The organism is Cupriavidus necator N-1 (assembly GCF_000219215.1).
GTDB classification, from domain to species: domain Bacteria; phylum Pseudomonadota; class Gammaproteobacteria; order Burkholderiales; family Burkholderiaceae; genus Cupriavidus; species Cupriavidus necator.
In genome coordinates, this window is record NC_015726.1 from 895498 (window position 1) to 949791 (window position 54294).

Annotated in this window: 57 protein-coding genes, 3 tRNA genes and 2 pseudogenes (2 of these 62 cut by a window edge); 35 read left to right on the forward strand and 27 right to left on the reverse strand. The window is 67.0% G+C overall.

All coding sequences use genetic code 11. The features are described 5' to 3' along the window. From CNE_RS04225 to CNE_RS04235, 3 genes are all read right to left on the reverse strand, one after another. Window positions 1-254, reverse strand: the 5' end (the start) of a protein-coding gene (locus CNE_RS04225; RefSeq protein ID WP_085959678.1) for a c-type cytochrome. 2620 nt of this gene lie to the left of the window's left edge; 254 of the gene's 2874 nt are visible here — the first part of the coding sequence; it begins with the start codon at window positions 252-254; its stop codon lies beyond the left edge, outside the window. Between the two features lie 47 nt (window positions 255-301). Next, window positions 302-799, reverse strand: a complete 498-nt coding sequence (locus tag CNE_RS04230) for a (2Fe-2S)-binding protein (RefSeq protein ID WP_013955907.1) — start codon at window positions 797-799, stop codon at window positions 302-304. An 86-nt stretch (window positions 800-885) separates the two neighbouring features. Continuing rightward, the gene (locus CNE_RS04235; RefSeq protein WP_013955908.1) at window positions 886-2046 is read right to left on the reverse strand and encodes an FAD-dependent monooxygenase; all 1161 of its coding nucleotides are present in this window, start codon (window positions 2044-2046) and stop codon (window positions 886-888) included. A 347-nt stretch (window positions 2047-2393) separates the two neighbouring features. Here CNE_RS04235 and CNE_RS04240 point away from each other — a divergent pair, with 347 nt between their 5' ends. Genes CNE_RS04240 through CNE_RS04255 form a run of 4 tightly spaced genes read left to right on the forward strand, consistent with a single transcriptional unit; the run spans window position 2394 to window position 5709 of the window. Further along, window positions 2394-3146 carry a maleate cis-trans isomerase family protein gene (locus tag CNE_RS04240; RefSeq protein ID WP_010812897.1) on the forward strand — a complete coding sequence of 251 codons (753 nt, stop codon included), beginning with the start codon at window positions 2394-2396 and terminating at the stop codon, window positions 3144-3146. 11 nt (window positions 3147-3157) lie between these two features. Then, window positions 3158-3988 carry an alpha/beta fold hydrolase gene (locus CNE_RS04245; protein ID WP_013955910.1) on the forward strand — a complete coding sequence of 277 codons (831 nt, stop codon included), beginning with the start codon at window positions 3158-3160 and terminating at the stop codon, window positions 3986-3988. Between the two features lie 13 nt (window positions 3989-4001). Further along, complete coding sequence (locus tag CNE_RS04250; protein WP_013955911.1) at window positions 4002-5081, forward strand: M29 family metallopeptidase; 1080 nt, start codon at window positions 4002-4004, stop codon at window positions 5079-5081. Further along, window positions 5074-5709: an N-carbamoylsarcosine amidohydrolase gene (locus tag CNE_RS04255; RefSeq protein WP_013955912.1), complete on the forward strand. Its 636-nt coding sequence runs from the start codon at window positions 5074-5076 to the stop codon at window positions 5707-5709. The genes CNE_RS04250 and CNE_RS04255 overlap by 8 nt, the downstream gene beginning before the upstream one ends. Before the next feature lie 27 nt (window positions 5710-5736). Here CNE_RS04255 and CNE_RS04260 read toward each other — a convergent pair whose 3' ends face one another. Beyond that, window positions 5737-6492, reverse strand: coding sequence for a TetR/AcrR family transcriptional regulator (locus CNE_RS04260; protein WP_013955913.1), 756 nt, complete (start codon window positions 6490-6492; stop codon window positions 5737-5739). Between the two features lie 83 nt (window positions 6493-6575). Here CNE_RS04260 and CNE_RS04265 point away from each other — a divergent pair, with 83 nt between their 5' ends. Next, complete coding sequence (locus CNE_RS04265) at window positions 6576-8849, forward strand: xanthine dehydrogenase family protein molybdopterin-binding subunit (RefSeq protein ID WP_013955914.1); 2274 nt, start codon at window positions 6576-6578, stop codon at window positions 8847-8849. A gap of 27 nt (window positions 8850-8876) precedes the next feature. Here CNE_RS04265 and CNE_RS04270 read toward each other — a convergent pair whose 3' ends face one another. Further along, window positions 8877-9356 (reverse strand): MarR family winged helix-turn-helix transcriptional regulator, encoded by a 480-nt coding sequence (locus tag CNE_RS04270; protein ID WP_013955915.1) that lies wholly within the window; start codon window positions 9354-9356, stop codon window positions 8877-8879. A 205-nt stretch (window positions 9357-9561) separates the two neighbouring features. Here CNE_RS04270 and CNE_RS04275 point away from each other — a divergent pair, with 205 nt between their 5' ends. The 4 genes from CNE_RS04275 to CNE_RS04290 are packed head-to-tail and all read left to right on the forward strand — an operon-like array spanning window position 9562 to window position 12760. Further along, complete coding sequence (locus CNE_RS04275) at window positions 9562-10449, forward strand: DMT family transporter (protein WP_041228318.1); 888 nt, start codon at window positions 9562-9564, stop codon at window positions 10447-10449. 55 nt (window positions 10450-10504) lie between these two features. After that, the gene (locus CNE_RS04280) at window positions 10505-11293 is read left to right on the forward strand and encodes an SDR family oxidoreductase (protein WP_010809246.1); all 789 of its coding nucleotides are present in this window, start codon (window positions 10505-10507) and stop codon (window positions 11291-11293) included. A gap of 57 nt (window positions 11294-11350) precedes the next feature. After that, entirely contained in the window at window positions 11351-11743 is a 393-nt protein-coding gene (locus CNE_RS04285) for a methylglyoxal synthase (RefSeq protein ID WP_013955917.1), read from the forward strand. A 39-nt stretch (window positions 11744-11782) separates the two neighbouring features. Then, on the forward strand, window positions 11783-12760 hold the full coding sequence (locus CNE_RS04290) for a quinone oxidoreductase family protein (protein WP_013955918.1): 978 nt from the start codon (window positions 11783-11785) through the stop codon (window positions 12758-12760). 71 nt (window positions 12761-12831) lie between these two features. Here CNE_RS04290 and CNE_RS04295 read toward each other — a convergent pair whose 3' ends face one another. The 6 genes from CNE_RS04295 to CNE_RS04320 all read right to left on the reverse strand — a co-directional run bounded on the left by CNE_RS04295 (window position 12832) and on the right by CNE_RS04320 (window position 19508). Then, the gene (locus tag CNE_RS04295) at window positions 12832-13125 is read right to left on the reverse strand and encodes a YkvA family protein (RefSeq protein ID WP_013955919.1); all 294 of its coding nucleotides are present in this window, start codon (window positions 13123-13125) and stop codon (window positions 12832-12834) included. A 326-nt stretch (window positions 13126-13451) separates the two neighbouring features. Further along, window positions 13452-14597, reverse strand: coding sequence for a BMP family ABC transporter substrate-binding protein (locus CNE_RS04300; protein WP_013955920.1), 1146 nt, complete (start codon window positions 14595-14597; stop codon window positions 13452-13454). Window positions 14598-14656: 59 nt separating this feature from the next. After that, window positions 14657-15577 carry an ABC transporter permease gene (locus CNE_RS04305; RefSeq protein WP_013955921.1) on the reverse strand — a complete coding sequence of 307 codons (921 nt, stop codon included), beginning with the start codon at window positions 15575-15577 and terminating at the stop codon, window positions 14657-14659. An 18-nt stretch (window positions 15578-15595) separates the two neighbouring features. Further along, a complete protein-coding gene (locus tag CNE_RS04310) occupies window positions 15596-16705 on the reverse strand; it encodes an ABC transporter permease (protein WP_013955922.1) in 1110 nt (369 codons plus the stop codon). Next, window positions 16698-18260: an ABC transporter ATP-binding protein gene (locus CNE_RS04315; protein WP_013955923.1), complete on the reverse strand. Its 1563-nt coding sequence runs from the start codon at window positions 18258-18260 to the stop codon at window positions 16698-16700. The genes CNE_RS04310 and CNE_RS04315 overlap by 8 nt, the downstream gene beginning before the upstream one ends. Before the next feature lie 315 nt (window positions 18261-18575). Further along, a complete protein-coding gene (locus tag CNE_RS04320) occupies window positions 18576-19508 on the reverse strand; it encodes a pirin family protein (RefSeq protein ID WP_013955924.1) in 933 nt (310 codons plus the stop codon). A gap of 689 nt (window positions 19509-20197) precedes the next feature. Between CNE_RS04320 and CNE_RS04325 the strand changes: the two genes are divergently transcribed. The 5 genes from CNE_RS04325 to CNE_RS04345 are packed head-to-tail and all read left to right on the forward strand — an operon-like array spanning window position 20198 to window position 24115. After that, entirely contained in the window at window positions 20198-20914 is a 717-nt protein-coding gene (locus CNE_RS04325; RefSeq protein ID WP_013955925.1) for an ABC transporter permease, read from the forward strand. Window positions 20915-20940: 26 nt separating this feature from the next. After that, window positions 20941-21873, forward strand: a complete 933-nt coding sequence (locus CNE_RS04330) for a glycine betaine ABC transporter substrate-binding protein (protein ID WP_238553040.1) — start codon at window positions 20941-20943, stop codon at window positions 21871-21873. A 10-nt stretch (window positions 21874-21883) separates the two neighbouring features. Beyond that, window positions 21884-22534 (forward strand): ABC transporter permease, encoded by a 651-nt coding sequence (locus CNE_RS04335; RefSeq protein WP_013955927.1) that lies wholly within the window; start codon window positions 21884-21886, stop codon window positions 22532-22534. Continuing rightward, entirely contained in the window at window positions 22531-23700 is a 1170-nt protein-coding gene (locus CNE_RS04340) for an osmoprotectant ABC transporter ATP-binding protein OsmV (protein WP_013955928.1), read from the forward strand. The genes CNE_RS04335 and CNE_RS04340 overlap by 4 nt, the downstream gene beginning before the upstream one ends. Before the next feature lie 40 nt (window positions 23701-23740). After that, on the forward strand, window positions 23741-24115 hold the full coding sequence (locus CNE_RS04345) for a hypothetical protein (RefSeq protein ID WP_013955929.1): 375 nt from the start codon (window positions 23741-23743) through the stop codon (window positions 24113-24115). 43 nt (window positions 24116-24158) lie between these two features. Here the strand turns inward: CNE_RS04345 and CNE_RS04350 are convergent. Beyond that, window positions 24159-24248 (reverse strand) — tRNA-Ser (locus CNE_RS04350). A 288-nt stretch (window positions 24249-24536) separates the two neighbouring features. Between CNE_RS04350 and CNE_RS04355 the strand changes: the two genes are divergently transcribed. Further along, a complete protein-coding gene (locus CNE_RS04355; protein WP_013955930.1) occupies window positions 24537-25037 on the forward strand; it encodes an outer membrane lipoprotein in 501 nt (166 codons plus the stop codon). 80 nt (window positions 25038-25117) lie between these two features. Here CNE_RS04355 and hemW read toward each other — a convergent pair whose 3' ends face one another. The 5 genes from hemW to CNE_RS04380 all read right to left on the reverse strand — a co-directional run bounded on the left by hemW (window position 25118) and on the right by CNE_RS04380 (window position 30079). Beyond that, the gene (gene hemW / locus CNE_RS04360; protein ID WP_013955931.1) at window positions 25118-26350 is read right to left on the reverse strand and encodes a radical SAM family heme chaperone HemW; all 1233 of its coding nucleotides are present in this window, start codon (window positions 26348-26350) and stop codon (window positions 25118-25120) included. Further along, a complete protein-coding gene (gene rdgB / locus CNE_RS04365) occupies window positions 26347-26964 on the reverse strand; it encodes an RdgB/HAM1 family non-canonical purine NTP pyrophosphatase (protein ID WP_013955932.1) in 618 nt (205 codons plus the stop codon). Before rdgB ends, hemW begins: the two co-directional genes overlap by 4 nt. Before the next feature lie 15 nt (window positions 26965-26979). Next, complete coding sequence (gene rph / locus CNE_RS04370; protein WP_013955933.1) at window positions 26980-27699, reverse strand: ribonuclease PH; 720 nt, start codon at window positions 27697-27699, stop codon at window positions 26980-26982. 362 nt (window positions 27700-28061) lie between these two features. Then, a complete protein-coding gene (locus CNE_RS04375) occupies window positions 28062-28976 on the reverse strand; it encodes a PP2C family protein-serine/threonine phosphatase (RefSeq protein ID WP_011614807.1) in 915 nt (304 codons plus the stop codon). Window positions 28977-29032: 56 nt separating this feature from the next. Continuing rightward, the gene (locus CNE_RS04380; RefSeq protein ID WP_013955934.1) at window positions 29033-30079 is read right to left on the reverse strand and encodes a serine/threonine protein kinase; all 1047 of its coding nucleotides are present in this window, start codon (window positions 30077-30079) and stop codon (window positions 29033-29035) included. 190 nt (window positions 30080-30269) lie between these two features. Between CNE_RS04380 and CNE_RS04385 the strand changes: the two genes are divergently transcribed. The 4 genes from CNE_RS04385 to CNE_RS04400 all read left to right on the forward strand — a co-directional run bounded on the left by CNE_RS04385 (window position 30270) and on the right by CNE_RS04400 (window position 34816). Next, entirely contained in the window at window positions 30270-31205 is a 936-nt protein-coding gene (locus CNE_RS04385; RefSeq protein ID WP_013955935.1) for a YicC/YloC family endoribonuclease, read from the forward strand. A gap of 31 nt (window positions 31206-31236) precedes the next feature. Continuing rightward, complete coding sequence (gene gmk, locus CNE_RS04390; protein ID WP_010809225.1) at window positions 31237-31899, forward strand: guanylate kinase; 663 nt, start codon at window positions 31237-31239, stop codon at window positions 31897-31899. 105 nt (window positions 31900-32004) lie between these two features. Continuing rightward, a complete protein-coding gene (gene rpoZ / locus CNE_RS04395; protein WP_006578656.1) occupies window positions 32005-32208 on the forward strand; it encodes a DNA-directed RNA polymerase subunit omega in 204 nt (67 codons plus the stop codon). Between the two features lie 196 nt (window positions 32209-32404). Continuing rightward, window positions 32405-34816 carry a RelA/SpoT family protein gene (locus tag CNE_RS04400; protein WP_041228319.1) on the forward strand — a complete coding sequence of 804 codons (2412 nt, stop codon included), beginning with the start codon at window positions 32405-32407 and terminating at the stop codon, window positions 34814-34816. A 21-nt stretch (window positions 34817-34837) separates the two neighbouring features. Here the strand turns inward: CNE_RS04400 and greB are convergent, their stop codons facing one another. Beyond that, the gene (greB, locus tag CNE_RS04405; protein ID WP_013955937.1) at window positions 34838-35407 is read right to left on the reverse strand and encodes a transcription elongation factor GreB; all 570 of its coding nucleotides are present in this window, start codon (window positions 35405-35407) and stop codon (window positions 34838-34840) included. Window positions 35408-35563: 156 nt separating this feature from the next. On the opposite strand from greB, the gene CNE_RS04410 reads away from it, so the two are divergent. Beyond that, window positions 35564-35640, forward strand: a tRNA-Arg gene (locus CNE_RS04410). 215 nt (window positions 35641-35855) lie between these two features. After that, complete coding sequence (locus CNE_RS04415) at window positions 35856-36116, forward strand: hypothetical protein (protein WP_013955938.1); 261 nt, start codon at window positions 35856-35858, stop codon at window positions 36114-36116. 55 nt (window positions 36117-36171) lie between these two features. Here the strand turns inward: CNE_RS04415 and CNE_RS40930 are convergent, their stop codons facing one another. Next, window positions 36172-36357 (reverse strand): hypothetical protein, encoded by a 186-nt coding sequence (locus CNE_RS40930; protein WP_013955939.1) that lies wholly within the window; start codon window positions 36355-36357, stop codon window positions 36172-36174. Between the two features lie 17 nt (window positions 36358-36374). Here CNE_RS40930 and CNE_RS04420 point away from each other — a divergent pair. Then, window positions 36375-36450: transfer RNA gene (locus CNE_RS04420), tRNA-Met, on the forward strand. Window positions 36451-36594: 144 nt separating this feature from the next. Here the strand turns inward: CNE_RS04420 and CNE_RS04425 are convergent. Next, a complete protein-coding gene (locus tag CNE_RS04425) occupies window positions 36595-36876 on the reverse strand; it encodes a hypothetical protein (protein ID WP_013955940.1) in 282 nt (93 codons plus the stop codon). 150 nt (window positions 36877-37026) lie between these two features. Between CNE_RS04425 and CNE_RS04430 the strand changes: the two genes are divergently transcribed. Further along, complete coding sequence (locus CNE_RS04430; protein ID WP_013955941.1) at window positions 37027-37710, forward strand: Fe2+-dependent dioxygenase; 684 nt, start codon at window positions 37027-37029, stop codon at window positions 37708-37710. Between the two features lie 57 nt (window positions 37711-37767). Here CNE_RS04430 and CNE_RS04435 read toward each other — a convergent pair whose 3' ends face one another. Together CNE_RS04435 and pdxR are read right to left on the reverse strand one after the other, a co-directional pair. Continuing rightward, window positions 37768-38076 carry a hypothetical protein gene (locus tag CNE_RS04435; protein WP_013955942.1) on the reverse strand — a complete coding sequence of 103 codons (309 nt, stop codon included), beginning with the start codon at window positions 38074-38076 and terminating at the stop codon, window positions 37768-37770. 158 nt (window positions 38077-38234) lie between these two features. Then, window positions 38235-39683, reverse strand: a complete 1449-nt coding sequence (gene pdxR / locus CNE_RS04440) for a MocR-like pyridoxine biosynthesis transcription factor PdxR (RefSeq protein ID WP_013955943.1) — start codon at window positions 39681-39683, stop codon at window positions 38235-38237. A 142-nt stretch (window positions 39684-39825) separates the two neighbouring features. On the opposite strand from pdxR, the gene CNE_RS04445 reads away from it, so the two are divergent. Both CNE_RS04445 and CNE_RS04450 read left to right on the forward strand, forming a co-directional pair. Beyond that, the gene (locus tag CNE_RS04445; RefSeq protein WP_013955944.1) at window positions 39826-40269 is read left to right on the forward strand and encodes a carboxymuconolactone decarboxylase family protein; all 444 of its coding nucleotides are present in this window, start codon (window positions 39826-39828) and stop codon (window positions 40267-40269) included. Window positions 40270-40405: 136 nt separating this feature from the next. After that, on the forward strand, window positions 40406-41137 hold the full coding sequence (locus tag CNE_RS04450) for a DUF2252 family protein (protein WP_080569564.1): 732 nt from the start codon (window positions 40406-40408) through the stop codon (window positions 41135-41137). Here the strand turns inward: CNE_RS04450 and tnpA are convergent. Continuing rightward, window positions 41030-41329 (reverse strand): annotated as a pseudogene (gene tnpA, locus CNE_RS39070) (IS200/IS605 family transposase); the annotation flags it as partial. The gene CNE_RS04450 and the pseudogene tnpA overlap by 108 nt on opposite strands. A gap of 54 nt (window positions 41330-41383) precedes the next feature. Between tnpA and CNE_RS04455 the strand changes: the two are divergent. The 5 genes and pseudogenes from CNE_RS04455 (at window position 41384) to CNE_RS04475 (ending at window position 45314) form a co-directional block, all read left to right on the forward strand. Next, window positions 41384-42544 carry an RNA-guided endonuclease InsQ/TnpB family protein gene (locus CNE_RS04455; protein WP_049800599.1) on the forward strand — a complete coding sequence of 387 codons (1161 nt, stop codon included), beginning with the start codon at window positions 41384-41386 and terminating at the stop codon, window positions 42542-42544. A 112-nt stretch (window positions 42545-42656) separates the two neighbouring features. Beyond that, a pseudogene (locus tag CNE_RS04460) lies at window positions 42657-43561 on the forward strand (DUF2252 family protein); the annotation flags it as partial. Between the two features lie 32 nt (window positions 43562-43593). After that, window positions 43594-43905: a hypothetical protein gene (locus CNE_RS04465; RefSeq protein ID WP_013955947.1), complete on the forward strand. Its 312-nt coding sequence runs from the start codon at window positions 43594-43596 to the stop codon at window positions 43903-43905. A 157-nt stretch (window positions 43906-44062) separates the two neighbouring features. Then, window positions 44063-44965, forward strand: coding sequence for a lipid A hydroxylase LpxO (gene lpxO, locus CNE_RS04470; RefSeq protein WP_013955948.1), 903 nt, complete (start codon window positions 44063-44065; stop codon window positions 44963-44965). A gap of 94 nt (window positions 44966-45059) precedes the next feature. Continuing rightward, complete coding sequence (locus CNE_RS04475) at window positions 45060-45314, forward strand: putative hemolysin (protein WP_013955949.1); 255 nt, start codon at window positions 45060-45062, stop codon at window positions 45312-45314. 11 nt (window positions 45315-45325) lie between these two features. Here the strand turns inward: CNE_RS04475 and CNE_RS04480 are convergent, their stop codons facing one another. Continuing rightward, window positions 45326-46831, reverse strand: coding sequence for a sensor domain-containing diguanylate cyclase (locus CNE_RS04480; protein ID WP_013955950.1), 1506 nt, complete (start codon window positions 46829-46831; stop codon window positions 45326-45328). A gap of 151 nt (window positions 46832-46982) precedes the next feature. After that, complete coding sequence (locus tag CNE_RS04485) at window positions 46983-48419, reverse strand: aminotransferase-like domain-containing protein (protein ID WP_013955951.1); 1437 nt, start codon at window positions 48417-48419, stop codon at window positions 46983-46985. Between the two features lie 175 nt (window positions 48420-48594). Between CNE_RS04485 and CNE_RS04490 the strand changes: the two genes are divergently transcribed. Beyond that, on the forward strand, window positions 48595-48966 hold the full coding sequence (locus tag CNE_RS04490; protein WP_013955952.1) for a hypothetical protein: 372 nt from the start codon (window positions 48595-48597) through the stop codon (window positions 48964-48966). Window positions 48967-49033: 67 nt separating this feature from the next. Next, window positions 49034-50659, forward strand: a complete 1626-nt coding sequence (locus tag CNE_RS04495; protein WP_013955953.1) for an NAD(P)/FAD-dependent oxidoreductase — start codon at window positions 49034-49036, stop codon at window positions 50657-50659. On the opposite strand, the gene CNE_RS04500 is transcribed toward CNE_RS04495, so the two are convergent. Beyond that, window positions 50656-51921 (reverse strand): TIGR03862 family flavoprotein, encoded by a 1266-nt coding sequence (locus CNE_RS04500; protein WP_013955954.1) that lies wholly within the window; start codon window positions 51919-51921, stop codon window positions 50656-50658. The two genes, CNE_RS04495 and CNE_RS04500, sit on opposite strands and share 4 nt — an antisense overlap. A 90-nt stretch (window positions 51922-52011) precedes the next feature. On the opposite strand from CNE_RS04500, the gene CNE_RS04505 reads away from it, so the two are divergent. Further along, entirely contained in the window at window positions 52012-52587 is a 576-nt protein-coding gene (locus tag CNE_RS04505) for a DUF1415 domain-containing protein (RefSeq protein WP_013955955.1), read from the forward strand. Here the strand turns inward: CNE_RS04505 and CNE_RS04510 are convergent, their stop codons facing one another. Further along, window positions 52588-53430 (reverse strand): class I SAM-dependent methyltransferase, encoded by an 843-nt coding sequence (locus tag CNE_RS04510; protein WP_013955956.1) that lies wholly within the window; start codon window positions 53428-53430, stop codon window positions 52588-52590. It abuts the gene before it with no gap. A 267-nt stretch (window positions 53431-53697) separates the two neighbouring features. On the opposite strand from CNE_RS04510, the gene CNE_RS04515 reads away from it, so the two are divergent. Further along, window positions 53698-54111: a hypothetical protein gene (locus CNE_RS04515; RefSeq protein ID WP_238553043.1), complete on the forward strand. Its 414-nt coding sequence runs from the start codon at window positions 53698-53700 to the stop codon at window positions 54109-54111. Window positions 54112-54169: 58 nt separating this feature from the next. After that, a protein-coding gene (locus CNE_RS04520) for an OmpA family protein (protein WP_013955958.1) crosses the window boundary here: on the forward strand, window positions 54170-54294 show its beginning. It continues 1246 nt past the right edge of the window; only the first 125 of its 1371 coding nucleotides appear in the window; its start codon is at window positions 54170-54172; its stop codon lies beyond the right edge, outside the window.

Here is a 54294-nt window from a genome sequence, read left to right on the forward strand (position 1 = left end):
GCGTCGTCCGCGCGGGGCGGGGCGGACCATCGTGCCTGCAGCGCATGGGTTGCGGTGGTGGCCTGTGCGCCGGAAGCCGTTGCCATGCCGGCGAAATTGTTGCGGATGACGACCGCGCGCACGCCCGGCAGCGCCAGCGCTGCCTCGCGCTCCGCGCCCAGCAGGCGCGCCGTCAGCGGCTTGCCGTCGATCCAGCGCAGGCCTGGCGGTGTCAGCACCCGGGCAACCAGGCAGTCGGCGGCGGGCGGCGGCATGCTGCCCGCGACCGCGGTCGGGGTGGCCTGTGGCACGAGCCCTTCGTTCACGATGCCGACCCCTCGGCCGCCTGCCGTTGCAGCACCGCGGCCCGTTGCACCGCGCGCACGATTTCCACGTGGGTGCCGCAGCGGCACAGGTTGAAGCGCAGCGCCTCGCGGATCTGGGCCTCGTCGGGATCGGGGTTCTGCGCGAGCAGCGCCTTGGCGGTCATGATCATGCCATTCAGGCAATAGCCGCATTGCGCGGCCTGCTCATCGATAAATGCTTGCTGCACAGGGTCGGGCTGCGCGTCGGTGCCCAGTCCCTCCAGCGTGGTGACGGCGTGCCCGACCACGGCCCTGACCGGCAGCACGCAGGCGCGTGCGGGCATGCCGTCCACCAGCACCGTGCAGGCGCCGCACTGGCCCAGACCGCAGCCATACTTGGGCCCGTTGCAGCACAGGTCGTTGCGCAGGATGTAGAGCAGCGGCGTGTCAGGGGCCACGCTCAGCGTGTGCTCGGCGTGGTTGACTTGCAATGTCAGGGGGCGGGGCGTGTTCATCGGGGACTGGGGGCGGTTTGAACATCACGCATCGCTGCGCCGCGCCCCTTCGATGAGGGGCTGCGGCGGGCAGGGTTGGTCAGGCGTCAGGCCGCTGCGGACAGCGTCCCGGTCCCGGCCGACACCAGCGGCACGTTGAAGACATCGTAGCCGAAACACCAGTCGGGGTTCTCGTTGCCGCGCAGCCAGGTGTTGTTGTGCGAGACCAGCTGGACCTTGCTTGCGCGCTCGTTGCGGTTCGCTTCATACAGCGCGAATGCCGAGGCGAAGTCGTCCACGCCGGTCTCGGTGAAGCAGCGCGTGAGCATGGCCGCATCCTCGATCGCCATCGCGGCGCCTTGTGCCATGTGCGGCTTCATCGGGTGGCAGGCGTCGCCGAGCAGCACCAGGCGGCCCCGGCTCCACAGCGGCAGCGGGTCGCGCTCCAGCAGCGGCCACTTGGTCACTTCAACGGTGCCTTCGATCAGCGACTGCACGCCCTCATGCCAGCCGTCGAACGCGGCGCGCATTTCCTCGATGCTGCTCGGCACCCAGCTCTTGCTCATGTCCCACTCGGGCTCGGGCACGCCGGTGACGTAGTAGATCTCGTCGAGCTTGCTGGTATCGAAGTAGACCATCATGTGGCGGTCGTCGGTCCACCACTTGGTGCAGCGCTCATGCGTGAAGCCCTTGACGCGCGCGATCGGGAACACCGCGCGGTGTGCCACGTAGCCCGTGTACTTGGGCGGCTCGGCGCCCAGCAGCGTCTCGCGGATGCGCGAGTTGACACCGTCCGCGCCGATCACGATGTCGGCCTCTTCGACCGTGCCGTCGGTGAAGCGCAACTGCACCACGTCGCCCTGGTCGGTGACGCTTTCCAGCTTCTTGTTGAAGAACAGCGTGTCGGGCGCCACGGCGTCGGTCAGCAGCTTGTGGAAGTCGCCGCGGTGCACGGTCAGGTAGCTGGCACCGTAGTGGCGCTCTGCGTAGTCGCCCAGCGGGATCTGCGCGATCACCTCGCCGGTCAGGCCGTCGCGGCTGTACCAGTAGTCGGGGTGGCAGCCCATGTCGTTGAGCGCGTCCTCGATGCCGATGCGCCGCATGATCTTCGTCACGTTGGGCCCCACATGGATGCCCGCGCCCAGGCGCGAGAACGCCGGTGCCTGTTCATACAGCCTGACTTGGAAGCCGGCTCGCTGCAGCAGGGCGGCCGCGGCCGTTCCTCCGAGTCCGGCGCCGACAACTGCGATTCGCGGTTTGCCTTGCACGTTCTTTCTCCTGGCAATGACACAAGGTCGATGGGGGCTGGGGCGGCCACTCGGCCGACCGTTGAAAACGAGTGTACACACTCAAAACATCAAAGTAAAAGAAGAAAATTATGAACCTATGGAAAACCCTTACGGAAATGTGATGACGCTCACGCATCGCGTTATATCGGTGAATTGATGCGCAAATACAGGGATTGATTAGTTAAGTATGCACTGAACGAGTGAATTCGCGGGCGCGCAGATTCTGTTTGCTTAGATAAAGTGTGTACACTACAATCAATCACAGCATGCAGGGCCGCCAGGCCGAGGCAGGCGGGTAGACAGACAAACAGATGACGGAGTCGACAGTGCAGAAAGTTTTCCGAATCGGCCAGATCGTGCCGAGCTCCAACACCACCATGGAAACCGAGATCCCGGCGATGCTGGCTGCGCGCCAGCTGGTGCGCCCGGAACGCTTCACCTTCCACTCAAGCCGGATGCGGATGAAGAAGGTGGTCAAGGAGGAACTGGCGGCCATGGATGCCGAATCCGACCGCTGCGCGGTGGAACTGAGCGACGCCCGCGTCGACGTGCTCGGCTATGCCTGCCTGGTGGCCATCATGGCCATGGGCCACGGCTACCACCGGGTGTCCGAGCAGCGCCTGCAGGCGCATACCGCCGAGAACGGCGGCGACGCGCCGGTGATCACCAGCGCCGGCGCGCTGGTCGATGCGCTCAAGGTGATGGGCGCGAAGCGCATCGCCGTGGTGGCGCCCTATATGAAGCCGCTGACCGAGCTGGTGGTCGACTACATCCGCAATGAAGGCTATGAGGTGGTCGACTACCGCGCGCTGGAAATCCCCGACAACCTTGAGGTGGGGCGCCACGACCCGGCACGGCTGCCGGAGATCGTCGCGCAGATGAATACGGCCGACGCCGATGTCATCGTGCTGTCGGCGTGCGTGCAGATGCCGTCGCTGCCAGCCGTGGCCAAGGTCGAGGCGATGACCGGCAAGCCGGTGGTCACCGCCGCCGTCGCCACCACCTATGCGCTGCTGAAGCGGCTCGGGCTGGAGCCGGTGGTGCCGGGCGCCGGCGCGCTGCTGTCGGGCGCGTACTGAAGGGGGCGGCCATGGCAGACAGCACCTTTCTCTACGGCGCCAACGTGAACGCCAACGGCATCCGCCAGCACTACCTGCGCTATGGCGGGCAGGGCGGTGCGCGTGCGCAGCGCGATGCCGTCATCATCGTGCCGGGCATCACCAGCCCGGCGGTGACCTGGGGCTTTGTCGGCGAGCAATTCGGGCAGCAGTTCGATACCTATGTGCTCGACGTGCGCGGCCGCGGCCTGTCGCAGGCCGGCGCTGAGTTGGACTACAGCCTCGATGCGCAGGCTGCCGATGTGATCGCGTTTGCGCAAGCGCTTGGCTTGCAGCGCTACGCCATCGTCGGTCATTCGATGGGCGCGCGCATCGGCATCCGCGCCGCGGGCAGCAAGCCGGCGGGCCTGACGCGCCTGGTGCTGATCGATCCGCCGGTGTCGGGGCCGGGCCGCCGCCCGTACCCGTCGCAACTGCCGTGGTACATCGATTCGATCCGGCTGGCGCAGCAGGGCATCGACGTGGAAGGCATGCGCCGCTTCTGCCCGACCTGGACCGAGGACCAGTTGCGCCTGCGCGCGCAATGGCTGCATACCTGCGACGAGCGCGCGATCCTGGCCAGCTTCAATGGCTTTCATGAGGACGATATCCACGCCGACCTGCCGCACGTCGCCGTGCCGGTCCTGCTGATGACCGCGGGCCGTGGCGACGTGATCCGCGAGGAAGACGTGCAAGAGATGCGCAAGCTGCTGCCCGCACTGCTGCTTGCGCATGTCGCCAACGCCGGCCACATGATCCCGTGGGACGACGAGGCCGGCTTCTACCGCGCCTTTGGCGACTTCCTGGGTGCGGCGCTGAACTAAACGAGGAGCGAACATGCCCGTAAGCGATTACGACCTGACCGCGGCGTGGAAGCAGGTGCTGACGCTGTCGAAGCTTGAGCCGGGGCAGACCGTCACCGTGCTGACCGGCGCCGCCACGCATCCGCAGACGCTGCGCACCGCGATGGTGGCGGCGGCATCGATGGGCGCCATCGTCAACCGGCTCGACTTGCCGCCGGTCAATGGCGAAAAGGCGCTCAGCCGCGACGCGCTGGCCTATCTGGGGACCACGCCGCTGACCGGCAACCCGGCCGCCATTGCCGCACTCAAGGCCAGCGACCTGGTGCTGGACCTGATGACGCTGCTGTTCTCGCCCGAGCAGCACGAGATCCTGGCGCAAGGCACCAGGATCCTGCTGGCTGTGGAGCCGCCCGAAGTGCTGGCGCGGCTGGTGCCGACCGAAGCCGACCGCGCCCGCGTCAAGGCCGCGGCCGCGCGGCTGGGCAAGGCGCGCGAGATGCATATCGTGTCCGACGCCGGCATGGACCTGCGCTGCCGCCTGGGCGAGTTCCCGGCGATCAGCGAGTACGGCTTTGTCGACGAGCCCGGCCGCTGGGACCACTGGCCGAGCGGCTTCGTGCTGACCTGGCCGGACGAGGGCGGCACCAACGGCACCATCGTGCTGGACCGCGGCGACATCCTGCTGCCGATGAAGTCCTATCTCCAGGCGCCGATCCGCATTACGGTCGAAGCCGGCTACGTGCGCCGCATCGAAGGCGGCGTGGACGCGGAGTTGCTGGCCGACTACATGGCCTCGTTCAACGACCCCGAAGCCTATGCCATGTCCCATATCGGCTGGGGGCTGCAGCCGCGCGCCAGCTGGTCGGCGCTGGCGATGTATGACCGTGAGGCCACCATCGGCATGGACGCGCGCGCCTACGAGGGCAACTTCCTGTGCTCGTTCGGCCCCAACAACGAAGCCGGCGGCAGCCGCACCACCGCCTGCCATATCGACATCCCGGTGCGCCACTGCACCGTCAGTCTGGATGGCGAGCCCGTGGTGGTGCGCGGCAAGGTGATGGACGGCCACCACGCGCCGGCCGCTTCTCTCTACAAGGACGCGCGCCATGGATGACGCCGTGCAGACTTACCAACGCCAGGGCTTTGGCGCAGCCATGGAACTGAGAGCGCCGTACGGCCTGCTGATCATCGACTTCGTCAACGGCTTCGCCGATCCGGCGGTGTTTGGCGGCGGCAATATCCCCGAGGCGATCCGCAACACGCAGCCGCTGCTGCGCACCGCGCGCGAGCAGGGCTGGCCGGTGGCGCACAGCCGCATCGTGTTTGCCGACGACGACAGCGACCACAATATCTTCACGCTGAAGGTGCCGGGCATGCTGACGCTGAAGGAGGATGGCCACAACAGCAAGATCGTGCCGGAGCTGGCGCCCGCGCCGGGCGAACTGGTGGTGCGCAAGACGGTGCCGTCAGCGTTCTTCGGCACCTCGCTGGCGGCGTGGCTGACGCAGCGTGGCGTGCAGACGCTGCTGGTGGCGGGTTGCGTCACCAGCGGCTGCGTGCGCGCCAGCGTGGTCGACGCGATGTCGCTGGGCTTCCGCCCGCTGGTGGTGTCGGATTGCGTGGGCGACCGCGCGCTGGGCCCGCATGACGCCAACCTGTTCGACATGGCGCAGAAGTACGCCACCGTGCTGACGCGCGACGAGGCGCTGGCGCAGGTTGCCGGCGTGCGCGCCGCCGCCTGAGGCGTGGCGATGCGGCCGGGCCTGGCGTCAGCCTGCCGCCGCGCGCCGGCCGCGGGCCGTCTTGCGCGGCGCGGCCGGCGGCGCCACATCCGCATCCGGCACAGCGCCGGGCACGGCCACGGCGCGCAGCACCGTCTGCTGGATCACATCGCGCCAGTGCGCCAGCGCCGGCGGGCTCATCATGGGTTCGCCCAGGAAGGCGCTGAGCGTATGATGGTTGGAGTTGTAGAAGTAGCCAAGCGAAGCGATCACCATATAGACATCGCGTGCGGCCGCGTCCGGCCGGAACAGCCCCGCGGCCTTGCCGCGCGCGAGGATGCCGTCGAGCACCGACAGCGCGTAGCTGGAGATCTCGCGCAGCCGCACCGACTTCTTCGCGTGCTTGCCCTGGCTCATGTTCTCGCTGGTCAGGATGGCGACGAACTCCGGATGATCCAGGTAGTACTGCCAGATGAAATCGATCAGTTGCGACAGCGCACGCACGGGGTCGGCGGCGTCGAGCTCATGTTCCAGCTGCTGCTCGGCTTCATTGAGCTGCAGGTAGATGGTCTCGAGCACTTCGACAAACAGCTTTTCCTTGCTGCCGAAGTAGTAATAGATCATCCGGTCGTAGGTCTTGGCCAGCGACGAGATGCGTTCGATGCGGCCCCCGTCGTAGCCGCGCTGGGCGAAGACCTTGATCGCAGCATTCAGGATGCGGTCGCGGCTGTCCTGCGCTTGCCTGGCCCGCGTGCCGGCTGGCGCCCGCTTTGCGGTTGGCTTGGGCGCGGTCGTGATCGTCATGGTCGATGCTTGGGCTATTCCACTGTTGGCTTGCAGTATAACGGGCGCCCCGGGGCGCAGCCGGTGAAGGAGATGGCAGAACGATGACGGCAACCAATCTGCAAGCCGCGGCACAGGCCGACGCCGACACGCCGCGCACGCTGCGGCTGGCGCTGCTGCAGGCCACCGGCGTGCTGCTGGTGACGCGCGCCCCGCAGGCGGCGGCACGGCCCGCGCCCGGCCAGCCCGGCGCGGCGTCGGACTACGTGCCGGCACTGCCGGACATCTTCATTGCCTTGCGCGACAGCGGCGAGGTGCTGGCCTTCAACGGCCACGTCGACCTGGGCACCGGCATCCGCACGGCACTGGCGCAGATCGTGGCGGAAGAACTCGACGTGCCGCTCGAACGCGTACGCATGGTGCTTGGCCATACCGAAGCCACTCCCAACCAGGGCCCCACCATTGCCAGCGCATCGATCCAGATCTCGGCGCTGCCGTTGCGCCGCGCCGCCGCCCAGGCGCGTGCGTGGCTGCAGGCGCGTGCCGCGCAGCACCTCGGCGTGGAAGCCGGCGGGCTGGAGGCAGAGGACGGCGTCTTCCGGGTTCCCGGCACGCAGGCCAGCGTCGGCTATGGCGCGCTGCTTGCCGGCGAGCACCTGGAACTGCCGCTGGCCGACGACATACCGACCAAGCCGGTCGAGTCCTACCGCATCGTCGGCCGTGCCGCGGGCCGCGTCGATATTCCCGGCAAGGTGCGCGGCGCACTGACCTTTGTCCACGACGTGCGCGTGCCCGGCATGCTGCATGGCCGCGTGGTGCGACCGCCGTATGCGGGGCGCGACAGCGGCCACTTTGTCGGCAACAGCCTGCTGGAAGTCGATCGCGACTCCGTGCGCGACGTGCCGGGCGTGGTCGATGTGGTGGTGCAGGGCGACTTTGTCGGCGTGGTGGCCGAGCGCGAGGAATACGCGGTGCAGGCCGCGCGCCGGCTGCGCGTGCGCTGGAAACCCATCCCGCCACTGCCGGCGCTGGACGATCCGGAGCCCGCGCTGCGCGCCAACCCGGCCACGCGGCGCGAGTTGCTGGCCGACGGCGAACTGCCGGCAAACGGCGCCGGCATGGCATTGCAGCGGCGCTTCGTCTGGCCGTACCAGATGCATGGCTCGATCGGCCCGTCATGCGCCGTGGCCGACTGGCATGACGATGGCCTGACAGTCTGGTCCGGCACGCAGAACCCGCATGTGCTGCGCATCGATCTGGCAAAGTTGTGCGGGCTCGGCGAGGACCGCATCGAGATCGTGCGCATGGAGGCTGCCGGCTGCTACGGGCGCAACTGCGCCGACGATGTAGGCGCCGACGCGGCACTGCTGTCGCGCGCGGTCGGGCGGCCCGTGCGCGTGCAGCTCTCGCGCGAGCAGGAACACCTGTGGGAGCCCAAGGGCGCGGCCCAGCTGATGGACGTCAGCGCCACGCTGGGGCCGGACGGCGCGCTGCTTGGCTATGACTTCACCAGCCGCTATCCGTCCAACGATGCGCCCACGCTGGCGCTGGTGCTGACCGGTGCCGTGCCCAACGCGCCGCGCACGCTGGAGATGGGCGATCGCACCGCCGTGCCACCGTACGCGTATGGCGCGCGCCGCATCGGTTGCGACGACACGCCCGCGATCGTGCGCGCGTCCTGGCTGCGTGGCGTGTCGGCGCTGCCCAATGCGTTTGCGCATGAGTGCGTGATCGATGAGCTGGCAGCAGAGGCGGGTGCCGATCCCGTGGATTTCCGGCTGCGGCACCTGCCGGATGAACGTGCCGCGGCTTTGCTGCGCGCCGTGGCCGAAGCGGCTGGCTGGCAGCGGGGCGTGGCCGGATCGCGGGGTATCGCGGATGCCGAAGGCTGGCTGCGCGGCCGGGGCGTGGCCTATGCCCGCTATATCCACAGCCGTTTCCCGGGGTTCGGCGCAGCGTGGTCTGCCTGGGTGGTGGACCTGGCGGTGGATGCCGGCAGCGGCCGCATCACCATCGAAAAGGTGGTGGTCGGGCAGGACACGGGCATGATGGTCAACCCCGACGGCGTGCGCCATCAGATCCACGGCAACGTGGTGCAGACGCTCAGCCGGGTGCTGAAGGAGCAGGTGCGCTTCGATGCGGAGGGTGTCGCCAGCCGCGAATGGGGCAGCTATCCGCTGCTGACCTTCCCGGAAGTCCCGCCGATTGAAGTGGTGCTGATGCCGCGGCAGTCGGAGCCGCCGCTGGGCGCCGGCGAATCGGCCTCGCTGCCGGGTGCGCCGGCGATCGCCAATGCCTTGTTCGATGCGCTGGGGGTGCGGCTGCGCCGGCCGCCTTTCGTGCCGGAGACGGTGCTGGCAGGGTTGCAGGCCCGCTGAGGCCCCCAAACTCAAAGCGGCGCCTGCTCAGGCGCCGCCATTCCCCTCGTCAATCTCACTCATCTTGCGCAGCAGATAGGTCACCGCCACGCGCTCGGCCGGGTTCAGGCCGCCGAAGGTCTGCTCCGAGATCTCCTTCGCAAACGGCACGGTCTCATCGATCAGTGCCAGCCCGGCGGGCGTGACCGTTACCACCACCTTGCGCCGGTCATTGGGATCGTGCGACACCGCAATCAGCTCGCGCGACTTCAGCCGGTCGATGATGCCCCGCACCGTGGCCTGGTCGATGGCGGTGGCGCGCACCACCTCGTTCATCGAACACGGCTGGCGGTCCCTGACCGCGCACAGCACCACGAACTGCGCCGCGGTCAGCTGCGAATCCGGGATGGTCTGCTGGAAGATCGCCACATGGCGCTGGTAGGCGCGCCGCAGCAGGTGGCCCACCTGCTCGGTGAAATCGTAGTCGGCGGCGGTCTTGCCGGAAGGCGTGTCGGAGGGCTGGGGCACGAACCTGGTGCAGTGGGTAAGGTGACTCAGAGTATACCGAGGAAGGGGCCGGGAAGGTGGCCGGGGCCGCCGCGGCGATGGCCGATGCCATTGCGTCTTTTCGAATACAATCGTCGGGTCGTTTCGCGGGGCCGACGTGCCCGCCCGCTTTCCCCCTGTATTCCCCGTGCCAGCCTCCCAGAAGTCTCTCGCCGCACCTGCCGCGCTGCCGTCGCCGCAGCGCTCGGGGCTTGTCATCGCCGCCGTCGGAGCGGTGCTGTTCTCCGCCAAGGCGATCGTCGCCAAGCTGATGTACCGCTACAACGTCGATGCGGTGATGGTGATCACGCTGCGCATGCTGTTCGCGGTGCCGCTGTTCATGGCGATCGGCTGGTGGCAGTCGCGCCGGCTGGCGCCGCTGTCGTGGGCGGATCGGGGCCGCGTGGTGTTTCTCGGATTTATCGGCTACTACCTGTCGAGCTTCCTCGATTTCATCGGGCTGCAATACATCACCGCCGGGCTGGAGCGGCTGATCCTGTTCCTGACGCCGTCGTTCGTGCTGCTGGCCACCGCGCTGGTCTTCCGCCGGCCGATCGCCATGCGCCAGTGGCTGTCGCTGCTGCTGGCCTACGCCGGCATCGTGCTGGTATTCGCGCATGACCTGGACGTCAGCGGCAGCCAGGTGTGGCTGGGCGGCGCGCTGGTGCTGGGCAGCGCCTTGACATATGGTATCTACCTGATCCTGAGCGGCGAGCTGGTGCGGCGCATCGGCTCGCTGCGGCTGGTGGCGTATGCGATGTGCGTCTCGACCGCCTGCTGCGTGATCCAGTACCTGGTGCTGGGCCGGCCGGTGTCGGAACTGGCGCAGCCGGCGCCGGTGATGTGGCTGTCACTCGTCAATGCGGTGTTCTGTACCGTGCTGCCGGTGTCGCTGACCATGGTGGCGGTGTCGCGCATCGGCGCGCCGATGGCGTCGCAGGCGGGCATGATCGGCCCGGTGTCGACGCTGTTACTGGCCTTCTGGCTGCTGGGCGAACCCGTCAGCGGCGTGCAGCTCGCCGGCAGCGCGCTGGTGATGGGCGGCATGTATTTGCTGTCGGCAAGAAAAACGTGATTCCAGGCCGGCCGCGGAGCTGGCCCGTCAAAGACAACAGACAAAGGAGAAAGACATGGATCTGGGACTGCGCGGCAAGCATGCGCTGGTATGCGGCGCCAGCAAGGGCCTGGGCTTTGCCTGCGCCGATGCGCTGGCGGCCGAGGGTGTTGACGTGGTGATCGTGGCGCGCGGCGCCGAGGCGCTGGAGAAGGCCGCTGCCGGCTTGCGCGCGCGCCATGGCCGCCGCGTGATCGCGGTGGCGACCGACATCACCACGCCCGAAGGCCGCAAGGCGGCGCTGGACGCCGTGGCCAAGCTGGGCGACCTCGACATCCTGGTTAACAACGCCGGCGGTCCGCCGCCGGGCAACTTCCGTGACTGGGAGCGCAGCGACTGGCTGGCCGCACTGGACGCCAACATGCTGACCCCGATCGAGCTGATCAAGGCCACCGTCGACGGCATGATCGCGCGCAAGTGGGGCCGCATCATCAATATCACCAGCGGCGCGGTCAAGGCGCCGATCGATGTGCTGGGCCTGTCCAATGGCGCGCGCTCGGGCCTGACCGGCTTTGTCGCGGGCGTGGCGCGCGAAGTGGCGCAGCATGGCGTGACCATCAACAACCTGCTGCCGGGTCCGTTCAACACCGACCGCCTGCTCAAGACCATGGAAGGCGGGGCCAAGAAGGCTGGCCTGAGCGTCGATGAGGTGGCGCAACGCCGCGCCGCGGCGAACCCGTCGCGCCGCTTCGGCGAGCCGGCCGAGTTCGGTGCCACCTGCGCCTTCCTGTGCAGCCGCCATGCCGGCTACATCACCGGGCAGAACATCCTGCTCGATGGCGGCGCCTACCCGGGCACCTTCTGATTCCGTTGCTTTCTCCTGTTTCCTGACGTTCACCGACCCCGCAACAAGGAACCCCTGATGACTCGCCCCCGCATCGCGCTGATCGCCCACGACCACAAGAAGGACGATATCGTCGCCTTCGCCACGCGCCACCGCGCCTTCCTTTCGCAGTGCGAGCTGCTGGCCACCGGCACCACCGGCGGGCGCCTGATCGACGAGGTCGGGCTGGAGGTGACGCGCATGCTGTCGGGCCCGTGGGGCGGCGACCTGCAGATCGGCGCGCAACTGGCAGAAGGCCTGGTGCGCGCCGTGGTGTTCCTGCGCGACCCGATGACGCCGCAGCCGCATGAACCCGATATCAACGCGCTGGTGCGCGCCTGCGACGTGCACAACGTGCCGTGCGCGACCAACGTGGCCACTGCCGAGCTGTTGATCGCCGGGCTGACGCGCGAGGCTGAAGCCGGCAACTGAATTCCCATCGATGCATCACCATAACGAGGAGCGACACAGATGAGCAAAGCCATCCGGATCGAGCAGACCGGCGGTCCCGAAGTCATGCAGTGGGTCGATGTCGAAGTGGGCGATCCCGGCCCCGGCGAAGTGCGCGTGCGCCATGAGGCGGTGGGCCTGAACTACATCGATGTCTATTTCCGCACCGGGCTGTACAAGCAGCCGCTGCCGGGCGGGCTGGGCATGGAAGGCGCCGGCGTGGTCGAAGCGGTGGGCGAGGGCGTGCGCCACGTCGCCGTGGGCGACCGCGTGGCCTACGCCGGCCGTCCCACCGGCGCCTACGCGCAGGTGCGCGTGATGCCGGCCGATATCGTGGTGCGGCTGCCCGATGCGATCCCGTTCGACACCGCCGCGGCGATGATGCTGCAGGGCCTGACCGCGCAGTACCTGATCCGCGACAGCTACAAGGTGCAGCCGGGCGACACGGTGCTGCTGCATGCGGCCGCCGGCGGCGTTGGCCTGATTGCCAGCCAGTGGCTCAAGGCGCTCGGCGTGACCGTGATCGGCACCGTGGGCAGCGACGAGAAGGCCGAACTTGCGCGCGCCAATGGCTGCGCCCATACCATCGTCTACACGCGCGAATCCTTCGTGGACCGCGTCAAGGAAATCACCAACGGCAAGGGTGTGGCGGCGGTCTATGACTCGATCGGCAAGGACACTTTCGAGGGCTCGCTCGACTGCCTGGCGCCGCGCGGCACCATGGTCAGCTTCGGCAATGCCTCGGGCCCGGTGCCGCCGTTCGATCTGTCGGTGCTGAGCAGCAAGGGGTCGCTGCGGCTGACGCGCCCGACGCTGATGACCTACGTGGTGAATCGCGAGCTGCTGGAGCCGATGGTGGCCGACCTGTTCGACGCCGTGGCCACCGGCAAGGTGAAGATCGACATCCGCCAGCGTTACGCGCTGTCCGAGGTGGCGCAGGCGCACCGCGACCTGGAATCGCGCAAGACCACCGGCTCGACCATCCTGCTGCCGAACTGAGCACCAGCCAGGCAAGCAAAAGCCCCGGGGCGGCAGGTGCCGCGCCGGGGCTTTGTCATTCAGCGATGCGGTCAGTGCGGCCGGACCGTGGTGGCGGTGGCGCGCGTCTGCGCCTGGCGCAGGATATGCGGCGGCAGGCGCTTCAGGATCAGGTGCACCGCCAGCGGAATCAGCACCACGTCATCGACGATGCCCAGGCCCGCGACCACATCGGGGATCAGGTCGATCGGCGAGATTGCGTAGAGCAGCAGCCCGATGGCGGCGGGCTTGAGCCAGGCCGGCGCGTCCGGATGGCGCAGCGCGTACCAGAACAGGCGGCCGTCGCTACGAACCAGCGTCCACAGGGCCGAAAATCGCTTCCACATGAGAGGCCTCCTTCACATTGCGGGCGCCGGTCACTGGCGCATGCACAGATAGCTTGGGCCGTTATCGGCGGCTTCAAGTTCCGGAGGTGCAGGGAGATGCCTTGGGTATAGCCAAGGCTGGCGGTTTGCGCCCCTCTCCCGCTTGCGGGAGAGGGGCGGGGGAGAGGGCAGGAGCGTCAAAGGCTGAGGGCGGTGGGTGAAAACCGTTGGCCCCGCTTGGTGTGGCTCCTAGCTAAACCACCGCTCTCCCCGACCCTCTCTCCCGCTGATGGGAGAGGGAGAACACCTTGCTTAGGCAAGCTCGGACGGCTCAGGAGCACCGGCGATCAGCCCGGGATCTTGCCTTCCACGCCTTCGACATAGAACTTCACGCCGTGCAGGAAGCCATCGTCGGCCACCTGGTCCTTGGCCAGCTGTTCCTTGCCAGTGTTGTCCTTGATCGGACCCTTCCAGATCGGCGCGCTGCCGTCGGCGATGCCCTTCTTGCGCTCTTCGACCAGCGCCTTGACGTCAGCCGGCACGTCCGCGTTGAAGCCCTTCAGGTCGATCATGCCTTCCTTCAGGCCCCACCACGTGGTGCCGTTCTTCCACTGCTTGTTCAGCACGTCTTCCACCACCTTGTTGTAGTAGACGCCCCACGAGATCACCGACGCGGCCAGGTGGGCCTTGTCGCCGAACTTGCTCATGTCGCTGTCCCAGCCAAAGGCGTGCACGCCCTTTTCCTGCGCGGTCTGCACCACGGCGGCGGAGTCGGTGTTCTGCATCAGCATGTCGACGCCCTGGCCGATCAGCGTGGTGGCGGCTTCGCGCTCCTTGCCCGGATCGAACCACTTGTTGACCCACACCACCTTGACCGTGGCCTTGGGGTTGACGCTGCGCGCGCCCAGTGTGAACGAGTCGATATTGCGGATCACCTCGGGGATGGGCACCGATGCCACCACGCCCATCTTGCCGGTCTTGCTCATCTTGCCGGCGACCACGCCCGCCAGGTAGGCGCCCTCATAGGTGCGCACGTCGTACTGCGCCAGGTTCTCGGCGGTCTTGAAGCCGGTGGCGTGCTCGAACTTCACGTCTGGGAATTCCTTGGCGACCTTGAGCATCGACTCCATGTAGCCGAAGGTGGTGCCGAAGATCAGCTTGTTACCCTGGCTGGCCAGGTCGCGGAACACGCGCTCGGCGTCGGCGGCGGATTCGGGCACGTTCTCGACGAAGGTGGTCTTGACCTTGTCGCCGAACTTCTCTTCCACGGCCTTGCGGCCGGTGTCATGCGCGAAGGTCCAGCCGGCATCGCCGACCGGCCCGATATAGACGAAGGCGACCTTGAGCGGCTCGGCCTTCTGCCCGGCCGCGGGCGCGGAGGCCGCGCCTGCCGTCTCGGCAGGCTTGTCGGCCTCTTTCTTGCCGCAGCCCGCGAGGGCCAGCACGGCGGTGGCGGCCAGGGCCGCCAGGGTCTTCCTGCGCGTGACGATCATGATTTCTCCTTGTGATGAATTGTTGGTAGCTCAGGGATTTCCGTCAAAAAAAATGAGGCTCAGGCATTGCCGGGCCGGAAGGGCTTGCCCAGCGAGGCCGGCATGTTCAGCCGGATCCAGGCCGGATTGCGCGAGATCAGCGCCAGCACCACGATGGTGGCGGCGTACGGCAGCATCGACAGGAACTGCGATGGCACCGATACGCCGATCCCTTGCAGGTAGAACTGCAGGATGGTCACGCCGCCGAACAGCCACGCCCCCACCAGCACCCGGCCCGGACGCCAGGTGGCAAAGGTGGTCAGCGCCAGCGCGATCCAGCCGCGGCCGGCGACCAGGTTCTCGACCCACATCGGCGTGTACACCAGCGACAGGTAGGCGCCGGCCAGCCCGCAGCAGGCGCCGCCGAACAGCAGTGCGCCAAAGCGGATGGTGCGCACCGGGTAGCCCAGCGCGTGCGCCGATTCCGGCGCTTCGCCGATCGCGCGCAGCGTCAGCCCCGCGCGCGTGCGGAACAGGAACCACATGATGGCGAAGCACAGCAGCAGGCTGAAATACACCATCCAGTGATGCTGGAACAAGGCCGGCCCGAAGAAGGGCAGGTCGGCCAGGCCGGGCACGGCCTTGGCCTGCGCCGGCATGGCGTGGCCGACAAAGCGCTGGCCCATGAAGGCCGACAGGCCGGTGCCGAAGATCGACAGCGCCAGGCCGGTGGCGACCTGGTTGGTGGCCAGCACCAGCGCCAGCCACGAGAACAGCGTGGCCATCAGCATGCCGGCGAGCGCGCCGGCGGCAAAGCCGAGCAGCGGCGACTGGGTCTGGTAGCCGACCATGAAGCCGGCCACCGCGGCCACCAGCATCATGCCTTCGGCGCCCAGGTTGAGCACGCCCGAGCGTTCGTTGATCAGCAGGCCCAGCGCGGCCAGCAGCAGCGGCGTGCCGGCGTTGATGGCGGTGGCGATGAGGGGAGCGAGTTGTTCCATATTGTTCGGTAGCTCCGCTCAGGCCGTGGTGGCGCGCCAGCGCAGGCGGTTTTCGATCAGCGTGTCGCAGGCCAGCAGGAAGAACAGCAGCATGCCCTGGAACACCCAGCCTATGGCCGACGGCAGGCCCAGGCGCGATTGCGCCATCTCGCCGCCGATATAGAACAGCGACATCATGATGCCGCCGAACACGGTGCCGACCGGATGCAGCCGGCCGATGAAGGCAACGATGATGGCGGTGAAGCCGTAGCCCGGCGAGATCGACGGCAGCAGCTGGCCGATCGGGCCGGTTACTTCGAACGCGCCCGCCAGGCCTGCGGTGGCGCCCGAGATCAGCAGCGCGCTCCACAGCGCGCTGCGCGCCGAGAAGCCCGCGTAGCGCGCCGCCGCCGGCGCGGTGCCGCCCACCTGCAGGCGGTAGCCCGCAAAGCTGCGGAACACGAACACGGTCATCACCGCCACCAGCACCAGCATCACCACAAAGCCGACATGCAGGCGCGAGCCCGACATCAGGTTGGGCAGCAGGTACGCGGACGAGAACACCTTAGACTGCGGGAAGTTCATGCCGTTGGGATCCTTCAGCGGCCCATTGACCACCCACAGCAGCAGTTGCTGCGCGATATAGGTGAGCATCAGCGAGACCAGGATCTCGTTGGCGTTGAACCTGTCCTTGAGCACCGCCGTGAGCGAGGCCCACAGCATGCCGCCGATCATGCCGGCCAGTGAGGCCAGCACCAGCACCACGGTGCCGTTCATGGCCTGGCCCGGCACATCGAAGTAAAGCACGGTGGCGCCGGCGCAGATGCCGCCGGCAATCAGCTGCCCGTCGGCGCCGATATTCCACACGTTGGCGCGGTAGCACACCGACAGGCCGAGCGCGCACAGCACCAGCGGCACGGTCTTGAGCAGCACCTCGCCGATGGCGCGCTGGTCGCGCAGCGGATCGGCCAGGAAGACCTTGAGCGCGGCCACGGGGTCCTTGCCGAGCACCAGGAACAGCAGCGCGCCGAACAGGAGCGTCAGCGCCAGTGCGATCACCGGCGAGGCATAGGCCATGGTGCGCGAGGGCAGGCCACGCGGCGTCAGCGAGAGGGGGGAGCGGGGCAGCAGTTGTCGCACATCAGTCATGGCTTGCCACCTCCGCGCCGGATTGCGCCTGGGCGGGTCCGCCTTGCCACAGTCCGCTCATCCACAGGCCGACCTGCTCGCGCGTGGCGGTCTCGGTCGGCACCGAGGGCGACAAGCGGCCCTTGGCGATCACGTGCAGCCGGTCGCAGATCGCGAACAGCTCATCGAGCTCCTCCGACACCACCAGGATGGCGCAGCCGGTGGCCTTCAGCGCCAGGATCTCGTTGTGGATCTGCGCCGCTGCGCCCACGTCCACGCCCCAGGTCGGTTGGGCCACGATCAGTACCTTCGGGCCGCTTTCGATCTCGCGGCCGACAATGAATTTCTGCAGGTTGCCGCCGGAGAGGCTGCGCGCCAGCGCCTCGGGGCCGCTGGCCTTGACGCGGAATCGGCTGATCACCGCCGCGGCCAGCCCGGTGGCGGCCTTGGGCGAGATCATGCCCCGCCGCACGTAGGGCCGCGTCTGGTGCGACAACAGGATATTGGTGGCCAAGCTCATGCCCGGCACGGCGCCGCGGCCCAGGCGTTCTTCCGGCACGAAGGCCAGGCCGGCGCGGCGGCGCTGGCGTGCATCGCGCTTGCCCACCAGCCTGCCGCCGAGCTGCACCGATACGTTGGCCGCGCGCGTGTCTTCGCCCGACAGCGCTGCCAGCAGTTCCTGCTGGCCGTTACCGGAGACCCCCGCAATGCCGACGATTTCGCCCGCATGCACGTCCAGCGAAATCCGGTTCAGCTCGGTGGCGAAGGCATGCGCACGCGGCAGCGACAGCTCCTGCACGCTCAGCTGCACCGGGCCGCGAAAGGCAGCCACGCGCGTCTCGCGCGGGGGCTCGCCGCCGATCATCAGGCGCGACAGCGAGGCCGCGGTTTCCTGGCGCGGATCGCACACGCCGGTGACCTTGCCCATGCGCATCACGGTGGCCTGATGGCACAGCGCGCGGATCTCGTCGAGCTTGTGGCTGATATAGAGGATGCTGGTGCCCTCGGCGGCCAGCTGGCGCAGCGTGACGAAGAGTGTATCCACCGCTTGCGGCGTCAGCACCGAGGTGGGTTCGTCCAGGATCAGCAGCTGCGGATTGGCCAGCAGCGCGCGCACGATCTCCACGCGCTGGCGCTCGCCGACCGACAGCGTATGCACATGGCGGTTCGGCTCCAGCGGCAGGCCATAGCGCTCGGCGGTGGTGCGGATGCGCTCGGCCAGCTGCTTCATGTTGCCTTGCTGCCCGGCGGGCAGGCCGAGCGCGATGTTCTCGGTCACGGTCAGCGTGTCGAACAGCGAGAAATGCTGGAACACCATGGCGATGCCCAGGTTGCGGGCGTCGTGCGGGCTGTTGATCGTGACCTGCGCGCCGTTGAAGTGCATCTCGCCGGCATCCGGACGGACCGCGCCAAAGATAATCTTCATCAGGGTGGACTTGCCTGCGCCGTTTTCACCCAGCACGGCATGGATCTCGCCGGGAGCGACGCTTAGGCTGACGTCGTCGTTGGCGACGACGCCCGGGTAGCGCTTGCTGATATGGGCCAGCGCCAGCCTGGGAGGGAGTTGTGATGTCACTGAGGCGGCTCGGGTTGTTGTGGTGGCAGCAACGTGGGATGAGTCAACGGCGCGGCAGTGCGTGGCGCAGCATCGCCGCGACGCATTGCAGCATTCATCATGGTCTGGTGATGCCCGATATTGGTGATGGATTATATAAGTGAGCGGGGACCGGGCGGGCCGATTCCGGCGTCAATCCAGTCCCTGCAACGGTTTGGGGGCGGTTGCAAGTCGCGTGCCGGCTACAGCCGAAAAAACCGCCGGCTCCTTGCGGAGCCAGCGGCTGGGCTGGCGCGGCAGCGGCGGGCGGCCAGGGCGGCCGCTCGCTGGCAGGGCTCAGGCGTCGATGGCGGCGGCGCTGGTGGCGAAGCGCCCGTCGCGGAAGTCCGCCAGGGTCTGGTAGATCTGCTCCTGCGTGTTCATCACGAACGGCCCGTACTGCGCGATCGGCTCGTTCAGCGGCTGGCCCGCGATCAGCAGGAAGCGCGCGTCGGCCTCGGCCCTGACGATGACGCCGTCAGACTGGCCGGCGTTGTCCAGCACGCCCATGCGCTGGGCCTCGATCACGGCGCGGTCGTCGCCGTTGCCGATCGAGACCTCGCCCCGGTACACGTAGACGAACGCGTTGTGCCCGACCGGCAGCGCCTGCGCAAAGGTCTGGCCGGCCGGCAGGTGCACGTCCAGGTAGACCGGCTCGGTCACCGGGCGCGTGATCGCGCCGGCCACGCCGTGCGTGGCGCCCGCCAGCACGCGCACCGTGCCGCCGTTGTCCAATGCCACCGTCGGGATCTCGGCGGCGGGCAGGTCGCGGTACCACGGCGCGGTCATCTTGTCCGCGGCCGGCAGGTTCAGCCACAGCTGGAAGCCCTCCATGCGGCCGTCTTCCTGCTCGGGCATTTCCGAGTGGACCACGCCGGCGCCCGCCACCATCCACTGCGCGCCGCCGTTCTGCAGCAGGCCCTCGTTGCCGGCGCTGTCGCGATGGCGCATGCGCCCGGCCAGCATGTAGGTGATGGTCTCGAAGCCGCGGTGCGGGTGATCGGGGAAGCCGCCGATGTAGTCGTCCTTGCTGTCGGTACCGAAGGCATCGAGCATCAGGAACGGGTCCAGCCGGCGCTGCAGGTTCTGCGTCAGCACGCGGGTCAGCTTGACGCCGGCGCCGTCCGAGGTGGCGATGCCCCGCACGACGCGATCCACGGCGCGCGAACGTTGCACGGTTTCGGCAGCGGCGGCGGGAACGGTGGCGAGGGTGGTGGTAAGGGTGTCCATGTCTTTCTCCTGTGGGCGGGTCCCGCGCGGCAATGGCCAGGCCGGGTTCCCGTCGTTTCAGCTACCTCGTCAATTTAGTGGTTTGGCGCGGAAAGAGTAGAGGGTCGCCGGGCAACAGATTGTTCTGCTGGCGTACCAATTACCTGCGTCGGTCTCCGCGAATTCAGAACGATCCGAGTGATCGCGATGTGCTGACTAATGCACGGCCGAAACTGCCGTCCCAGTGCTGCCAATTCGCGCCAGATCGGCGCAGGAAGGCCGGAAGAATGCGGGAAGATGACAGGATCGATGAAGATCGCTATAATAGCGCTCTCTTTGTCATCCGTTGAAGCGAGATGCGGGGGTGGAAAAACCTCGCTAGCCCTTGCCAGTCAACGGCCGATGTACCGGCGGCGCGTCGGAAAACTTCAATACTTGCGCTGCCACTGGCCAACCGATCGCAACATGCTTGCGTCGCCGGTTGCGCCGCTTCAGGGACTGCCATCCAACCCGGCATCCCGTCAATCGGACTTCCCGCCCACGGCGGAGGAATCCACAGACCGTCCGCCGGCAATCGTGCCGGTCATGGCGGCAATGCAATCTGAACCGGGACTGGTGGCGCCCCATCTCCGCACGCACCAGCCCATATTGTTTTCCATCGCCGGGAAGTGGCGTGCTGCGCGCTTTCCGGTTTCGGAAAAGGGGAGAGTATGTCAAAGGAATCGGCACGGGTCTTCGCCTGGGCAGGACTGACGCTTGCCGCGCTGGCCGCACTGGTGGCATGGATCGGCGTCGATGTGATCCGCCAGTACCAGGAGCGCCTGCTCTACGACGTGGCCGACCACTTGCGCCTGGTGGTGCTGTCCATGACGCTGGCGCTGGCCACCGGCATCCCGGCCGGCATCGCGCTGAGCCGCCCGTGCATGCGCCGCTGGGCCGACCGCCTGATGCAGGTCTTCAACGTGGGCAATACCGTGCCGTCGCTGGCGGTGCTGGCTCTGGCCCTGGCCGTGCTCGGCATCGGCGAGCGGCCCGCCATCCTGGCGCTGTGGCTGGCCTCGCTGCTGCCGATCGTGCGCAATACCTACGAAGGCCTGCGCAATGTCTCGCCCACGCTGCTGGAAGCGGCGCGTGGCATCGGCATGACCCCGGTGCAGCGCCTGGTGCGCGTGGAACTGCCCAACGCATTGCCGGTGATGCTGGCCGGCATCCGCATCGCCCTGGTCATCAACGTGGGCACGGTGCCGCTGTCGTTCCTGATCGGCGCCAACAGCCTGGGCGAGCTGATCTTCCCGGGCATCTATCTGAACAACCAGCCGCTGCTGCTGCTTGGCGCGGCCGCCACGGCGCTGCTGGCGCTGGCCCTGGACGCGCTCTTTGCCGCCGCCGGCCAGCTGTACCTGCGCCGCCGCGGCCTGGCGCGCTGAACATGGGGACCGAAATGGAAAACCAGATGCAATTCATTCGCCGCCGTGCCCGGCGTGTCGCCCTGGTGGTGGCTGCCGTCACCGCCTTTGCGGCGGGCCTGGCGCTGGCCACTGCGCCTGAAGCGCATGCCGAGGCCACGCCGATCCGCGTGGGCGGCAAGAACTTCACAGAGCAGCTGCTGCTGTCGTCGATGACGTCGAAGTACCTGCGCGCCAAGGGCCTCACCACCGAACTGACCGCCGGCCTGGGCAGCACGCTGATGCGCCAGGCAATGGAGAGCAACCAGCTCGACGTGGTGTGGGACTACACCGGCACCGCGCTGATCGTGTTCAACAAGGTCCAGGAAAAACTGGGCGCCAGGGAAAGCTACGAGCGCGTCAAGCAGATGGATAGTGCGCGCGGGCTGGTGTGGCTCGATGCCTCGAACATCAACAACACCTATGCGCTGGCGATGCCGAAGGAACGCGCGGCCAGCGGCGTGACCACGCTGTCGGGCTTTGCCGAGCAGATGCGCCGCGCCGGTCCCGACGCCAGCCACCCGTTCGCGGTCGACATGGAATTCGCTGCGCGCCCGGACGGCCTGGAGCCGCTCAAGGCGCTGTACAAGCTGCCGTTCTCGCGCCGCGACGTGATCCAGCTCGACCCGGGCCTGGTCTACACCGCACTGAAGAACAACCAGGTGGAACTGGGCCTGGTCTATGCCACTGACGGCCGCGTCAAGGGTTTCGACCTGGTGCTGCTGGAAGACGACCTGCACTTCTTCCCGCCTTACAACGCCGTGCCGGTGGTGCGCAAGCCGGTGCTTGACCAGCACCCGGAGCTCGCGGGCCTGCTCAACGCGCTGGCGGCCAAGCTCGACAACGAGAGCATGACCGACATGAACTACAAGGTGGACATCGGCCAGCAGCCGGTGGACAAGGTCGCGGAGGATTTCCTGCGCCGCCACGGACTGATCTGAGGAGGGCTGCATGGACTTGATCTCGTACCTGCAACACAGCTGGCCCACGCTGCTGAAAATGACCGGCGAGCACCTGGCGCTGGTGGGTTCGGCAGTGGGGCTGGCCATCCTGATCGGCGTACCGCTGGGCATTGTGATCACGCGCTTCCGCGCGCTCGCCACGCCGCTGCTGGCGCTGGCGACGATCGTGCTGACGCTGCCGTCGATCGCGCTGTTCGGGCTGATGATCCCGATCTTCGCGCGCTTCGGCCATGCGCTGGGCTACGTGCCCGCGGTGACGGCGGTGTTCCTGTACTCGCTGCTGCCGATCATGCGCAACACCTACACCGCGCTGGCCAATGTCGACCCCGGCATCCAGGAAGCGGGGCGCGGCATCGGCATGACCACCTGGCAGCGCATGCGGCTGGTGGACCTGCCGCTGGCGGTGCCGGTGATCCTTGGCGGCGTGCGTACCGCCGTGGTGATGAATGTCGGGGTTGCCACAATTGCCGCCATCATCGGCGCGGGTGGCCTTGGAGTGCTGATCCTGCAGGCGATCAGCCAGAGCAACATGAGCAAGCTGGCCGTGGGCGCGGTCCTGGTCAGCCTGCTCGCCATCGTGGCGGACGCCTTCCTGCAGTGGCTGCAGCGCGCGCTAACGCCGAAAGGAATCCGGCTATGATCGAACTCGACCAACTCACCAAGTCCTTCCCGCAGAAAGACGGCACCGAAACGCGCGCCGTCGACGCCGTGTCGCTGACGGTGCCGCGCGGCGAGATCTGCGTCTTCCTCGGCCCCTCGGGCTGCGGCAAGACCACCACGCTGAAGATGATCAACCGGCTGATCGAGCCGACCTCGGGCACGGTGCGCATCGAGGGCGAGGACACGCGCGGCCTTGACGGCGTGACCCTGCGCCGCAAGATCGGCTACGTGATCCAGCAGATCGGCCTGTTCCCCAACATGACCATCGAAGAGAACATAATGGTGGTGCCGCGCCTGCTGGGCTGGGACAAGAAGCAATGCCGCGAGCGCGCGCGCGAGCTGATGGCGATGGTGCAGCTCGACCCCAACCGGCTGCTGACGCGCTATCCGCGCGAGCTCTCCGGAGGCCAGCAGCAGCGCATCGGCGTGATCCGCGCGCTGGCGGCCGACGCGCCGCTGCTGCTGATGGACGAGCCCTTCGGTGCGGTCGACCCGATCAACCGCGAGAGCATCCAGAACGAATTCCTGCAGATGCAGCGCCAGCTCGGCAAGACCGTGATCATGGTCTCGCACGACATCGATGAGGCCATCAAGCTGGCCGACAAGGTGGCGGTGTTCCGCCGCGGCAAGCTGGTGCAGTTCGACCACCCCGACGCGCTGCTGGCACATCCGGCCGATGAGTTCGTGCAGGCCTTCGTCGGCCATGACAACACGCTCAAGCGCCTGCTGCTGGTGCGCGCCGGCGACGCCGCCACCATGCCGCCGAGCTGCCGCCCCGACATGCCGCTGGCCGAGGCGCTGGCCGTGATGGACGACGCCGACGTGCGCCACCTGCCGGTGGTGGACGACGCCCAAGTCGCGCTGGGCTACGTCACGCGCCGCGATGCGCGCTCCGGCAAGGGGCAGTGCAGTGATGTAATGCGTCCGTTCGCCGTGACCGCGGCCTTCGACGAGCACTTGCGCATCGTGCTGTCGCGCATGTACCAGCACAACACCAGCTGGCTGCCGGTGATGGGCGCTGACGGTGCCTACCTGGGCGAGGTCACGCAGGAATCGATCGCGGGGTACCTGAGTTCGGGACGTTCGCGCGGGCAGGCCGGGGCGCTGGCCGCCTCCGCTCCCGCGCCGCTGCGAGCGGCGGCCTGAGCCAGCAGCAGGGCGGCGGCTTCCGCGCTATGCTAGGTGCATGCTTCGCTATTGCCGCTCGCCCCTGTGCCTGGTCGTCGAAACCCGCTGGCTGATCCCGCGCGGGTTTGACGGCTTCACGCCCGGTCCGCTGATCCTACTGCGCCCCGGCGCCAGCCATGCGCTGATCGAGCACGAGAAGGTGCATGTGCGCCAGTTCTGGCGCAGCTGGGGCCTGATGGGCGTGCTCTACCTGGCCAGCCGGCGCTGGCGCCTGCGCTATGAAGTGGAGGCCTACCGCGTGCAGCTGCGGTACAGCCCGCCGGGCGCGGCGCATGGGCTGGCGCGCGTGCTGGCGTGCAAGTACCGGCTCAGGATTTCAGAAGCCGAGGCGTACCGGCTGCTGACGCAAGACCCGCACGGCGATGCCCAATGAAAACGGCCCGCACCAGTCACTGGCGCGGGCTGTTTCTCTTGTCTGGCGGAAGCGGTGAGATTCGAACTCACGGATGGGTCACCCCATCGGCAGTTTTCAAGACTGCTGCCTTAAACCACTCGGCCACGCTTCCTGGAAAGTGCGGGCATTGTAGCGCGAAAGGACACGGGCCCCGCGCGCTGCCGCCTGCAGACCTGACGGTCAGGCCGCGCATTATACAAGGCTCGCGTGGATCGATGGTGGTCTTGTGTTGCGGCACGCAAGCGCGCGTAAACTTCCTGCCACATCCACCGCCGCGGATGTCGGCGTCTGTCTGACATTACGGAACCTTCACACGCCGGCATCGCTCATATTGTCGTGCCGGGTGGCGCGGTGTGTGCCGCATCCCCGGCTTTCGCCTGGCAACAGAGGAGAACTCAAAATGCGAATCCATAGCAAGAAATGGCTGATCGTTCCGGTGGCCGCAGCGGCTGTGCTGGCCGGTTGTGCCGCGCCGCCGTATGACAGCGGCTACAACACCGGCTACAACGCCCCGCCTCCGGGGTACCAGACTCCCAACACCTCGCAGGCCCCGGCTGGCGCGGTGTACTACGGCCGTGTGGAATCGATCGAACCGATCACCAACACGCAAAACAGCTCGGGCCTGCTTGGCACCGTGATCGGCGGTGCGGCCGGCGGCCTGCTGGGCCACCAGATCGGCGGCGGGCGCGGGCAGACCGCGGCGACCATCGGCGGTGCCGTGGTCGGCGCCGTGGCCGGCAACCAGATCGAGAAGCGCGCGGGCAGCAACACGCAGACCGCGTACCGCGTCAACGTGCGCCTGGATGATGGCCGCGTGGCCACGGTGACCCAGTCGAGCCTGGGCAACCTGCAGGTGGGCACGCGGGCGCGCGTGGCCAACGACATGGCAACGCCGTACTGATAAGGCCAGCCTGACGTTTGCCAGCATGTAAAAGGCCACGCATTGCGTGGCCTTTTTTTGTTGCCGGCGCACGGCGGCGCTCAGTCCTTCAGGAACATCTCCTGCAGGTCGTTGAGGAAGCGCCGGCCCAGCTCGGTGGGGCGGATGGTGGTCAGGTCCGCTTCCAGCAGCCCTTTCTTTTCCGCCTCGGCCAGCTGCTTGCTGATGGTATGCAGCGGCAGCCCGGTGTAGTCGTGGAAGCTTGATGCCGGCACGCCGTCGGTCAGGCGCAGGGCGTTGAGCATGAACTCGAACGGCAATTCGTCGGCGCCGACATCGCGCGCTTCCTGCACGGCATTGCCGGCCAGTGCCCGCTCCATGTAGGTGGCCGGATGCTTGTGCCGCATCTGGCGCAGTATCCGATGCGGGAACGACAGCTTGCCGTGCGCGCCGGCGCCGATGCCGAGGTAGTCGCCGAAGCGCCAGTAGTTCAGGTTGTGGCGCGCCTCGCGATGCGGCTTTGCGTACGCCGAAGTTTCGTAGTGCCGGTAGCCGGCCTCGGCCGTGCGCGCTTCAATCCAGTCCTGCATCTCGTACGCGCTGTCGTCGTCCGGCAGCGCGGGCGGGAACCTGGCGAACAGCGTGTTGGGCTCCAGCGTCAGGTGGTACAGCGACAGGTGCGTGGTGCCGTACGACAGCGCGGTTTCCACATCCTGCCGGCATTCATCCAGCGTCTGGCCGGGCAGGGCGTACATCAGGTCCAGGTTGATGTTGTCGAAGCTGGCCTGGGCGATGTCGATCGCCTTGCGCGCCTCGGCACCGCCGTGGATGCGGCCGAGCGCCTGCAGGTGCCGGTCGTTGAAGCTCTGGATGCCGATCGACAGCCGGTTGATGCCGCTGGCGCGGTAGCTGGCGAACTTGTCGGCCTCGAAGGTGCCGGGGTTGGCCTCCATCGTGATCTCGGCGTCGGCGTCCAGCGGCAGCAGCGCGCGGATATCCGACAGTAGCCGGTCCATACCCGCTGCCGACAGCAGGCTGGGCGTGCCGCCGCCGATAAAGACCGTATGCACCGGCCGGCCCCACACCAGCGGCAGCGATTGCTCCAGGTCCGCGCGCAGCGCGTCCAGGTAGATGTCTTCCGGGATCTCGTGGTTGTCGGCGCCGGGCGCGGCGTGCGAGTTGAAATCGCAATACGGGCACTTGCGCACGCACCACGGGATATGCACGTACAGCGACAGCGGTGGCGAGCCGGGCAGGCTGATCTGCCCGGGCTTGAGCCAGAGCTGCTTGCTGTCCACGGGCACGGACGCGGAGACCGGTACGATCGGGATCATCGGGTGGTGGTTTCCGCGGCATCGGCCTGCAGCCGTGCCACCAGCGCGCGCAGCGCCTGGGCCCGGTGGCTGACCGTGTTCTTCTCTTCGGGTGACAGCTCGGCGGCTGTCTTGCCCAGGCGCGGCAGCAGGAAGTGCGGGTCGTAGCCAAAGCCGCCCGCGCCGCGCGGCGCGTCGACGACCTCGCCGTGCCAGAGGCCTTCGGCAATGATCGGGCAGGGGTCTTCGGCGTGGCGCACGAACACCAGCACGCAGTAGTAGTGTGCGTGGCGGTTCAGCTTGCCGGCCAGTTGCGAGACCAGGTGCGCATTGTTGGCGGCATCCGACCTGGCCTGCCCGGCCATCTGCGCATAGCGCGCGGAATAGACGCCGGGCGCGCCGTCCAGCGCCTGCACGCAGATGCCGGAATCGTCGGCCAGCGCGGGCAGCCCGGCCAGCCGGCTGGCGTGGCGGGCCTTGGCCAGCGCGTTCTCGACGAAGGTGGCAAAGGGCTCTTCGGCCTCGGGAATGCCCAGTTCGCCCTGGGGCACCACGTCAAAGCCGAGCGGAGCCAGCAGCGCGCCGAATTCGCGCAGCTTGCCGGCGTTGTTGGAAGCCAGTACCAGGCGTTGCATCGCGTGTCCCGCTGCTCAGGCCAGGTCGAGCGCTTCGCGCTGGTGCTGCACCAGGCGGGCGATGCCGGCTTCGGCCAGGCGCGTCATGGCGTCCAGGTCGGCGCGGCTGAAGGGCACGCCTTCGGCGGTGCCCTGCACCTCGACAAAGCCGCCGCTGCCGGTCATGACCACGTTCATGTCGGTGTCGCAGTTGCTGTCCTCGGCGTAGTCCAGGTCCAGCACCGGCACGCCGTCGACCATGCCGACCGAGACCGCGGCAACATGGTCGCGGATCGGGCTGGCGGCGATCAGGTCGTCGCGCAGCATGGTCGAAACCGCGTCATGGGCGGCGACGAAGGCGCCGGTGATGGCCGCGGTGCGGGTGCCGCCGTCGGCCTGCAGCACGTCGCAGTCCAGGTGGATGGTGTATTCGCCCAGCGCCGCCAGGTCGAACACCGAGCGCATGGCGCGGCCGATCAGGCGCTGGATTTCCTGGGTGCGGCCGGTCTGCTTGCCGCGCGCGGCTTCGCGGTCCGAGCGGGTGTGCGTGGCGCGCGGCAGCATGCCGTATTCGGCCGTGACCCAGCCTTCGCCGCTGCCTTTCTTGTGCGGCGGCACCTTGGCCAGCACGCTGGCGGTGCAAAGCACCTTGGTGTCGCCAAAGGCACACAGGACGGAGCCCTCAGCGTGGCGGGTGTAGTGGCGGGTAAGGCTGATGGAACGCAGCGCATCGGCTGCGCGGCCGCTGGGTCGCATGGGATGGTTTGTCCGAATCGGGGAGAGACCGCGATTCTAACGCCGCCAGCCCAAAGAACCCATTTCATGATGAAAGGGGACGCGTTCAAGCCAGGCGCGGCGCAGGCTAGGCGCGGGCCGCCGGCCTTGGTTATTCCAAGGTCAAGGCCCGCAACAACGCATGCGCCACGCCTGGCTTGAACCCACAGGGAAGGCTGCTGCCGGGCCGCATGGCGTTGTTGTGGCCTCCTTGCGTGGAGTGACCACGCGGCGTCGGCCACGCCTAGCCCTGCGGCCCGGCAGCAGCCTTCGCGCCCCTTCTTCATCATGAAATGGGTTCTAAAACGCTGCATAGCCTCCCCGGCGTGCGCCCGGGAAGGGCATTACCGCATCAGGTTGCTGGTCTTGTCGATGGCGGCGCGGATCTCGGCGATCGAGCGCTCGATCTCCTCTTCGGACAGCAGGTCGCTATCAGTGCCGGTGCGCTCCAGGATCGAGGTGGTGAAGGCGTTCAGCGGCAGGGTGTCGGTCATGACCGAATCCTGTCCCGCCGCATTGCTGTCCAGTTCCCACATCATGGCGATGCCGGTGGTGTTGTCGGCACCTTCGCCGGCGTTCTGCAGCGCCTGCTCGATCAGCGCCGGCACCGCCTGCACCACCGACAGGCGCGACAGCTTGTCCACCAGCGCGGGCTCTTCCAGTGCGCCCCACAGGCCGTCGGAGCAGAGCAGGGCCACGTCGCCCGGCTCCAGCCGCACCGGGCCGCCCAGGTCGATCAGCGGCAGGTTGGGCGAGCCCAGGCAGTTGTAGAGCTTGTTGCGCTCCGGGTGGTTGGCCACGTGCATCGGCAGCACGCGCTCCTGCTGCAGCAGGTTCTCGATCTTGGAGTGGTCGCGCGTGCGCGTCAGCAGCCGGCCCTTGCGCAGCAGGTAATAGCGCGAGTCGCCGGCGTGGGCCCAGTAGATCTGGCCCTGCTGCACCAGGCAGCAGACCACCGTGGTGCGCGGCACGTCCGCCATCTGGTTGGCTTCGGCATAGCGGTGGATCTCGCGGTGGGCCAGCATGATGGTGTCCTGCAGGAACTCGGCCGGGTTGCGCACCGTGGGCCGCGCCTGCACCTGGAACTGGCGCGCCAGCGTCTGCAGCGCCTGCTGCGCGGCGACTTCGCCGTGCGCATGGCCGCCCAGGCCGTCGGCCAGCACCATCAGCAGCGCGTCGCGCGTGAAGCAATAGCCCATGCGGTCCTGGTTGACGCGGCGGCCGCCTTTCCTGCTTTCCTGGTAGACAGAGAATCGCATGTTGGCTTTCAGGGAATTCAGTGGACTGGCCGCAACCGGGGCGCCAGATTTGTGATTCAGTCGACGCCCGCGCCGGGGACGGGTTCGTCACGCCGGCGCAGCAGGGTCAGGAAGCGCGATGTCGCCGCGGGCCGCTCCGCCGGTGCCATGGCCGGGGCTTGCGTCTGCGGCGCCAGCGTCTGCTCGCCCAGGGCGTTGGTCTGCTCGCGCAACTCCTTTTGCAGCCGGAACACGCTCTGCGGGCGCTCGGCCGGCGTCAGCCGCAGGCACCATTCGACCAGGTCCACCAGCCCGTTGGTGTAGCTGCTGCGCAGCCGCGCCAGGGCTTCGCCCATGCGGTCTTCCTTTTCGCGCTGGTTGGCTTCCTGCGGCGGCATGCCGGCCATGCAGGCGTAGAGCGTGGCGCCCAGGCTGTAGACATCGGTCCACGGGCCCAGGTCGGAGTGCTTGCCATAGAGCTCGGGCGCGGCAAAGCCGGGGGTGTACATCGGCTGGAAGCGGGCCGCTTCCATCGTCAGGGTCTGCCGCGCGGCGCCAAAATCCAGCAGGATCGGGGATTCGTCCTCGCGCAGGTAGATGTTGCCGGGCTTGATGTCCAGGTGCAGCAGCTTGTGGATATGGACCTCGCGCAGGCCGCTCATCAGGTCGTGGAAGACCTTGCGCATGAAATGCTCGCGCAGCACCTTGGGGCCGCCTTGCTGCCGGGCGGCCAGCACGTGCTCCTGCAGCGTCTTGCCCAGCTCGTAGTTCATCACCATGTAGACGGTGGAATTCTCGCGGAAGAAATTCACTACGCGCACTACGCTGGGATGGGAGATGCGGGCCAGCGAGCGGCCCTCTTCAAAGAAGTATTTCAGGCCCAGCCGGAACGCGGCGGCGTTTTCCTCGGGCACCACGGGGATGAGTTCGCCCGGGTTGCGCCGCGCCAGCGACGCCGGCAGGTATTCCTTGATGGCAACCGGCGCGCCGGTATCGTCGGTGGCCAGGTAGACGAAACTGAACCCCCCGCTGGCCAACTTCTTTACAATACGATAGTTGGACAACAGCGTGCCGACGGGCAGCGGTGCACTCTTCGGTTGTGTCGTGCCCTTTGGCTCTGTCATGGGAATAGGGACCTGATTTGCCTCCGGATTGTCCGGGCTAATCGGTCACTTGTAAAGAACACAAATAAGGGCATTGTTGCCCTCCTTTCAACGTATTGAGAGCGTCCCCGGGCTCCCATGCGGGGCGCTCGAGGCGGACGTACGCGGGCCGCCAGCAGCCCGGGGCCGCCGCCATTCACGAGAACATCCAATGATCCACAGCATGACAGGCTATGGCCTGGCGACGCGCCAGGCGCCATTGACCAACGCGCAAGGCGAGCCCAGCGGGCGCTCCGCGTCCGTTTCGGTGGAATTCCGCACTGTCAATTCGCGTTTCCTCGACCTGTTGTTCCGGGCCCCGGAAGAGTGCCGCGCCTTCGAGCCGGCCCTGCGCGAGATGCTGATGGCCGAGCTGTCGCGAGGCAAGCTGGAGTGCCGCATCAACCTGCAGCGCACCGACGCCGGCGGCGCCACCCTGGCCCTCAATGAAGGGCTGCTGGCGCAGATCCGCGCGCTGGAAACCACCGTCGCCGCCACCTTCGCCAGTGCCGGCACCCTGCGCATGGGCGAGATCCTGCGCTGGCCGGGCGTGCTGGTCGAGCCGGAACTGTCGCAGGAGGCACTGCGCGAGGCGGTGCTGGGCGCCGCGCGCGAGGCGCTGGACCAGCTGCTGGAAGCCCGCCGCCGCGAAGGCGACGCGCTCAAGGCGACGCTGATGGAGCGCATCGACGCCATGCTGGCGATCGTCGAGCGCCTGACGCCGACCATCCCGCAGCTGATCGCCCATCACCAGGACAAGCTGACCGAGCGCCTCCAGGAGGCCTTCAACCTGGCCGCGCCTGCCGGCATGCCGTCGATGAGCCGCGACGAGATCGCCGAGCGCATCCGCCAGGAAGCCACCGTCTACGGCATCCGCATCGACATCGCCGAAGAGCTGTCGCGGCTGCAGGCGCACCTGAACGAGACCCGGCATATCCTGAAGAAGGGCGGCCAGGCCGGCAAGCGCCTGGACTTCATGATGCAGGAGCTCAACCGCGAGGCCAACACGCTTGGCTCCAAGGCCGCCGCCAAGGAACTGGCCGACGCCTCGATGGAGCTCAAGCTGCTGATCGAACAGATGCGCGAGCAGGTCCAGAATCTCGAATAAAGACAGTTCCAGGAATCACCAAAGAATCATCATGAGCCCAACGCCTCAATCCGCGCCCCACACTGCCATCGATACCGTCTACCCCGGCAACCTCTTCATGGTGGTGGCGCCGTCCGGAGCCGGCAAGTCGACGCTGGTCAACAAGCTGCTGTCGCAGGACCCGGCCATCCGCCTGTCGATCTCGCACACCACGCGCGCGCCGCGCCCGGGCGAGCAGGACGGGCGCGAATACCACTTCGTCACGGTCGACGCGTTCCGCGCTGCGCGCGATCGCGGCGACTTCCTGGAATGGGCCGAGGTCCACGGCAACTACTACGCGACCTCGCGCGTGTGGATCGAGCAGCAGATGGCGCAAGGCAACGACGTGCTGCTCGAGATCGACTGGCAGGGCGCGCAGCAGGTGCACCAGCGCTTTTCCAACGCGGTCGAGATCTTCATCCTGCCGCCGTCGCTGACGGCTCTGGAAGAGCGCCTGAAAAAGCGCGGCCAGGACGAGCCCAATGTGATCGTGCGCCGGCTGCTGGCGGCGGGCAGTGAAATGGCCCACGCCTCGGAGTCGGACTACGTCATCATCAACGAGGTCTTCGACGATGCTCTGGAGCAGTTGCGCAACGTGATCAGCGCCACGCGGCTGCGGTTTTCCTCGCAGAAAGCGCGGCATACGGAGCTGTTTATCGAGTTGGGCATCCACTGAGCCGATGCCTGCCGATGACAGCCGCGCGAGGCGCCGCCGGCGTTTTCCGCCGCGTGCTGTAAAATAGCAACCCAACGTAAGGTTTTGTCCCAAGGTGGATTTGATATGGCGCGTATTACCGTCGAAGATTGTCTGAAACACATTCCGAATCGCTTCGAGCTCGCGCTGGCGGCCACGTATCGTGCCCGTCAGCTGGTGCAGGGCCACACGCCCAAAGTCGAAGCAAAGGACAAGCCGACTGTGGTGGCACTGCGCGAGATCGCGTCGGGCCAGGTCGGCATCGAGATGCTGAAGAAGGTCCCGACCTGATTGGTCAGGCGGCCCATGGCTTATCCTCGCATCGTGCCAGCACGTATCCAGCCGGATTCCAGGGGCCGCCGCCATGCCTTCGCCGCATTCGCCCTCCAAGCCTCCCTCCCAGCCGTCGCCGACTGCCGTGGCGCCGGCGCTTGGCGATGCGGCCCCGCCTACGGCGCGTAAGCGCACCATTCCGGGCCAACCCTCCGTGAACGCGCGCACCGGCGCTCCCAATCTTCCCGATCCGCTCGGCGGCGATGTCGTCGGCGAACGTGCCGTCGCGCCCGCGCTGGCGCCGGGCAAGGCCAGGGGCGCGGCACTGCAGGACGAGCTGGCCGCGATGCAGGATGTGGCGCCGGCGGCTGACAGCCTGTTTATCGACGCAGTGCTGGCGCAGTCATACCGTCACTTCTTCGGCCCGACCTCGCAGCCGGCGGTGCCGCCGCGCCAGCAGGTCATCTCCATCACCCGGCTGATGGAGAAACTCGCGTACCTGAAGGCGCCCGACCTGGCGCGCGTGCGCGAGGCCTTCCAGTTTTCCGACGAAGCCCATCTGGGCCAGTACCGCCAGAGTGGTGAGCCCTACATCACCCATCCGGTGGCGGTGGCCGAGCTGTGCGCGGACTGGAAGCTGGATGTGCAGTCCATCATGGCGGCGCTGCTGCACGACGTGATGGAAGACCAGGGCATCACCAAGAGCGAGCTGGCCGAGAAATTCGGCCCCAAGGTCGCCGAACTGGTCGATGGCCTGACCAAATTGGACAAGCTCGAATTCCAGAGCCGCGAGCAGGCGCAGGCGGAGAGCTTCCGCAAGATGCTGCTGGCGATGGCGCGCGACGTGCGCGTGATCCTGGTGAAGCTGGCCGACCGTACGCACAACATGCGCACGCTCGACTTCGTGCCGCCGGAGAAACGCCGCCGTATCGCGTTGGAGACGATGGAGATCTATGCGCCGATCGCGCACCGTCTCGGTCTCAACACGATCTACCGCGAACTGCAGGAGTTGTCCTTCAAGGTCGGCTCGCCGTTCCGCTACGCCACGCTGGAGAAAGCCGTCAAGGCCGCGCGCGGCAACCGCCGCGAGGTGGTCAAGCGTATCCTGGAAGCCGCGCAGAAGGGGCTGGCCGATGCCGGCATCGTGGCCGAACTGTCCGGGCGCGAGAAAACGCTCTACAGCATCTACCGCAAGATGCACGACAAGCAGCTGTCGTTCTCGCAGGTGCTGGACGTATATGGTTTCCGCGTGGTGGTGGAAACGCAGATGCACTGCTACATGGCGATGGGCGCGCTGCACGGGCTGTACAAGCCCATGCCCGGCAAGTTCAAGGACTACATCGCCATCCCCAAGATCAACGGCTACCAGTCGCTGCACACCACGCTGGTGGGCCCGTTTGGCACGCCGGTGGAGTTCCAGATCCGCACGCGCGACATGCACCAGATCGCCGAGGCCGGCGTGGCTGCGCACTGGATGTACAAGCACCAGGCCGACCACGCCAACGATATTCAGCAGCAGGCGCACCAGTGGCTGCAGTCGCTGCTCGATATCCAGAGCCAGACCGGCGATTCGCAGGAATTCCTGGAGCACGTCAAGATCGACCTGTTCCCGGATGCGGTCTACGTGTTCACGCCCAAGGGCCATATCCGCGCGCTGCCGCGCGGCGCCACCGCGCTGGACTTTGCCTACGCGGTGCACAGCGATCTGGGCAACCAGTGCGTTGCGGTCAAGATCAACAACGAGATGTTGCCGCTGCGCACCGAGCTCAAGAGCGGCGATATCGTCGAGGTGGTGACGGCGCCATACTCCAAGCCCAATCCGGCGTGGCTGTCGTTCGTGCGCACCGGCAAGGCGCGCGCGGCGATCCGCCACTACCTGAAGACCACCAAGCTCGACGAAGCCATCCAGCTCGGCGAGCGCCTGCTGGAACAGTCGGCGCGCCAGCTCGGCTTCGAGCTCAAGGCGGTGCCGCAGTCGGTGTGGGACCGCATGGTCCAGTGGACCGGCAACAAGCAGCGCGAAGACATCTTTGCCGACCTGGCACTGGGCCGGCGTGTGCCGGCGGTGGTGGCCAAGCGCATGGAGATCCTGCTGCAGGAGCTGTCCGGCGATGTCGACAGCGCGCTGCTGGCGGCGGTGCAGACCTTTGCCGGCGAAGAAGCGCCCGCGGTGCCGATCACCGGCGACGAAGGCATGTCGATGATCTTCTCGGCGTGCTGCCGCCCGATCCCGGGCGATTCGATCGTCGGCTACCTGGGCAAGGGCGAAGGGCTGCAGATCCACGTGCAGGACTGCAAGATCGCCAAGCGCCTGCACAGCAAGGATCCTGAGCACTGGATCGACGTGATGTGGGCCAAGAAGACCACGCGCGCCTTCGATGTATCGATCAAGGTGATGGTGCGCAACGTCAAGGGCATCGTCGCGCGCGTGGCGGCCGACCTGACCGCCGCCGATGCCAACGTGGCGCACGTGGCCATGGAGCAGCAGGACGCCGGCCACCAGGAAGCCACCTATATGCAGTTCATCATCCAGGTACAGAACCGCCTGCACCTGGCCAACGTGATGCGCGGGCTGCGCCGCAACCCCGACGTCATCCGCATCTTCCGCGACCGCAACGACGGCTGAGCGCCGCTCGGCAGCGTGGGATTACTCGGCGCCGCGCGGCGACGGGTAGCGGACTTCCAGGATATCGATCTGCTCGACCCCGGCCGGCGTGCGCAACGCCACGGTGTCGCCTTCGCGCGCCTTGATCAGCGCCTTGGCGATCGGCGAGATCCAGCTCACGTGGTTGCTGTCCAGGTCGACTTCATCCATGCCGACGATGGTGATGGTGGTTTCTTCGCCGGCGCGATTGGCGTAGGTGACGGTGGCGCCGAAGAAAATCTGGTCGTTGTCGCCCTGCAGGGACGCGTCGACCACTTCCGCCTTGTCGAGGCGGCGCGTCAGGAAGCGGATGCGGCGGTCGATCTCGCGCAGCCGCTTCTTGCCATAGAGATAGTCGCCATTCTCCGAGCGGTCGCCATTGGAGGCTGCCCACGACACGATCTGCACCACATCGGGCCGGTCGACGTCGATCAGCTGCATCAGCTCATTGCGCAGGCGGTTGTAGCCATCGGCGGTGATGTAGTTCTTGGTGCCGGGAGGTAGCGGCGTTGCGCCTTCGGGGAGATCGTCGTCCTCGTCGCCGGACGACTCTTTGACAAATGCCTTGTTCATGTTCCGGATCACTTCTTGGGTCTGTCATTATAGGAAAACGCCACAGGCGAACCTCGCCGGCGGGCATCTGCTGCGCCCCTTCCAAGGAAAGATCACAAAAAAGTTGCGAAGGGGCTTCCCAAAAATAAAAACTGGGTTATAATCTTTTTCTCGCGTGCGGCTGTAGCTCAGTTGGATAGAGTACTTGGCTACGAACCAAGGGGTCGTGGGTTCGAATCCTGCCAGCCGCGCCACCTATGCAGAAAGAAAAGGGCTTCCGGAAACGGAAGCCCTTTTTCGTTTCCGTCCTCTCGCCGTCGTGCCGTTCGACCTGTGCGCTGCGGCGACCGTTCCCGCTTTCCACCTGCACCCAACGCGTCGCCTGCGATTGCTGCGTCACGCCTTGCGGTCGCGCGTGCGGCCTCCTAGGCTCGAATCAGGCACAACCTCGACCCTGGGAGCTGAGCGCATGGAAAACGCAGAGTGGCGCGTTGAAGAGTACCGCGGCATGGATGTCTATGTCCTGGTATCGCCGCAAGGGCAGGACAGCATCGGCCGTTGGGGCTATGAAGTCCGCGTGTCGCAGGAAGGCGCCGACCCGGCCGACGCGGGCGATACCGAGTTGCTTGCCAGCGGCCCGCAGCAGTTCGCCACGCGCCATGCGGCAGAGGTGGCTGCCTTCGGCGCGGGCTATGCCCTGGTGGACCGGCTGCTGGGGCCCGCCGAATAAGGGCTGTGCGTCATTGTGATTGGCGCAACGGCTTATATCATGCCGTGATCTATTGCTATTGACGCGGATCATTTTTGATCCGGCCCGGCATTCCTACGCTGGAAATGAAGCGAGCGAAGTCTCGCTCGGTCCATGAACCGGACGGCAAAGCCAGGCGCATTGCATGACGGCGCGAGGCACGAATGAACGATTTCATGCGCACGGCAAAATAGCGCTTGCCATGCGCGGGTGAATCGCCCATAATCCGTCTCCTTCAGACGCGGGGTGGAGCAGTTGGCAGCTCGTCGGGCTCATAACCCGAAGGTCGCAGGTTCAAGTCCTGCCCCCGCAACCAACGCCTTATCTCAGTATCCAGCGGCATTCGCCGCAGTCCTTCAAGGCGTTGTTCTCAAGGCCGTCCGGCCTGACTCACCCACTGCTCCGATGTGATTCCGCGCAACCCAAAGGCATGGCCTTGCAGCGTTCGTGCGCCTGCTCGCTAGGTGCGCACCAGTTCCGCCGCACGCCTGAACGTATCGCGCACCAGCGGCTGGTCTTCACGCTCCGCGGCGTCGGCATGCTCACGCAGCCGCATGGCCAGCACCGTCAGTGTGCCTTGCGCCTGCGGCCCGCCCGCGGCCTGGCACTTGGTTACCGCTTCGCGCATCACCGCATCGAGCTCGCCGCTGACATCGGCACCATCGAAGGCGCTCACCGAGAGAGCCGAGATGCGTTCCAGGTAGAGATTGACCAGCGCTTCATCGTGTAGCGGTTCGGACATGTCGGCTCCTTGTCGGTGACGGGGATACAAACCCATTGTAGTGAAGCCGCCGCCCGCACGGGATCAAACAGTAATGATTCTTGTTCTTGTCCTTGCCGCGCTTCCCATACAATGTGCACCTGCCCAATTTATCCCGATGTTATTGCCATCATGATGCTGCAGATTCCCGACGTACTGTCCAAGGCCCAGGTGGCGCAAGTCCGGCAAGTCATCGACGCGGCGGCGTGGGCCGACGGCAATGAGACCTCGGGTTACCAGTCGGCGCTGGCCAAGCGCAACCTGCAGTTACCGGAGGGCTCGCCGGCGGCGCGCCAGGTGGGCGACCTGATCCAGGACGCGCTCGGCAACAATGCGCTGTTCTTCTCGGCGGCGCTGCCGCTGAAGGTCTATCCGCCGCTGTTCAACCGCTATGAGGGCGGGCATACCTTTGCCAATCACGTCGACAACGCGATCCGCTACCTGCGCGGCACCAGCTTCCGCATCCGCAGCGACCTGTCGGCGACACTGTTCCTGACCGAGCCGGAGGAATACGACGGCGGCGAACTGGTGATCGAGGACACCTACGGCCAGCAGCGCGTGAAGCTGCCGGCCGGGCATATGGTGCTGTACCCGGCCACCAGCATCCACCACGTGACGCCGGTCACGCGCGGGGCGCGGGTGTCATCGTTCTTCTGGATCCAGAGCATGGTGCGCGACGATGGCCAGCGCGCGCTGCTGTTCGAGCTGGACGCACGTATCCGCTTGGTGGCGCAGGAGCTCGGCCAGGCGCATGAATCGGTGATCGGCCTGACCGGGGTCTATCACAACCTGCTGCGCCGCTGGGCGGACGCCTGAACGCCGGCGGCGCCCTCTCAAGGGCGCTGCATCACGTCAGCCAGCAAGCAGGCGCGACTATTCGTCGCGCCGTCGCTGCATCTGCAACAGTTCGATCGGAGAGGGCTGGATACGCCGCCGCGCCGGACGCAGCGCGCGGTTGGGCCACAGCACGTAGTTGGTGTGCGGATCCAGCGGCTTGCCGAAGTACGAGACCCAGACCTGTACGCCTTGCTCGGTTTCGGCAATGATGGCCGCGACGGCGCGCGCCGCGGCGGAAGGGGACTTGAGCAGCTCCGCCAGGGCTTCGACGCCCTGCACGACATGGTGCTTCACCCCGGCAAACCATGCGTACTGACGCATGGCGGACAACAAACGCTTGGTCATGAACGCGACTCTGGTTGTGTGGAAAGTGCGAATGAGACCCGCACGCTTCCGATTTGTTCACGGCAGTTTGCGAAATACCAGCATGACTGCGGCGCCATCTCGCCGGGATGGCATGCGCGCGGGATGCGTCACCTGATATCGCTCCTGTGCCGCTCGCGTCACGTGGCGTGCGGCGGCTCAGGTACCAGTGCAGAGAGTACCATTGCCAGCCGGTCCAGGGCAGGATCGATATCCAGCAGGTCGATGGCGCCGAAGCCCAGCAGCAGCCCCGCGCAGGTAGCAGGGGGCGAGGCATAGCAGGGATCGAGCGTGGCAAGCGCCAGGTCGGCCAGGCGCGCCATCGAGACCAGCGCCTCGGACGCCACCGGCACGCGCAGCCGTGCCGCCAGGTGGAAGCCCGCCATTGCCGGCAGCGGCTCCAGCCACGGCGACAGGTCGCCCTGCAGCCGCGCCAGCAGGCGGGCGCGGCGCTGGGCGTGGCGCGCGTGCGAGCGCCGGATATGGCGCAGCAGGTGCCCCTCGGACAGGAAGCGCGCCAGCGCCTGCTGGATCAGCGTCGGCGTGTACCAGTCCATCAGGTGCTTGACCTTGCGCGCGGTCGGCATCAGCCAGGGCGGCACCACCAGGTAGCCGCCGCGCAGGTTCGCCACCAGCGTCTTCGAGAAGGTGCCGAGGTAGACCACGCGGCCATGCCGGTCCAGCGTCTGCAGCGCGTCCAGTGCCTGGCCGCCGTAGCGGAATTCGCTGTCGTAGTCGTCTTCCAGGATCACCGCGTGGCGGCGCGCCGCCCAGTCCAGCAGCGCCTGGCGCCGCGCCAGGCTCATCGGCACGCCCAGCGGCGACTGGTGCGAGGGGGTGACATAGACCAGCGTGGCATCGTTCGGCAGTGCGTCCACCACCAGCCCTTCGCCATCGACCGGCACTGGCACCACCCGTGCGCCCAGCCCCTGGAACAACGAACGCGCCATCGGGTAGCCGGGATCCTCCATCGCCACCACGGCGCCGGGCCCGAGCACCAGCCGGGCCAGCAGGTCGATGCCCTGTTGCGCGCCGCCTGTGACCAGGATGTCAGTCGGCATGCTCTGCACGCCGCGCGTGAATGCGATATGGCGGGCAATGGCCTGGCGCAGCACCATCTCACCGGCCGGATCGGCGGCGCCGGGCGGACGCTGGCGCTCGGCGGCCAGCGCCGCGCGCACGCAGCGCGACCAGGCTTCATGCGGAAAGCGCGTGGTGTCGGCCTGCCCCGGCTGGAACGCATAGCGCGCGCCGCCGGCGGCGTCCAGGAACGGCGTCGGCACCGCCATCCAGCGCTGCACGGCGGGCGGCAGCACCGGCGCAGCCGCCATGCGCACGGCCGGGCGGGACAGCCCCTCGGCCACATAGGTGCCGTCGCCGACGCGCGCGTGCAGCCAGCCCTCGGCCACCAGCCGTTCATACGCCATGGTCACCGTCTTGCGCGCCACGCCCAGCTGCGTGCCAAGCAGGCGCGTAGGCGGCATGCGTGCGCCGGCCCCGAGCCGTCCGCCCTGGATTGCGTCGCGGATCTGGTGGACGATCTGCGCGGTCAGGTCGCTGGCTTGGTCCAGCGCGAGATGCAGTTCCATGAGGGTACGCGTCGATCAAAATTGGTCTACTGATTCTGCCGGAAATTGGCAGTGTACGGGGCCAATCGATGCGTCTATCTTTCATCCCAACGGGCGCGACGCAGTGCCCGCCGAATCCAACCTGTCAAATCGGAGATCGATCATGGAAGAACGGATGAACTGGCAAGACGTGGCCCCTGACGCGTACAAGGCAATGATCGGCCTGGAGGTCTACCTGGCGCGCTGCTCGCTGGAGACCACGTTGAAGGAACTGGTGAAGATCCGCGCCTCGCAGATCAACGGCTGCGCGTTCTGCCTGGACATGCACATCACCGATGCGCGCAAGCATGGCGACAGCGAGCGCCGCTTGAACCTGCTGCCGGCCTGGCGTGAAGTGAGTTGGTTCACCCCACGCGAGCGCGCCGCGCTGGCGTGGACCGAGGCGCTCACGCTGCTGCCGCAAAGCCAGGCGCCGGATGCGGACTACCAGGCCTTGCGCGAGCAATTCTCGGAAAAGGAAATGGCCGACCTGACCTTGCTGATCTCGGCCATCAATGCATGGAACCGCTTTGGCGTCGGTTTCCGGCGCCAGCCACCGGCGCTCTGAGCCACGGCGCACATTCGCCTGACCCCAGCCTGACCCCTGCCGCGGCCTGCCGATTGACAAGCCGCGGCGCAGTGCATGAGCTTCTGTTGCAGATGCTGCACAAATGGCAACCGCCGGCGGCGCCGGCATCGGGGGCATGGTGGCGATACGTCAGGAGGGCGGCGAAGCCGGGGCCGAGGGTACCGTCGAGGCCCGGCGCGAGCGCGGCAGGGCCGCACGCCAGAAGGTGCCGCGCGGTGCGCATGAAGCCATCGGCAACGTCGACCGCGACCCCGTCGAACTGCTGGAAATCAGCAGCCACGGCCGGGTGGAGCGGCTGGTGCCGCTGCGCTATGGCCGCGTGATCCAGTCGCCGTTCGCCTTCTACCGCGGCAGCGCCATCATCCAGGCGCACGACCTGGCCGGCACCGCGGATTCCGGGCTGCATATGCAGATCTGCGGCGACTGCCACCTGGCCAACTTCGGCGGCTTTGCCACGCCCGAGCGCGCGCTGCTGTTCGACCTCAACGATTTCGACGAAACCAGCCCCGGCCCGTGGGAATGGGACCTCAAGCGCCTGTGCGCAAGCTTCGTGGTGGCGGCACGCCACCTGCAGCACAAGGCCGGCGTGGCCGAAGCCGTGGTGCGCGAGGCGGTGGGCAGCTACCAGCGCCGCATGCTGGCCTATGCCGAAATGGGCATGCTTGACCAGGTGCGCGGCAAGCCTCGGCCTTTAGGCCGGAGAAGGATAGCGCGGACGCCGTCGGCGTCCTTTCGGGGGCTAATGCGGCGTCTGTTGTTGCTCAATGTATTGGCGGATGATCTCGATGGGCGCACCGCCGCAGCTCCCTGCGAAGTAAGACGGCGACCACAGCGCACCGCCCCATAGCTTCTTGCTGATGCTCGGGTAGTTCTTCTTTCGGATCATACGGCTGGATACCCCTTTCAAGCTGTTTACCAGTGCGGACACCGCGACCTTTGGCGGGTAGTTCACAAGAAGGTGAACGTGATCGTCCTCCCCATCGAACTCCACCAGTTCAGCTTCGAAATCTGCGCAAACGCCGGTAAATATGTCGCGCAGGTCCTCTGCCGAATGTCATTGTCGTCGCTCATAGGCCAAGAGTATGATTGGGCCATGCAGCGTCTTCAAGCCTTCAAATACGAATTGATGCCGAACGGCGAGCAGCAGCGCAACATGCGCCGTTATGCCGGATCGTGCCGGTTCGCCTATAACAAGGCGCTGGCGTTGCAGAAACAGCGTTACGATCAAGGCGAAAAGAAGCTCAGCTATGCCGGTCTGTGTAAGCAACTCACGGAGTGGCGCAACAGCACGGAAACAGCATGGCTGGCCGATGCACCAGTCCATCCTCTTCAACAGACGCTCAAGGACTTGGAGCGGGCCTACACAAATTTCTTCGCAAAACGGGCCGACTTCCCGCGTTTCAAGAAGAAGGGTCTGGGCGACAGTTTCCGCTATCCCGACCAGAAGCAAATCAAGCTTGATCAGACCAACTCGCGTATCTTTTTGCCCAAGCTGGGCTGGCTGCGATACAGGAACAGCCGCGACGTACTCGGTGAGGTACGCAATGCCTGCGTCAGGCTTTCGGGCGGCAAGTGGTTTGTTTCGATCCAGACTGAGCGGAAGGTCGAGCGACCTGTGCCGAAAGCCACCAGCGCCATCGGCATCGACATGGGCATCGCTCGCTTTGCCACCATGAGCGATGGCACTTTCCTCGCGCCGCTCAACAGCTTTAGGAAGCACGAAGCCAGACTGCGCCGTGCGCAGCGGGCGATGAGCCGCAAGACGAAATTCAGCAACAACTGGAAGAAGTCCAAGGCCCGAATCCAGCGTATCCACGCACGCATCGGTAACGCCCGCCTCGACTACCTGCACAAAGCCACGACCACGATCAGCGAAAATCAAGCGATGGTGTGTATCGAGGACCTGAAGGTACGGAACATGTCCAAGTCAGCGGCCGGTTCAAGCGGGCAACCGGGCAAGAACGTCAGGGCCAAGTCCGGCCTGAACAAGGCCATCCTCGATCAGGGTTGGTACGAGTTCGGGCGTCAACTGGAATACAAGCTAGCGTGGAATGGCGGCTGGCTAATAGCTGTGCCGCCACAGCACACCAGTCGCACGTGCCCTTGCTGCGGGCATGTATCTGCCGAGAACCGGCAGAGCCAGGCGAGCTTCGCCTGTGTGGCATGCGGCTATGCGAATCACGCCGACGTGGTCGGCGCGATCAACATTTTGGCGCGGGGGCACCGCGTTGCAGCCTGTGGAGAGTCGGCGTAGTCAAGCCGCTCTACGAAGCAGGAACCCACCGAAGTGACTACGTAGAGCATCACGTAGCGCCGTAGGAATCCTCGTCCTTTCCGCCGTAGCGGCAGCCGAAGGCTGAGGACGGGGAGGATGCCAAATATGGTACGACCGCATCACCTTCGAGCGGCTGCTCGAAGAAGAAACCTTGCCCGAAGTCCAGAAACGCATCCGGCGCGGCATGGAGCGCGCCGCCGACCGCACCCACGAGTCGCTGCTGCCCAAGCTGGCCGAGCGCATCGGCGACCGCTGGTCGATACTCGATACGCCGCCGGCTATCTTCCGCGTGCGCGGCGAGCAGACGCTGTTCGGGACGGGCAACGACTGGCTGGCCGCCAGCGACGCGGATCTGGCGCTGGACCAGGCCTACAAGGACTACCTGTCCACGCTGGCTCCCGACCGGCGCCAGCTGCTCGGCCATTTCACGCGCCATGACGTGGCCTTCAAGGTGGTCGGCGCAGGCAGCGTGGGCACGCGCTGCCTGGTACAGCTGATGGTGGACCAGCATGAGAAGCCGCTGTATTCCTGCAGGTCAAGGAGGCCACCAGGTCAGTGGTGGCGCGTTACTTCAAGAGCGCGCCGAGCGCGCACGAGGGCCGCCGCGTGGTCGAGGGCCAGCGCCTGATGCAGGCCGCGAGCGACCTGTTCCTCGGCTGGACCAAGGGGCCGTTCGGGCGGCACTTCTATATGCGGCAGCTGCGCGACGTGAAGCTGTCGGCACAGATCGAGCTGATGGATGGCGACCTGCTCGGCCGCTATGCCTCGCTGTGTGGCTGGGTGCTGGCGCGGGCGCACGCCAAGGCCAGCGGCCTGGCCGCCGAGGTCAGCGGTTACCTGGGCCGCAGCAACCGCATGGCCGACGTGATGGTAGGCTATGCCAATGGCTATGCCGACCAGGTCGAGCGCGACTACGATCAGTTTGTCGCCGCGTGCCGCTCGGGGCGCCTCGAGGCGCGCACCGATGCCGACATGGCTGCTGATTTCCGCGTGTAGCCCACGCGTCTTGCCTGGCCAGGAGTCTGCCCATGACAGAAGACACCCTGCTGCAACTGATGACGGAAGTCGAGAAGGAAGACCCCATCGACTACGCCGACCTGCCATTCGACGACGCCGCGCTGCGCCGGCTGGCGTGCCGCCTGATCGCCGAGCGTTCCAGCGAGATGGAGGCGTCCGGCCTGCCGGTGGAAGCACTGCTGGCCACGATGTGGGCCTCGACCGCCAAGCTGGTGCTGGAGAACCTGGTGCTCAACGCGCGCCTGCTGACGCTGCAGGGCCTGCCCGACGACGCCCAGGCGCTGATCGAGCGCATCGCGCGCCAGTCGCGCGGCGGGGCCTGAACGCGCCAGCCTGACTGCGCGGCCCGCACCCCGGGCAATGTGCCGCAATCATCTCAAGCTGCGGCGGCTCTGCCGTTTCGCTAAAATACGCGTTTTCACCCAGCCGGTCCGCGCTGTGACTGACACGCGGCGGAGGCGGCTGACCAGGAGGATTTCGGTGATCAAGTGGATAATCGTCGCGGGCTACCTCGGTGCCGTCCTGTATGTGCACTTCCGCGGCAAGGTGCGCCTGCGCATCTGGCGCCAGCTGCTGGACCATTCGGCCCTGGTGGCTCCAATCAACTGCTTCATGTATGCGTTCTCGGGCGTGCCTCGCACGCCGTACATCCCGGTCGACAACTTCCCCGACCTGGAAAAGCTGCGCGCCGCCTGGCCCGAGATCCGCGATGAAGGGCTGGCGCTGGCCGCGATGCGCAAGATCAAGGCCGCGGACAAGAACGACGACGCCGGCTTCAATTCCTTCTTCAAGTACGGCTGGAAGCGCTTCTACCTGAAGTGGTACGAGGCCCAGCACCCGTCGGCCGAGCAGCTCTGCCCCAAGACTGTGGCGCTGCTGCGCGAGCTGCCCACGGTGAAGGCAGCGATGTTTGCCGAGCTGCCGCCGGGCGGCAAGCTCAACCCGCACCGCGACCCGTTTGCCGGCTCGCTGCGCTACCACCTGGGCCTGGCCACGCCGAACGACGACCGCTGCTTTATCGAGGTCGACGGCGAGCGCCACAGCTGGCGCGACGGTGAGGGCGTGGTCTTCGACGAAACCTACCTGCACTGGGCCGAGAACCGCAGCGATGCCAACCGGCTGATCCTGTTCTGCGATATCGAGCGTCCGATGCGCTACGGCTGGGCTGCGAAGTTCAACCACTGGATGGGCCGCAAGGTCATGACCGCGGCCAGCTCGCCCAATGACGAGCACGACCAGACCGGCATGATCAACCGGCTGTTCCGCTTTGTCTGGCTGGGCGGCCAGTATCGCCGCCGCTTCAAGGCCTGGAACCGCCAGCTTTACTACGTCACCAAGTTTGGCCTGATCGTGCTGGGCGTGGGGCTGATCGTCTTCCTGTAAGCAGCAAGAGAGCCGGCGCAAGCCGGCTCTTTGCCTTGGGCGGGCAGCGAGCGCCGTTCACATCCCGCATTGCGACCCTGTTCCGGAGATCCCGATGCGCGTCCGCTCCGCACTGTGGCTGGCCGCCGCCCTTGGCGCCGCCGCTTGCACCACGACACCTGAAGAACGAGCCGCCAGCAGCGCCGCTGCCGTCGGCAAGCCCAACCCCGCCTCCATCAACTGCACGCAGCGCGGCGGCAAGCTGCAGATCGTGTCGACACCGGCCGGCCAGTCCGGCATCTGCACCTTCCCGTCCGGCAAGCAATGCGAGGAGTGGGCGCTGATGCGCGGCCAATGCACGCCGGGCTGAGCCGCCAGGCTTCAATCGCGGCGGCGTTCGTTGGCCAGCGTAGTGTAGTAGTCGCGCTTGGCCTGATACATGCGGCTGTCGGCCAGCTTGACGATCTCGTTCAGCCGGTCGCCTTGCAGGCAGGTGGCGTGGCCGATGGAAAAGCTTAGGCGTGCTCCCGGGTAGAACTGGTTGTTCAGCTCCACCACCTTGCCGATCTGCTCGATCACCGTGGCAGCGCCGCGCTCGTCGCGCCCGGGCAGCAGGATCATGAACTCGTCGCCGCCGATGCGCGCCACGCAGGCCTGCTCGCCCACCGCCTTCTTCAACACCTCGCCGGTGCGGCGCAGCAGCCCGTCGCCGTCGGCATGGCCGAACTGGTCGTTGACCACCTTGAGGCCGTTCAGGTCCACCGCCACCACGCTGACCGGCCACGGGCCCTTGCGGCCCAGCCGCGCCAGCTCGTCCTCATAGTAGGCACGGTTGTAGAGCTTGGTCAGCACGTCGTGCTTGCCCAGGAACTCGACATAGGCCTCGGCCTTCTTGCGCGCCGTGATATCGGTCAGCGACACGAGCACCTGGTCCCAGTCCGCTTCCCGCCCGGGGAACACCGACCACTGCATGAAGACGTCCACGGCGCGGCCATCGAGCGCGTAGTTGATGACTTCGCGCTGCTGCCACAGCTTCTCGTGCCAGAGGTCGATCAGCTGCTCGGCAAAATGGATGCGCATGTCGTCGCGGAACACATCGCCCAGCCGCGACAGCAGGACTTGCTTGCTGTCCGCGCCGAACATCTGCAGCGTCTGCTGGTTGACATCGAGCACACGAATCTCCTGCATGCAGCGCGAGACAAAGTCCGGATGCACGTTGAGGAAGGTGCGGAAGTCGGTAATGCCGGCGCCGCGGACCTCATCGAGCAGCACCTTGACCGCGCTGAAGTCCTCCACCCACAACGACACCGGCGAATGCTCGAACAGCCCCAGCGCATATTGCTCGCTGCGGCGCAGCTCGCGCTCGGTGCGCATGCGCGCGGTGATGTCCTTGATCGACAGCAGCACGCGCTCCCAGGTGTCTTCGTGGCCCGGCATCACCGTGGCCTCAAGCTGGATGTCGAGCCGCTCGCCATCCAGCGTGTAGTTGACGGTCTGGCTGGCGAAGCGATTGCCGCCGTCCCACAGCTGGCCGAGTTCCTCGACATGCTGATCGAGCATGTCGTCGCGGAACACGGTGTCGAGGTTGGCCACCAGGTCGTCGAGATCGGCCGCGCGGAACAGCTCAAGCGTGCGCCGGTTCACGTCGATCACGCGGATCAGCGCCGAGCATTGCGCCGCTTGCTGCGGGTTCGCGCGCAGGTGGGCGCGCAGGTCGGCGACACCTTCCTTGCGCAGTTGCGCAAAATACTCGCGCACGGCGCTGAAGTCTTCCAGCCACAGCGAGACAGGTGCTAGTTGGAACAGGGTTTGATAGTCGTCCAGGTTGTTGCCGGCAGGGTTGCCGACACCCTTGCCGACGGACGTTGCCGCGGATGCACTGCTCAAGGCTTTTCTCCTTTTTCTTTTTCCCGTGGTGCACGGCGCCCGTGGTCGGTCTTCGCACCCGGAGACCAGCCGGGCAGCCCCTGCGCACCAGCGCATTAGGATAGGCGAGGCACCGGCAAAAGGGGAGGGATATTGCAGGCAGGCGCCAGGGCTAGCCTGCCAGCCGCTGCACGATGGCGGCCAGCGTGCCCAGCGCCCGCTCGATCTGCGCCGAGCGCGGCGTGCCGCAGTTGACGCGCAGGCAGTGGTCGAAGCGCCCGGCGTTGGAGAACATCACGCCCGGCATCACGCGGATGCCGGCCTGCAGCGCCTGGTCGAATACCGCTTCGGACGACACCTGCGCGGGCAGCTCCACCCACAGGTGCATGCCGCCGCGCGGCGAGCCCAGCCGCGTGCCGGCGGGAAAGCTGGCGGCGATGGCCTGCGCGAACCATTCGCGCTGCGCGCGCAGCCGGGTGCGCAGCCGGCGCAGGTGGCGGTCGTGCGCGCCGGAAGCCAGGAAGTCAGCGGCCGCCATCTGCGACAGCATCTCGTTGGGCCGCGACAGGCCGAACTTGAGCATCTCCACCCGCGCCTGCCATTTGCCGGCGGCGATCCAGCCCAGGCGCATGCCGGGCGCCAGCACCTTGTGCAGCGAGGCGCAGTGGATCACGTTGCCGCTGCCATCCCAGGCCTTGGCCGCGGCGGGCGGCGCATCGCTGTCGGCGGTGGCCGAGAAGCAGTCGTCCTCGATCAGCGCGATGCCGCGCGCTTCGCACCACTGCACCAGCCGCGCCTTGTGCGCGTCCGGCATGATGCAGCCGAGCGGGTTCTGCAGGTTGGGCACCACCGCCACCGCGCGGATGTTGTCGTAGTGCTGCGCGGCCAGCTCCAGCGCCTCCAGCGAGATGCCGGTCTGGGGGCTGCACGGGATTTCCAGCGCGCGCATGCCCAGGCTTTCCAGGATCTGCAGCAGGCCATAGTAGGTCGGGGACTCCACCGCAATCACGTCGCCCGGGCCAGCCACCGCGCGCAGCGCGAGGTTGAGCGCCTCGGTGCAGCCGTGCGTGATGACAATCTCTTCCGGTGCCAGCTGCACGCGATTGCGCAGCGCCTGGCGCGCAATCGCGGCGCGCAGCGGCTGGTAGCCATCGGACTCGACCGCCTCGCCGAACAGCTGCGGATGCCGGCGCAGCGCACGCGCCGCGGCACTGCGCAGGGCCTCGGTCGGGTAGAGCGACGGCGCGCAATAGGCGCCGCCCAGATCGGTATGCACGTGCTCATGCTGGCTGCGTGCCAGCAAGCCTGAAATGCGCTGGTGGATGCCAACGTACTGGGCCGGGTCCGGCAGCGCGGCGGCGGGCTCTGACAGTCCGGCCAGCGGGCCGCGCAGCGGCGCGGCAACAAAGTAGCCCGAGCGTGGGCGCGCTTCCAGCAGGCCGTCGCCTTCCAGTTGCCGGCATGCCTGCAGCGCGGTGGACAGGCTCACGCTGTGCAACGCCATCAGCGCACGCACCGACGGCATGCGGTCGCCGGCGGCGAGCGTGCCGGATTCAATGGCGCGGCGGTAGTGGCCGGCAACCTGGCGGTAGAGCGGGGTGGTGTCCATGGGGGGATCGTGGCGTGGTCGGCCGCATCGGTACAGATACAGAAGCGGGGCCCCTGTATCGTAACAGCCCGAAATCCTGGTTGCTGTTCCGGTTCAGGTGCTGCACCGGTGTGCCTGCCGCATGCGCTGGCCGGTCGATAGGCTGGAGTCCTGTGCCTGTTACCGGAGTCCTGTCATGCAAAGCGATCTCAACGACACTTCAACCGTAATGCCGCTTTCGGCCGGCCAGTGCCTGCGCGTGCGCGTGGCGGCGGGCACCGTGCTGCGTGCCGGCGTGGGTGAGCTGGAGGTTGCTGGGCCGCCGCAATGGCTGGCCGATACCTGCTATGTACCGCGGCGGCGCCTGCGCGCGGGCGACATGTGGATCGTGCCCGCGCGCGGCTGGCTGGCGGTGTCGGCCAGCCGTGCCGGCGCGCTCTTGGTCACAGCCCCGCCGGGCTGGCTGCCCCGGCTGCGAGCCTGGCTGGCGTGGTCCTGGCGCCGCACCGGCCCGGCTCGCCAGCCCGTATCCCGCCCGATTCCCGACTCCGCGCCCGAAAGACTATAAAATTGCGCTCCGGCCGGCCTGGCACATTGGTGTGCCCAACCCCCCGGCCGCAGTTCTCGGGTTCCCCATGCTACGTCTAAGTGAAGTCAAACTCCCGCTCGACCATACCGAAAGCGACCTGGACGCCGCCGTGCGCACCAGCGCCGCGCAGATCGGCGTCAAGGGAGACGGCCTGATCGGCTATACCGTGTTCCGCCGTGCCCACGATGCGCGTAAGCGCTCGGATATCAAGCTGACCTACATCATCGATATCGAGGTGCGGGACGAGGCCGCTGCCATCCAGCGCATGGCCGGCAAGCCGCACTGGAGCGTGACGCCCGACATGGCGTACCACTTCGTCGCGCGTGCCCAGGCAGGCAGCACGCATCCGCGCCCGGTGGTGATCGGCATGGGCCCGTGTGGCCTGCTGGCCGGGTTGATCCTGGCGCAGTCGGGCTTCCGCCCCATCATCCTGGAGCGCGGCAAGGCAGTGCGCGAGCGCACCAGGGACACCTTTGGCCTGTGGCGCAAGAGCGTGCTCAACCCCGAATCGAACGTGCAGTTCGGCGAGGGCGGTGCGGGCACGTTCTCGGACGGCAAGTTGTACAGCCAGATCAAGGACCCGAAGCACTATGGCCGCAAGGTGCTCAACGAGTTCGTGCGCGCCGGTGCGCCGGAAGACATCCTGTACAAGGCACGCCCGCATATCGGCACCTTCCGGCTCGTGAGCATGGTCGAGAAGATGCGCGCCGAGATCACCGAGCTCGGTGGCGAGATCCGCTTCGAGACGCGCGTGGACGATATCGACATCGACGGCGGCCAGGTGCGCGGCCTGAAGCTGTCCACCGGCGAATACCTGGAAGCCGACCACGTCATCATGGCGGTGGGCCACAGCGCGCGCGACACCTTCGAGATGCTGCATGAGCGCGGCGTGTTCATGGAGGCCAAGCCGTTCTCGCTGGGTTTCCGCATCGAGCATCCGCAGGGGCTGATCAACCGCAGCCGCTTCGGCAAGTTCGCCGGCAACAAGCTGCTGGGCGCGGCCGACTACAAGGTCGTGCATCACTGCAGCAACGGGCGTTCGGTGTACAGCTTCTGCATGTGTCCGGGCGGCACGGTCGTGGCGGCTGCTTCCGAGCCGGGCCGCGTGGTGACCAATGGCATGAGCCAGTACAAGCGCGCCGAGCGCAACGCCAATGCCGGCATCGTGGTGGGCATCACGCCCGAGGACTATCCCGGCGGCCCGCTCGCCGGCATCGAATTCCAGCGCAAGTGGGAAGCGCGCGCGTTCGAACTGGGCGGCAGCAACTACTGCGCGCCGGGCCAGCTGGTGGGTGATTTCATCGCGGGCCGGGCATCGACCGCGCTGGGCTCGGTCGAGCCTTCGTACAAGCCCGGCGTGACGCCGACCGACCTGAGCACGTCGCTGCCTGACTACGTGATCACGGCGATCCGCGAGGGCATTCCCGAGATCGACAAGAAGCTGCCTGGCTTTGCCCTGCATGATGCCGTGCTGACCGGGGTGGAAACGCGCACCTCGTCGCCGCTGCGCATCCGCCGCAACAACGATGACTACCAGAGCATCAATGTGAAGGGCCTGTACCCGGCGGGCGAAGGCGCGGGTTATGCCGGCGGCATCTACTCCGCGGCGATCGACGGCATCGAAGTGGCCGAGGCCGTGGCGCTAAGCATCGTCGGCGGCAAGGCCGCCTAAGCCTGCTGCAGGTAAGCCGCGGCGCCGAGCGCCGCGGTGCGCCCGCTGGCAAAGCACGCCGTCAGCAGGTAGCCGCCGGTGGGCGCTTCCCAGTCCAGCATCTCGCCCGCGCAGAACACGCCGGGCAGCGCGCGCAGCATCAACCCTTCATCCATCGCTTCGAAGCGCACGCCGCCAGCGCTGCTGATCACTTCGTCGATGGGCCGCGGGCGCAGCAGCCGCAGCGGCAGCGCCTTGATCGATGCGGCGAGCGTGTCGGCATCATGCATCGCTTCCCTGGACAGGCATTCGCGCAGCAGCCCGGCCTTGACGCCGGTGAGGCCGAGCCGGCTTTGTAGGTGGCTCGACAGCGAGCGCGCGCCGCGCGGATGCTTTACCTGCGCGCTGACGTGCTCGGCGCTGTGCGCCGGCAGCAGGTCAAGGTGGATGGTGGCGTCGCCATCGGCTTCGATGCGGTCGCGGATCGGCGCGGACAGCGCGTAGACCAGGCTGCCTTCGATGCCGGTTGCGCTGATGACGAACTCGCCCTGGCGGTAGTGCGCGTGTTCATCGCGATCGGCTAGGGCGATCGCGACGGGCTTGACCGGCTCACCGGCAAAGCGCTCGGCAAATGCCTCGCTCCACGCTACATCGAAGCCGCAGTTGGCGGGCCGCAGCGGCGCAATCTCGACGCCGCGCTCGGCCAGCCGCGGCACCCATGTGCCATCCGATCCCAGCCGTGCCCAGCTGGCGCCGCCCAGCGCCAGCACCACCGCGCGTGCCTGCACGACCGTTTCACCGTGCGGCGTGGCAAAGCGCAGCGCATGCTGCGCGCTCTCGTCCCAGCCCAGCCAGCGGTGGCGCATATGGAACTGCACGCCGGATTCGCGCAGGCGGTGCAGCCACGCGCGCAGCATCGGCGCGGCCTTCATGTCGGTCGGGAAGACGCGGCCGGAACTGCCGATGAAGGTTTCGATGCCAAGCCCGTGCACCCACTCGCGCAGGGCCTGCGGGCCGAAGCCCGCCAGCATCGGCGCGATCTGTGCGGTGCGGGCGCCATAGCGGCCCAGGAAGGCCGGCTGCGGCTCCGCATGGGTCAGGTTCATGCCGCCCTTGCCGGCCATCAGGAACTTGCGCCCGACCGACGGCATCGCGTCGTAGACGGCCACACTGGCACCCTGTGCCGCCAGCACTTCGGCCGCCATCAGCCCGGCCGGGCCGCCGCCGATGACGGCAACGTCTAGGCTGGCTTGAGAAGGGGAGGAAGTGGCGGAAGAGGGCATCAGGAGGCTCGGCAGGGGGCAGGGTGTTTCCGCCGCGGATTATAGAGCCTGCGGCAGCGCTAGAATGACGGTTTGCCGCGCCTTGCCATCATGACCTCCGCCACCCACTCCGCAGACACCGTCATCGCCGCCACCCGCCACTGGCTGGAGCGCGCCGTGATCGGGCTCAACCTGTGCCCGTTCGCCAAGAGCGTGTATGTGAAGGAGCAGGTGCGCTACGTGGTCAGCACCGTCACCGAGGCGCCGGACGTGATGGACGACCTGGAGCGCGAACTGCGCCTGCTGGCCGATGCCGACCCCGATCAGATCGACACCACGCTGCTGATCCTGCCGGATGCGGTGGCGGACTTCCTCGACTTCAACGACCTGCTGTATTTTTCCGAGCGCCTGCTCGGCAGCCTCGGCCTGGAAGGCACGCTGCAGATCGCCAGCTTCCATCCGCAGTACCAGTTTGCCGGGACCGAGCCGAACGATATCGAGAACTACACCAACCGCGCGCCGTATCCGATCCTGCACCTGCTGCGCGAGGATTCCATCGCCCGCGCGGCGGCGGCGTTCCCGGATGCGGCGGATATCTATGAGCGCAACCAGGCCACCATGCGCCGCCTGGGCCACGACGGCTGGCAGCGCTGGATTGCGGGCGAGGACGAACCCGAAAAAGGCTGATTACGCAGCCGGCGCCGGCGCGGTAAAGAAGCGTTCGCGCATCTCTTCCAGCCCCAGTCTTTCCAGCACCTCTTCCAGCCGCTCGGCCGGGCGGCGGCGCGGCAGGTCCTTGTACTGCGCGATGATCAGCTCGTTCTTCATCGAGTGTTCCCAGCCCACCAGCTCGGTCACGTTGACCTGGTAGCCATGCGCCTCCAGCTGCAGGCAGCGCAGCACATTGGTCACCTGGCTGCCGAACTCGCGCGTGTGCAGCGGGTGGCGCCAGATCTCCGTCAGCGGATTGCCCGCCAGCAGCTTGCCCTTGTGCTTGCGCAGCACGCTGGCCACTTCGGCCTGGCAGCACGGCACCAGCACGATATGGCGGGCCTCCTTGGCCAGCGCAAAGCGGATCGCATCGTCGGTGGCGGTATTGCACGCATGCAGCGCGGTGACGACGTCGACAGTGGGCGGCAACTGCGGCGAGGTGATCGAATCCGCCACCGACAGGTTCAGGAACGACATCCCCGGAAAACCCAGCCGCGCGGCCAGCGCCTGCGAGGTCTTCACCAGTTCTTCACGGGTTTCGATGCCGAAGATGTGCGAATCGTCCTGCAGCGCCTTGAAGAACAGGTCGTACAGGATAAAGCCCAGGTACGACTTGCCGGCGCCGTGGTCCACCAGCGTGACGCGGCCGCGCTCGGCCTTGACCTCCTGCAGCAGCGGTTCGATGAACTGGAACAGGTGATAGACCTGCTTGAGCTTGCGCCGGCTGTCCTGGTTCATCTTGCCGTCGCGCGTCAGGATATGGAGTTCCTTGAGCAGTTCGACGGACTGGCCGGGGCGGATTTCGTGGGTATTTGACATGAGGGGGGACTGCACAGGCTGCGGGACGCGGCGCGTCCCGGAATGCCGACAGTTTACCGAAAAGTCCCCAAGGGCCCCTGAGTGACGTGGACCTCACCGGCTCGGGCGTGGTGCAGCGGAGTCGTCGGCATCGCCAGCACGGGTGGGCTTGAGCGAAATTGCGCGCCGGTGCCGGAGACGAAAATTTGCCGGGATAAGCCCGAAGACACCGATGCCAGAATCGACAAGGTCGACAAAATTGCCGAAGCGGGTTGTTTGGCGTTGCTGTTGTTGTGTAACCTCGGGTTCGTGCCGCAACCGGCGCTGGCGGCGATGGAGGTGTCGCGCTCCGAAGGCGTGCAGATCATCACCACGCGACGTGCGCCGCCGGCCGCAAGCAGCGCCGTGCCGGCTTCCGCGCCACAGGCGTCGGCGCTGTCCGGACGCGGCAACGCGCCCGACCTCGCGCAGGCCGCCGTCGCGGGTGCCGCGCAGGCGGCGATTCCGAGCGTGGCGGCCAGCGATGAGCGCGAGCTGGTCAAGCGTGCGCTGGCCGAAGAGCAGCGCGGCATGAACGAGGCGATCGCGAATTACGCGCGCGCCAGCAAGGCCGGTGCCAGCCCGGAAACGCTGGCGCCGCTCGAGCGCGAAGTCCGCGCGCGGCTGCAGAAGATCGACATGCTGATGCGCGCCCCGCATTGAGGCGCGCACCGGATAGGCCGGCATCACAAAAAGAAGAAGGGGAAGTACCTTGAAGGGAATGACGTTTGGACTGACGACCCGCAAGGCCGCCATCGGCCTGGGCGTCGTGGCCTTGCTGGCCATGGCCGGTTGCAAGAAGAAGCCCGCTGACAGCGCCGCTGCGCAAGGCGATGCGCAGCCCGC

Excerpts from the sequence above, each read along its gene's own strand:
- CNE_RS04230 (WP_013955907.1), bottom strand. The coding sequence starts at position 799 with ATGAACACGCCCCGCCCCCTGACATTGCAAGTCAACCACGCCGAGCAC.
- CNE_RS04245 (WP_013955910.1), top strand. The coding sequence starts at position 3,158 with ATGGCAGACAGCACCTTTCTCTACGGCGCCAACGTGAACGCCAACGGC.
- CNE_RS04250 (WP_013955911.1), top strand. The coding sequence starts at position 4,002 with ATGCCCGTAAGCGATTACGACCTGACCGCGGCGTGGAAGCAGGTGCTG.
- CNE_RS04255 (WP_013955912.1), top strand. The coding sequence starts at position 5,074 with ATGGATGACGCCGTGCAGACTTACCAACGCCAGGGCTTTGGCGCAGCC.
- CNE_RS04260 (WP_013955913.1), bottom strand. The coding sequence starts at position 6,492 with ATGACGATCACGACCGCGCCCAAGCCAACCGCAAAGCGGGCGCCAGCC.
- CNE_RS04265 (WP_013955914.1), top strand. The coding sequence starts at position 6,576 with ATGACGGCAACCAATCTGCAAGCCGCGGCACAGGCCGACGCCGACACG.
- CNE_RS04280 (WP_010809246.1), top strand. The coding sequence starts at position 10,505 with ATGGATCTGGGACTGCGCGGCAAGCATGCGCTGGTATGCGGCGCCAGC.
- CNE_RS04285 (WP_013955917.1), top strand. The coding sequence starts at position 11,351 with ATGACTCGCCCCCGCATCGCGCTGATCGCCCACGACCACAAGAAGGAC.
- CNE_RS04290 (WP_013955918.1), top strand. The coding sequence starts at position 11,783 with ATGAGCAAAGCCATCCGGATCGAGCAGACCGGCGGTCCCGAAGTCATG.
- CNE_RS04295 (WP_013955919.1), bottom strand. The coding sequence starts at position 13,125 with ATGTGGAAGCGATTTTCGGCCCTGTGGACGCTGGTTCGTAGCGACGGC.
- CNE_RS04300 (WP_013955920.1), bottom strand. The coding sequence starts at position 14,597 with ATGATCGTCACGCGCAGGAAGACCCTGGCGGCCCTGGCCGCCACCGCC.
- CNE_RS04305 (WP_013955921.1), bottom strand. The coding sequence starts at position 15,577 with ATGGAACAACTCGCTCCCCTCATCGCCACCGCCATCAACGCCGGCACG.
- CNE_RS04310 (WP_013955922.1), bottom strand. The coding sequence starts at position 16,705 with ATGACTGATGTGCGACAACTGCTGCCCCGCTCCCCCCTCTCGCTGACG.
- CNE_RS04320 (WP_013955924.1), bottom strand. The coding sequence starts at position 19,508 with ATGGACACCCTTACCACCACCCTCGCCACCGTTCCCGCCGCCGCTGCC.
- CNE_RS04325 (WP_013955925.1), top strand. The coding sequence starts at position 20,198 with ATGTCAAAGGAATCGGCACGGGTCTTCGCCTGGGCAGGACTGACGCTT.
- CNE_RS04330 (WP_238553040.1), top strand. The coding sequence starts at position 20,941 with ATGCAATTCATTCGCCGCCGTGCCCGGCGTGTCGCCCTGGTGGTGGCT.
- CNE_RS04335 (WP_013955927.1), top strand. The coding sequence starts at position 21,884 with ATGGACTTGATCTCGTACCTGCAACACAGCTGGCCCACGCTGCTGAAA.
- CNE_RS04340 (WP_013955928.1), top strand. The coding sequence starts at position 22,531 with ATGATCGAACTCGACCAACTCACCAAGTCCTTCCCGCAGAAAGACGGC.
- CNE_RS04345 (WP_013955929.1), top strand. The coding sequence starts at position 23,741 with ATGCTTCGCTATTGCCGCTCGCCCCTGTGCCTGGTCGTCGAAACCCGC.
- CNE_RS04355 (WP_013955930.1), top strand. The coding sequence starts at position 24,537 with ATGCGAATCCATAGCAAGAAATGGCTGATCGTTCCGGTGGCCGCAGCG.
- hemW (WP_013955931.1), bottom strand. The coding sequence starts at position 26,350 with ATGATCCCGATCGTACCGGTCTCCGCGTCCGTGCCCGTGGACAGCAAG.
- rdgB (WP_013955932.1), bottom strand. The coding sequence starts at position 26,964 with ATGCAACGCCTGGTACTGGCTTCCAACAACGCCGGCAAGCTGCGCGAA.
- rph (WP_013955933.1), bottom strand. The coding sequence starts at position 27,699 with ATGCGACCCAGCGGCCGCGCAGCCGATGCGCTGCGTTCCATCAGCCTT.
- CNE_RS04375 (WP_011614807.1), bottom strand. The coding sequence starts at position 28,976 with ATGCGATTCTCTGTCTACCAGGAAAGCAGGAAAGGCGGCCGCCGCGTC.
- CNE_RS04380 (WP_013955934.1), bottom strand. The coding sequence starts at position 30,079 with ATGACAGAGCCAAAGGGCACGACACAACCGAAGAGTGCACCGCTGCCC.
- CNE_RS04385 (WP_013955935.1), top strand. The coding sequence starts at position 30,270 with ATGATCCACAGCATGACAGGCTATGGCCTGGCGACGCGCCAGGCGCCA.
- gmk (WP_010809225.1), top strand. The coding sequence starts at position 31,237 with ATGAGCCCAACGCCTCAATCCGCGCCCCACACTGCCATCGATACCGTC.
- rpoZ (WP_006578656.1), top strand. The coding sequence starts at position 32,005 with ATGGCGCGTATTACCGTCGAAGATTGTCTGAAACACATTCCGAATCGC.
- greB (WP_013955937.1), bottom strand. The coding sequence starts at position 35,407 with ATGAACAAGGCATTTGTCAAAGAGTCGTCCGGCGACGAGGACGACGAT.
- CNE_RS04415 (WP_013955938.1), top strand. The coding sequence starts at position 35,856 with ATGGAAAACGCAGAGTGGCGCGTTGAAGAGTACCGCGGCATGGATGTC.
- CNE_RS40930 (WP_013955939.1), bottom strand. The coding sequence starts at position 36,357 with ATGGGCGATTCACCCGCGCATGGCAAGCGCTATTTTGCCGTGCGCATG.
- CNE_RS04425 (WP_013955940.1), bottom strand. The coding sequence starts at position 36,876 with ATGTCCGAACCGCTACACGATGAAGCGCTGGTCAATCTCTACCTGGAA.
- CNE_RS04430 (WP_013955941.1), top strand. The coding sequence starts at position 37,027 with ATGATGCTGCAGATTCCCGACGTACTGTCCAAGGCCCAGGTGGCGCAA.
- CNE_RS04435 (WP_013955942.1), bottom strand. The coding sequence starts at position 38,076 with ATGACCAAGCGTTTGTTGTCCGCCATGCGTCAGTACGCATGGTTTGCC.
- pdxR (WP_013955943.1), bottom strand. The coding sequence starts at position 39,683 with ATGGAACTGCATCTCGCGCTGGACCAAGCCAGCGACCTGACCGCGCAG.
- CNE_RS04445 (WP_013955944.1), top strand. The coding sequence starts at position 39,826 with ATGGAAGAACGGATGAACTGGCAAGACGTGGCCCCTGACGCGTACAAG.
- CNE_RS04450 (WP_080569564.1), top strand. The coding sequence starts at position 40,406 with ATGGTGGCGATACGTCAGGAGGGCGGCGAAGCCGGGGCCGAGGGTACC.
- CNE_RS04455 (WP_049800599.1), top strand. The coding sequence starts at position 41,384 with ATGCAGCGTCTTCAAGCCTTCAAATACGAATTGATGCCGAACGGCGAG.
- CNE_RS04465 (WP_013955947.1), top strand. The coding sequence starts at position 43,594 with ATGACAGAAGACACCCTGCTGCAACTGATGACGGAAGTCGAGAAGGAA.
- CNE_RS04475 (WP_013955949.1), top strand. The coding sequence starts at position 45,060 with ATGCGCGTCCGCTCCGCACTGTGGCTGGCCGCCGCCCTTGGCGCCGCC.
- CNE_RS04485 (WP_013955951.1), bottom strand. The coding sequence starts at position 48,419 with ATGGACACCACCCCGCTCTACCGCCAGGTTGCCGGCCACTACCGCCGC.
- CNE_RS04490 (WP_013955952.1), top strand. The coding sequence starts at position 48,595 with ATGCAAAGCGATCTCAACGACACTTCAACCGTAATGCCGCTTTCGGCC.
- CNE_RS04495 (WP_013955953.1), top strand. The coding sequence starts at position 49,034 with ATGCTACGTCTAAGTGAAGTCAAACTCCCGCTCGACCATACCGAAAGC.
- CNE_RS04500 (WP_013955954.1), bottom strand. The coding sequence starts at position 51,921 with ATGCCCTCTTCCGCCACTTCCTCCCCTTCTCAAGCCAGCCTAGACGTT.
- CNE_RS04505 (WP_013955955.1), top strand. The coding sequence starts at position 52,012 with ATGACCTCCGCCACCCACTCCGCAGACACCGTCATCGCCGCCACCCGC.
- CNE_RS04510 (WP_013955956.1), bottom strand. The coding sequence starts at position 53,430 with ATGTCAAATACCCACGAAATCCGCCCCGGCCAGTCCGTCGAACTGCTC.